Genomic DNA, 56,302 nt, shown 5'->3' on the forward strand with positions numbered 1-56,302 from the left:
ATCGCTGCCGTCAACGTCGTCTTGCCGTGGTCAACGTGACCAATCGTGCCGATGTTGCAGTGCGGCTTCGTCCGTTCGAACTTTTCCTTGGCCATTTTCTAGCTCCTAAGGTCCCCGAACCGGGGTTCCTGCAGTTTGGGGGTTAAGGACGCCCGGTCCTTACGGTCCGGGCGCATATAGGCGGGCTTTCCGAAAAGGGAAAGCTTAGGCGTACTTCTTGATCACTTCGTCGGCGACGTGTTGCGGCACCGGCTCGTAGTGGTCGTATTGCATGGTGAACTGGGCGCGGCCCTGCGACATGCCGCGCAGCGTGTTCACGTAGCCGAACATGTTGGCCAGCGGCACGAAGGCGTTCACGACGGTGGCGTTGCCGCGCATGTCCTGACCCTGGATCATGCCGCGACGGCCGTTCAGGTCGCCGATGACCGAGCCGAGATATTCCTCGGGGGTCACGACTTCCACCGCCATGATCGGCTCGAGCAGCTTGGGCGAACCCTTCTCCTTCAGTTCGCGGAAGGCGGCGCGGGCCGCGATTTCGAACGCCAGCACGCTGGAGTCGACGTCGTGGAACTTGCCGTCCGTCAGAGTCGCCTTGAAGTCGATCAGCGGGAAGCCGGCCAGCAGGCCGTTGTCCTTGGCCGAGTTCAGGCCCTTTTCGACGCCGGGGATGTATTCCTTCGGCACGGCGCCGCCGACGATCGAGTTCTCGAACACGAAGCCCGAGCCCGGCTCGCCGGGTTCGAAGGTGATCATGACGCGGGCGAACTGGCCCGTACCGCCGGTCTGCTTCTTGTGCGTGTAGTCGATGTCGACCTTGCGGCCCAGCGATTCACGATAGGCGACCTGCGGCGCGCCGATGTTGGCCTCGACCTTGTAGGTGCGCTTCAGGATGTCGATCTTGATGTCCAGGTGCAGTTCGCCCATGCCCTTCAGAATCGTCTGGCCCGACTCGTGGTCGGTCGAGACGGTGAAGGAGGGATCTTCCGAGGCCAGCTTGGCCAGGGCGACGCCCAGCTTCTCCTGGTCGCCCTTGGTCTTGGGCTCGACCGAGATCTCGATGACCGGCGCCGGGAACTCCATCTTCTCCAGGATGACGGGCGACTTGATCGGGTCGCACAGGGTGTCGCCCGTGCGGGTTTCCTTCAGGCCGGCCAGGGCGACGATGTCGCCGGCGTAGGCTTCCTTGACGTCTTCACGGTTGTTGGAGTGCATCTGCAGCATCCGGCCGACGCGCTCTTTCTTGTCGCGGCTGGAGTTCAGCAGGCTCATGCCCGTTTCCATCTTGCCCGAATACAGGCGGCAGAAGGTCAGCGAGCCGACGAAGGGGTCGTCCATGATCTTGAAGGCCAGAACCGACAGGGGCTCTTCGTCCGAAGCCTTACGCACGACCGGCTCTTCGGTCTTGAAGTCGATGCCCGGGGTCGGCGGGATGTCCAGCGGCGACGGCAGATAGTCGACGACGGCGTCCAGCAGCGTCTGCACGCCCTTGTTCTTGAAGGCCGAGCCGCACAGGATCGGATAGAAGGCGCCGGTCAGAACGGCCTTACGGATGCACTTCTTGATGGTGGCTTCGTCGGGCTCGTTGCCTTCGAGGTAGGCTTCCATCGCCTCGTCGTCCAGCTCGACGGCGTTGTCGATCAGGTACTGACGCGCAGCGATCGCCTTGTCCATCAGGTCGTCGGGGATCGGCACGTCCTTGTAGGAGGCGCCCAGGCCGTCGTTGTCCCAGACCACGCCGGTCATGCGGACCAGATCGACCAGACCCGACAGCGAGGATTCAGCGCCGATCGGGAACTGGATCGGCACGGCCTTGGCGCCCAGACGGTCGCGGATTGACTCGACCGAGGCGTCGAAGTCGGCGCCGATCTTGTCCATCTTGTTGACGAAGACGATGCGCGGAACCTTGTACTTGTCGGCCTGGCGCCAGACGGTTTCGGTCTGCGGCTCGACGCCGGCGTTGCCGTCCAGCACCGTCACGGCGCCGTCGAGGACGCGCAAGGAACGCTCGACTTCAATGGTGAAGTCCACGTGGCCTGGGGTGTCGATGATGTTCAGACGCTTGTTCTGCCAGAAGGCGGTCGTCGCGGCGGACGTGATGGTGATGCCGCGCTCCTGCTCCTGGTCCATCCAGTCCATGGTGGCGGCGCCGTCGTGGACTTCGCCGATCTTGTGGGATTTGCCGGTGTAATACAGGATCCGCTCGGTCGTCGTCGTCTTGCCCGCGTCGATGTGGGCCATGATGCCGAAGTTGCGGTAGTCCTGGAGCGCGTGCGTACGTGCCATGGAAACGTGCCTTGAAAGTTTTCAGGACGCTTAAGGGCGCCCACGGAAGGATGTCGGTGTTCGGATAAGCGAGTGCGGGCGATTTAGCTCAAACCGCCCGCACCGGAAACCCTTAGATAGTCAGCGCAGATGACGCTTTGAAGGCGTTACCAGCGATAGTGGCTGAAGGCGCGGTTGGCTTCGGCCATCTTGTGGGTGTCTTCGCGCTTCTTGACCGCGGTGCCGCGGTTGTTCGAAGCGTCCAGCAGTTCGGCGGCCAGCTTTTCGGTCATGGTGTTCTCGCCACGCTTGCGCGCAGCGTTCACCAGCCAGCGGATGGCCAGGGCGCGACGACGGTCCGGACGGACTTCGACGGGCACCTGATAGGTGGCGCCGCCGACGCGACGCGAGCGCACTTCGACCGACGGAGAGACGTTTTCCAAAGCGGCGTGGAAGGTCGCGACCGGCTCCTGGTCCTTCTTCTTCTCGGCCAGGATATCGAAGGCGCCGTACACGATGTTCTCGGCGACGGCCTTCTTACCTTCGTACATGACGTAGTTCATGAACTTGGTGACGACCAAGTCCCCGAACTTGGGATCCGGCAGAACTTCACGTTTCTGGGCGCGGTGACGACGCGACATGGGGTATTCCTTGCAGTGCCCGACCAGCGCCGGGATGATCTCGAAAAGGCCTCCGGGCGCGACGGCCCGGAGAAGAATGGCTTACTTCGGACGCTTGGCGCCGTAGTGCGAACGACGCTGCTTACGGTCCTTGACGCCTTGGGTATCCAGAACGCCGCGCAGGATGTGGTAGCGAACGCCGGGCAAGTCCTTCACGCGGCCGCCGCGGATCAGAACAACCGAGTGTTCTTGCAGGTTGTGGCCTTCGCCGGGGATGTAGCACACGGCTTCGTAGCCGTTCTTGGCCAGACGGACCTTGGCGACCTTACGCAGAGCCGAGTTCGGCTTCTTCGGGGTCGTGGTGTAAACGCGGGTGCAGACGCCGCGACGCTGGGGCGAACCCTCCAGAGCCGGCACCTTGTTGCGGGTGGGCTTGGGCTTGCGCGGCTTGCGGATCAGCTGGTTGATCGTAGGCATTCGAAACTCGTCTCGACTTCTGATGGAGGCGTGTGTCTTTCGACCGAAGCGCCTCTCGCCTTCTTGTGAACGGGGGACCATCCCCTCGCCCGGGTGTCATCGAGACTGATCGCGCGACCACCCAAACAGAAAAACCGGAACGCGCGCTTTGGGCGTTCCGGCGGGCACAGCCCGTCCGTTGGATTGTCACGATCTCAGAGACCGGCGAACCGGTCACGCCTCGAAAGTGGGCGGCTTCTACGCGCGATGGGCGCGAAGGTCAAGGCGACGCTCATCTTCAGAGCAGGAACCAGGCGTTGCTTCCCTTGTCGTCGTTTCGCCCTCCGCCCGAAAGCGGCCATGCTTCTAGCACAGCTTGCATTGGAGCAAGGGGGACGACGCATTGGCGTTTGCACAGGTGACGCGACCCGTCCAACGCCTCGACTGGCGAAAGGCGGGTTTGGCGACGGCGTCGGTGGCGATCAACACCGCGCTGATCGCCTTCCTGTCGTTCACGGCCCTAGGCATAGAGGGCGACCTCGTCGCCCCCGAACAGCCGCCCATCTACGTCGACATCACGCCCCGCCCCCTGCTGCCCGACGAGCGGCCTAGAACGCCGGTCCAGGCGCGCGCAATCAACGACGTGGCGGCCGCAGCGCGGAACGCGCGCCCGACGGTTCAAACGCCCCCCTCCCTTCAACAGACGCCGCAGGATGTCCGCCCGTCTCCGATCCGTCCGCGAATCGCCGCGCTCACGCCCCAAGGCGCGCCCGCCCCGCCGGACGCCTGGACGGTCAATCCGAACGATCGCGCCGGGGCCATGTCGCGCGTCCTGCGTCAGGGCCTGATCGGCTGCACCACGCCGCAACAGCTAAACGCCGCCGAGCGCGCCCATTGCCGCGAGGACGCCATGCGACGCGGCATGAACGCCGCTCCGATCACCGGCACGGGCAACCCCGAGCGTGACGCCGCCTTTGCGCGCGAGGGGGCGCGGCGTCTGGCCGAATGGGAGGCGCGGCGTCGTCCTCTGTCCGGCGGGGTCGGCGTGGTGGGCCCGGCGGACTGCGTCGGCTCGAACTTCGGCACAGGCTGCGCCGGCGCCCTGTTGCCCGACGTTCCCGGCGTTGACATGCGTCAAGGCGCAGAGACGACGATCAATCGGGGCGAACGCCGCCGACAAGGCTTTTCTGCGAGCGTCGGAGGACTACAAATCGGACGGAAGGAAGACTGACCCTTAGTGATCCTGGCAATAGGCGTCATGCATGGCCGCGCCGAGATTGAGCATCATCGTCTTGGCTTCAACGACGACGAAGAGCGACAAAATCACGGCCGTTAGGCCCCACAGCACCTTGTCAGCTTTCGTCATGGCGGCCCTCTACACAACCCTGGCTCAGTTCAACGCAATCCGAGCACGCGTCAAGGCATAGAAAAAGGGCGGCACCGTCGCCGGCGCCGCCCCCTTCATGTCTTCGCTTTTGAAACGAAAGATCAGCTCTCGCTGCTCTCCAGCTCCAGTTGCAGATCGGCCGGCAGCGGCTCGATCGCCTCTTCCAGAGCCGAGGTCAGTTCTGCATCCCGCTCGTTGGCGATCTTCTGCAGGCTGCGCAGGTAGGCGCCAGTGCCGGCCGGGATCAGGCGGCCGACGATGACGTTTTCCTTCAGGCCTTCCAGCATGTCCTTCTTGCCGTGGACCGAGGCGTCGGTGAGGACGCGAGTGGTCTCCTGGAAGGACGCCGCCGAGATGAAGCTGCGGGTTTGCAGCGACGCCTTGGTGATGCCCAGCAGGACGGGCTGGGTGGTGGCCAGACGGCCGCCACGCTTCTCGACCTTGGCGTTTTCCAGAACGGCTTCGGCGACTTCGACGGTGTCGCCGCGAATCAAGGTGGTTTCACCCGAATCCAGCACTTCCACCTTCTGCAGCATCTGACGCACGATGACTTCGATGTGCTTGTCGTTGATCGGCACGCCCTGCAGTCGATAGACCTCCTGCACTTCGTTCACCAGATACTCGGCCAGCGCTTCGACGCCCTGAATGCGCAGCAGATCGTGCGGATCCGGGTTGCCGTCGATGATGTAGTCGCCCTTCTGGATCAGATCGCCGTCGTGGACGGAGATGTGCTTGCCCTTCGGGATCAGGAACTCGACCGGTTCGCCCTGCACGCCGTCGGCGTTGGGCTCGGGCGTGATCTTGATGCGACGCTTGTTCTTGTAGTCGCGGCCGAATTCGACGCGACCATCCATCTCGGCGATGACCGCGCAGTCCTTCGGACGGCGAGCTTCGAACAGTTCGGCGACGCGCGGCAGACCGCCGGTGATGTCACGGGTCTTGGCGCCTTCGGTCGGAACGCGAGCGATGATCTCGCCCGGCTTGACCTCATCGCCGTTCGACACGGACAGAACCGCGCCCACCGGCAGCAGATAGCGGGCGTCCGAACCGGACGACAGCTTGGCGTAGGCGTCGCCCAGGGTGACGCCCATGGCCGGACGCAGGTCCGAGCCGCGCGGGCTGGCGCGCCAGTCGCTGACGACGCGCTGGGCGATGCCCGTCGCTTCGTCGGTTTCTTCCTTGACCGACAGGCCGTCGACCAGGTCTTCGAAGCGCACCACGCCGCCGACTTCCGTCAGGATCGGGGTGGTGTAGGGGTCCCACTCCGCCAGGCGTTGGTTCTTCTTGACCTCGTCGCCGTCCTTGACGCGGATGCGGGCGCCGTAAGGAGCCTTGTGCGTCTCACGGTCCTTGCCGTCCACGACCACGGTCACGATGACGTTGCGGCTCATGGCCACCAAGTCGCCGTGGGCCGCGACGACGGTCGGGCCGGTGACCTTGGCCGTACCGGCGTTGGTCGCCTCCATGAAGGAGGTTTCCGCCACCTGGGCCGTACCGCCGATGTGGAAGGTCCGCATCGTCAGCTGGGTGCCCGGCTCGCCGATCGACTGGGCGGCGATGACGCCGACCGCTTCGCCGATGTTGACGTTGGTGCCGCGCGCCAAGTCACGGCCGTAGCAGTGGGCGCAGATGCCGGCGTCCGCCTCGCAGGTCAGGGCCGAACGGACCTTGACCGACTGGACGCCCGCAGCCTCGACGGCCTCGGCGACTTCTTCCACCAGATAGGTGTCGGCGGGGAACAGGACGGTATCCGTGCCCGGCTCCTTGATGTCCTCGGCCGCATAGCGACCCAGGATGCGCTGACCCAGCGAGACCAGCACGTCGCCGCCTTCCATCACCGCACGCAGGGTGATGCCGCGCGTCGAGCCGCAATCCTGCTCGGTGACGATGGAGTCCTGCGCCACGTCCACCAGACGACGGGTCAGATAACCCGAGTTGGCGGTCTTCAGCGCGGTGTCGGCCAGACCCTTACGGGCGCCGTGGGTGGAGTTGAAGTATTCAAGGACGGTCAGGCCTTCCTTGAAGTTCGAGGTGATCGGCGTCTCGATGATCTCGCCCGACGGCTTGGCCATCAGGCCGCGCATGCCGCCCAGTTGCTTCATCTGGGCCTGCGAACCCCGGGCGCCGGAGTTGGCCATCATGAAGACCGAGTTGATGTCGGGGTTTTCACCCTCGATCAGCACGCGCGGTTGCGCGATCTCGCCCATCATGGCGTCGGCGATCCGGTCCGTGGCCTTGGACCAGGCGTCGACCACCTTGTTGTACTTCTCGCCGCGCGTGATCAGTCCGTCGGCGTACTGTTGCTCGTACTCCTCGACCTGGGTGCGGGTCTCGGCGACCAGCTCGACCTTCTTGGCCGGGATCACGATGTCGTCCTTGCCGAACGAAATGCCGGCCTTGGCGGCTTCGCGGAAGCCCAGGCCCATCATCTGATCGGCGAAGATGACCGTCGCTTTCTGACCGCAGTGGCGATAGACCACGTCGATCAGATTGCCGATTTCCTTCTTGGTCAGGTTCTTCTCAAGCAGGCGATAGCCGACGTTCGGGTTGCGCGGCAGCAGAGCCGCCAGCTTCATCCGGCCCGGCGTAGTGTCGATGACCTTGGTCACCTCCTTGCCTTCGGCGTCCTGTTCCGTCCAGCGCGCCTTAATGCGCGTGTGCAGGGTGACGACCTTGGCGTCCAGCGCCGCATCGATCTCGCCGATGTTGGCGAACAGCTTGCCTTCGCCCGGCTCGCCGTCCTTGACCAGCGACAGATAGTACAGGCCCAGGACGATGTCCTGCGACGGCACGATGATCGGCTTGCCATTGGCGGGCGACAGGATGTTGTTGGTTGACATCATCAGGACGCGCGCTTCCAGCTGGGCCTCGAGGCTCAGCGGGACGTGAACGGCCATCTGGTCGCCGTCGAAGTCGGCGTTGAAGGCGGTGCAGACCAGCGGGTGCAGGCGGATGGCCTTGCCCTCGATCAGCTTGGGCTCGAACGCCTGAATGCCCAGACGGTGAAGCGTCGGCGCGCGGTTCAGCAGAACCGGGTGCTCGCGGATGACCTCGTCCAGGATGTCCCAGACGGCGGGCTGCTCGCGCTCGACCATGCGCTTGGATTGCTTGACGGTGCCCGACAGGCCCTTGGCGTCCAGGCGCGCATAGATGAACGGCTTGAACAGCTCCAGCGCCATCTTCTTGGGCAGGCCGCACTCGTGCAGCTTCAGTTCCGGACCCACGGTGATGACCGAACGACCCGAATAGTCGACGCGCTTACCCAGCAGGTTCTGACGGAAGCGACCCTGCTTGCCCTTCAGCATGTCGGCCAGCGACTTCAGCGGACGCTTGTTGGCGCCGGTGATCACGCGACCGCGACGGCCGTTGTCGAACAGGGCGTCGACCGACTCCTGCAGCATCCGCTTTTCGTTACGGATGATGATGTCCGGCGCGCGCAGCTCCATCAGGCGCTTCAGGCGGTTGTTGCGGTTGATGACGCGGCGATACAGGTCGTTCAGGTCGGAGGTCGCGAAACGACCGCCGTCCAGCGGCACCAGCGGACGCAATTCCGGCGGGATGACCGGCACGATCGTCAGGATCATCCACTCGGGCTTGTTGCCCGATTCCAGGAAGGCCTCGATCAGCTTCAGGCGCTTGGACGCCTTCTTGGCCTTCATTTCCGAGGGATTGTCGGCCAGCTCTGCGCGGTGCTTTTCAGCTTCCGCGTTCAGGTCGATGCCCATCAGCAGGTTGCGGACGGCCTCGGCGCCGATCTCGGCGGTGAAGCCGTCATCGCCGAACTCTTCCTGGTAGCGATAGAACTCGTCTTCCGTCAGCAGTTGGTTCTGCTTCAGCGGGGTCAGGCCCGGCTCGGTGACGATGTAGTTCTCGAAGTACAGGACGCGCTCGACGTCCTTCAGCGCCATGTCCAGCATCAGCGAGATGCGGCTGGGCAGCGACTTCAGGAACCAGATGTGGGCGACCGGCGCAGCCAGGTCGATGTGACCCATGCGCTCGCGGCGAACGCGGGCCAGGGTGACTTCGACGCCGCACTTCTCGCAGATGATGCCCTTGTACTTCATGCGCTTGTACTTGCCGCACAGGCATTCGTAGTCCTTGGTCGGGCCAAAGATACGCGCGCAGAACAGGCCGTCACGCTCGGGCTTGAACGTGCGGTAGTTGATGGTTTCCGGCTTCTTGATCTCGCCGAACGACCACGAACGGATCTTCTCGGGCGAGGCCAGGGCGATCTTGATCTGGTCGAAGGTCGGGGTGACCGGGACCGGGTTGAAGATGTTCAGGACTTCCTGGTTCATCTTGATTCCTTCTGCGGGGCTGACCCGCGAAAATTATTCAGAACGGAGAAAAGCGGAGGGATCGCCCTCCCCCGCCGTGGCGAGAGAGGGCTCGTGATCCAGATCAGCTGTTCCCCAGCTCCACGTTCAGACCCAGCGAACGCATTTCCTTGATGAGCACGTTGAAGCTCTCGGGAATGCCGGCCTCGAAGCTGTCGTCGCCACGGACGATGGCCTCGTAGACCTTGGTCCGGCCGGCCACGTCGTCGGACTTCACCGTCAACATCTCCTGCAGGGTGTAGGCGGCGCCGTAAGCTTCCAGAGCCCAGACCTCCATTTCCCCGAAGCGCTGACCGCCGAACTGCGCCTTACCGCCCAGCGGCTGCTGGGTGACCAGCGAGTACGGGCCGATGGAGCGGGCGTGGATCTTGTCGTCGACCAGGTGGTGCAGCTTCAGCATGTAGATGTAGCCGACCGTGACCGGACGCTTGAACTGCTCGCCGGTCTGGCCGTCGTACAGGATCGACTGCGCCGACTTGTTCAGCCCCGCCTCTTCCAGCAGACGCTCGATGTCGCTGATGTGGGCGCCGTCGAAGACCGGGGTCGCGAAGGGCACGCCCTTGGACAGGTTCTTCGCCAGTTCGACCAGTTCTTCCTCATCTTCCGGCAGCGGGGTTTCCGGGCCGTAGATTTCGGTCAAACGCTCGACCAGAGCCTGCTTCTGACCACCCCCTTGCCAGGCTTCCAGCAGACCGGAGATCTGCTTGCCCAGACCGGCGGCGGCCCAACCCAGGTGGGTCTCGAAGATCTGGCCGATGTTCATGCGCGACGGCACGCCCAGCGGGTTCAGAACGACGTCGACGTGCGTGCCGTCTTCCAGGTGCGGCATGTCCTCGATCGGCAGGATCTTGGAGATGACGCCCTTGTTGCCGTGACGGCCGGCCATCTTGTCGCCGGGCTGAAGCTTGCGCTTCACGGCCACGAAGACCTTGACCATCTTCATCACGCCGGGGGGCAGTTCGTCGCCGCGTTGCAGCTTCTCGACCTTGTCTTCGAAACGACGGTCCAGTTGTTTGCGAGCGTCCTCGAACTGGCGCTTCATCGCTTCCAGCTCGCCCATGGCCTTTTCGTCGTCCAAGGCGATCTGCCACCACAGACCACGGCTGACCTCGGCCAGCTTCTCTTCGGTCAGTTCGCCGCGGCCGATGCCCTTGGGCCCCGACACGGCGTTCTTGCCGACGATCAGCGGCTTCAGACGGCCATAGACGTTGCGCTCCAGGATCTTGAGCTCGTCGTCGCGGTCCTTGCCCAGACGTTCGATCTCGGCGCGTTCGATCGCCATGGCGCGCTCGTCCTTGTCGACGCCGTGACGGTTGAAGACGCGAACGTCGACGATCGTGCCGGCGACGCCGGGCGGCAGGCGCAGGGAGGTGTCGCGCACGTCCGAAGCCTTCTCGCCGAAGATGGCGCGCAGCAGCTTCTCTTCCGGCGTCATCGGGCTTTCACCCTTCGGCGTGACCTTGCCGACCAGGATGTCGCCCGGCTGGACCTCGGCGCCGATGGCCACGATGCCCGCTTCGTCGAGGTTGCGCAGGGCCTCCTCGCCGACGTTGGGGATGTCGCGCGTGATTTCCTCAGGGCCAAGCTTCGTATCGCGGGCGGCGACTTCGAACTCTTCCAGGTGGATCGAGGTGAAGACGTCGTCGCGCACGATGCGCTCGGAGATCAGGATGGAGTCTTCGAAGTTGTAGCCGTTCCAGGGCATGAAGGCGACCAGGGCGTTGCGGCCCAGAGCCAGTTCGCCCAGGTCCGTCGACGGGCCGTCGGCGATGACGTCGCCGCCCTTCACCTGATCGCCCACGCGCACGATCGGGCGCTGGTTGATGCAGGTCGATTGGTTCGAACGCTGGAACTTCGACAGGCGGTAGATGTCGACGCCCGAGCGGGCGGCGTCCACGTCGCCGGTGGCGCGCACAACGATCCGGGTGCCGTCGATCTGTTCGACGACGCCGTCACGACGGGCGACCACGACGGCGCCGGAGTCCACGGCCACGACCGCTTCCATGCCGGTGCCGACCAGCGGCGCGTCCGACTGCACCAGAGGCACGGCCTGACGTTGCATGTTGGCGCCCATCAGCGCGCGGTTGGCGTCGTCGTTTTCCAGGAACGGGATCAGGGCGGCGGCGACCGAAACGACCTGTTTCGGCGACACGTCCATCATGTCCACGGCATCCTTGTTCAGGAGCTGGGATTCACCGTTGATCCGGCCGGGGACCAGGTCCTCGACGATCTGGCCGTTCTTCAGTTCGATGTTGGCCTGGGCGATCGTGTACTTCGACTCTTCCATGGCCGAGATGTAGACCACCTCGCCCTGGGCCTGGCCGTCCTTCACGCGACGGTACGGGCTCTCGATGAAGCCGTACTTGTTGACGCGCGCGTGGGTGGCCAGCGAGTTGATCAGGCCGATGTTCGGGCCTTCCGGCGTTTCAATCGGGCAGATGCGGCCGTAGTGGGTCGGGTGCACGTCGCGGACTTCGAAGCCCGCGCGCTCACGCGTCAGACCGCCCGGGCCAAGCGCCGACAGACGACGCTTGTGGGTGATTTCCGACAGCGGGTTCGTCTGGTCCATGAACTGCGACAGCTGCGACGAACCGAAGAACTCGCGAACCGCGGCGGCGGCCGGCTTGGCGTTGATCAGGTCGTGCGGCATGACCGTGTCGATATCGACCGAGGACATGCGCTCCTTGATGGCGCGCTCCATGCGCAGCAGACCGACGCGGTACTGGTTTTCCAGCAGCTCGCCGACCGAACGGACCCGGCGGTTGCCCAGGTTGTCGATGTCGTCGATCTCGCCGCGGCCGTCCTTCAGGCCGACCAAGATCTGCAGCACCTTCAGCACGTCTTCCTTGCGCAGGACGCGGATCTCGTCGGAGACCTCGGGGCTTTCCAGACGCATGTTCATCTTGACCCGGCCGACGGCCGACAGGTCGTAGCGTTCGCTGTCGAAGAACAGCGAGTTGAACATGGCCTCGGCGGCTTCCGGGGTGGGCGGCTCGCCCGGACGCATCACGCGATAGACGTCGAACAGGGCGTCCTCGCGGTTGTCGTTCTTATCCACGCGCAGGGTGTTGCGCATGTAGGCGCCGACCGTGACGTGGTCGATGTCCAAGACTTCAATGGTGGTGAAGCCGTTTTGCTCCAGCACTTCGATGGTCGGGGCGTCCAGTTCGTCGCCGGCCTCGGCGAAGATTTCGCCGGTCTCGAAGTTGACGGCGTCATTGGCCAGATACTTGGTGACCAGGGCGTCGGCGGCCAGCGACAGCGAGGTCGTCGTCTCGCCCAGCTTCTTGGCGGCGCGGGCGCTGATCTTCTGACCGGCCTGGGCGACCACTTCGCCGGTGTCGGCGTCGATCAGGTCGAACTCCGGCTTAACCCCGCGCCAGCGCTCGGCCTTGTAAGGCGTGACCCAGCCTTCGCCGCGCTTCTCGTAAGGCACGGTCTCGTAGAAGGTCTTCAGGATTTCTTCGCCGTCCATGCCCAGACCCATCAGGAAGGTCGTGGCGGGCAGCTTGCGGCGGCGGTCGATGCGGACATAGACCACGTCCTTGGCGTCGAACTCGAAGTCGAGCCACGAGCCGCGGTACGGGATCACGCGGGCGGCGAACAGCAGCTTGCCCGAGGAGTGCGTCTTGCCCTTGTCGTGATCGAAGAAGACGCCCGGCGAACGGTGCATCTGCGAGACGATCACGCGCTCGGTGCCGTTGACGATGAAGGTGCCCTTGTCCGTCATGAGCGGGATGTCGCCCATGTAGACGTCCTGCTCCTTGATGTCCTTGACCGAACGGGCTCCCGTTTCCTCGTCGGTTTCGAACACGATCAGGCGCAGTTTGACCTTCAGCGGCGCCGCATAGGTCATGTCGCGCTGAATGCATTCCTCGACGTCGTACTTCGGCTCTTCGAACTCGTACGAGACGTATTCCAGGATGGCGCGCTCGTTGAAGTCCTTGATCGGGAACACCGACTTGAAGACCGCCTCGATGCCCTGCTCCTTGCGGACGCCCGGACGGACCTCGCGCTGCAGGAACTGTTCGTAGGAAGCGCGCTGAACCTCGATTAGGTTCGGCATCGCGATCGCTTCGGGGATACGCCCGAAGGATTTGCGGATACGCTTCTTGCCGGTGAACGAGGTGGCGGAAGCGATCTGACCGTTGATGGCGAGATCGTGGGCGACGTCAGTCATTCAGTGTTTCCCATGGCGCACGCCCCGGGGAAGGCGTGCGTGAAATGCAGCAGCCACGGCGCGCGTTTCCGCGTCCGCAGCCAAGGTTTCGGCATCCACCCTCGGCCCGCTGCCGGGCCAGGACGCCTGAAATGTACCGGCTCCCTGGGAAGGAGCCGCGCCTTCGCTCGGTCGGAGGGCGACGGACCGGGCCTCGGCGCTTGCGCGCAGACTCATATGGAGTGTTGCGGAGCGCGCACATATACGCGCATTCGCGACGAAATAAAGGCCCCAGGGAACCTTTTCGACAGAGCCGACCAATCTCGTTGCGAGCGACGACGGCCTGATCTAGCGTCGCCTTATGACACGGATCGCCCTGCCTCTGCTCGCCGCTCTCGCCCTCTCCGCCTGCGCCACCCATCGCGCGCCGGTGACCTATGCCGAGACGGCTTCGGCCGCCGCGCGCGCCGCCGATCAGGTCAATGGCCAGGGGGCCCTGACGCCGCAGCAGGCCTGGGACGCCGGCAATACCGCCTACCTCGCCTGGAACGGCGCCCGGCGCGGCTGGACCACCACCGAAAGCGGTCTGCAATATCGCCGCGTCGGCAAGGCCCACCCCGAGGGCGTCCAGCCTTCCGGGTCCGACACGGTCAAGGTCCACTATCGCGGCACCTTCATCGACGGGCGCGAGTTCGACAGTTCCTACGCCCGCAACGAGCCGGCCGAGTTTCCGCTGAACCGCGTCATCAAGGGCTGGACCGAGGGCGTGGCCCTGATGCGCGTCGGGGAAATCTATGAGTTCGTCATCCCCGCCTCGCTGGGCTACGGCTCGCGCTGGGTCGGCGGCGACGAACTGCCTCCCAACTCCACCCTGCGCTTCTCGGTCGAACTGCTTGACGTCAAGCCGGGTTGAAGACTGAAACAGGATGGCTGGCGACCGCGCTCCATCCTATTTCGACACCCTGACCGCAGCCTATTGAACCACTTAGGCGCTCGAAGCGTCATTGTTCCGGCCATAGCCGACGCCGCCCGCATTATGGGCGGCATGGCCGATGACATCTCCGATCCCAATCCGAATTCGCCCGACTGGACCCGACGGTCCGCCGCAACCTGGGCCGCCGCCTGCAAAGACTATCTCGCCGGGGGGTTCGCCCAGGAGGTCTGCGCGCGCCACGGTCTCAGCCTGTCAACCTTCCGTTGGCGCGCCCGCACGGAGGGCTGGCGCCGTTCGGACCAGCCGCACGGCGGGGTCTTCGAACCGCTCGACGCCTATGAGTTGGACGCCATCGACCAGCGCCTGCCCTGCAACGCCGCCGACATGGCGCGTCTGGCCTGGGCCAATGCTTCACGGGCGATGATCGACGGCAAGCTGATCGAGGCGCGGGGCTGGTCTCGGCTGCACAAGGATCTGGAGGCCATCGCCAAGATCGATGACCATGCTGTGCGCTACTACCGGGGTATGGCCAAGGACCCGAAACGACAGCACAACCTGCCCACCACGCCGCCCCTGCGTCCGATGGAGGAGGACTGATCCGAATTGCACGCCCTTGCATTTTGCACGCGTTTTCGGGGGTGCAGTGCAATTTCGGATCAGCGCTGACGCTTGACGCCCCGCCCCCTGCGTCGGACTGTCGCGGCTCCCCAGTCGCCTGAAGAGTCCTCGATGATCCGTTCTTGCCTGCACGCCGCCCCTCTCGGCCTCGCCCTCCTATTGGCCTCGACCGCCCCGGCCGCCCTGGCGCAGCAGGCCTCGACCACGCCGCCCGCCCTGCCCGCGCCCCTGCCCGCCATTCCTGAAGCGCGGGACGTCGCCTATCCAGGCGTCATCACCCTGGACGTCGACGCCACCAACCTGGCCCAACACATCTTTGCGGTGAAGGAAACGATCCCGGTCACCCAGGCGGGACCGATGACCCTGTTCTTCCCCGAGTGGCTGCCGGGCAACCACGGCCCTGTCGGCCCCATCGCGCAGCTGGCCGGCATCGAGATCACCGCGAACGGCCAGCGCGTGCAGTGGGTTCGCGACACCCTGCATCCCTTCGCCTACCACGTGGTCGTCCCGGCCGGTGCGACGGCGCTCGACATCACCCTGCAGCACCTGTCGCCGACGACCGGCAATCAGGGCCGCATCACGATGACGCCCGAGATGCTGAACATCCAGTGGGAGAAGATGCTGCTTTATCCCGCCGGCCACTGGTCGCGGAACATCACGGTCCAGCCCACGGTCAAATTCCCCGCCGGCTGGCAGTTCGGCACGGCGCTGGAGCCCGAAACCAAGGCTGGCGACGTCCAGACGTTCAAGCCCGTCAATCTGGAGGTGCTGATCGACAGCCCGGTCTTCGCCGGCGTCCACTATCGCCAGATCGACCTCGATCCCGGCGGCCGCTCGCCCGTTCGCGCCAACATCGTCGCGGACAAGGCCGACAGCCTGAATGCCACCGACGAGCAAATCCAGATCCTGCGCAATCTGGTCGCCCAGATGGACCGCCTGTATGGCGCGCGCCATTTCGACCACTACGACTTCCTGATCGCCATGACGGACAAGCTGGGCGGCATCGGGCTGGAGCATCACCGCAGTTCGGAAAACTCGGTCGATCCCGCCTTCTTCACCGGCTGGGACACCCACCTGTCCGACCGCGACCTGCTCAGCCACGAGATGAACCACTCCTGGGACGGCAAATGGCGTCGGCCCGCCGACCAGTATGTGCCCAACTTCAACTCGCCCCTGCAGAACAGCCTGCTGTGGGTCTACGAGGGCCAGACCCAGTACTATGGTCAGGTCATCGCCGCCCGCTCGGGCCTGCTCAGCAAGCAACAGGCGATGGACGCCCTGGCCATGACCGCCGCGACCTTCGACACGCGCGTCGGCCGCGAATGGCGCGCGATGCAGGACACCACCAACGACCCCATCATCAGCCAGCGCCAGCCCAAGGGCTGGCTGTCATGGCAGCGCGACGAGGACTACTATTCGGAGGGCCAGCTGATCTGGCTCGACGTCGACACGACGATCCGCGAAAAGACCGGCGGCCGGCAGTCGCTCGACGACTTCGCCCGCGCCTTCTACGGCGTCCAGGACGGCAGCTATACGCCGGCCCCCTATACGTTCGAGGATGTGGTCGCGGCCCTGAACGGCGTCGTCGCCAATGACTGGGCGACCTTCCTGCGCACCCGCCTGGACGCCGACGGCCCTGAGGCCCGCGCCCCGCTGGACGGTCTGGCGCGCGGCGGCTGGCGCCTGGCCTTCACGGACAAGCCCACCGACTACATGAAGACCCTGTACGCCGAGCTGAAACGCAACGACTTCACCTATTCGCTGGGCTTCCAGACCGGCGAGGGCAACAGGATTCGCAGCGTCCAGTGGAACGGCCTGGCCTTCAAGTCGGGCCTGGCCGCCGGGATGGAGATCGTCGCCGTCAACGGGCAGGCCGCCAGCGCCGAACGCCTGACCGAGGCCGTCACCGCGGCCAAGGATCCGTCGACGCCCGTCACCTTGATCGTCAAGGACGACGAGCAATACCGCACCGTCGTCTTCGACTACCACGACGGCCTGCGCTATCCCCGCCTGGAACGCATCCCCGGCACGCCCGACCGCCTGGGCGACATCCTGACGCCGCGTCGGCGCTAAAGGCGACCCGTCTCCTCCCCACTTGGTGGGGAGGTGGCGCGGCGCTTCTTCAGCGCCGTGACGGAGGGGCTCTTCACCGCCTCACAGGCGCCTGCGGGACTTCAAGAGCCCCTCCACCGCTTCGCGGTCCCCCTCCCCGCAAAACGGGCAGGAGACCTGTAAACCCTACTCGATCTCGACGACTTCCACCCGCGCGCCGTTCAGCACCAGGGCGATCTCGCCGCGCTTCAGCTTCAGCGCATCCTCGCCGAAGATCTGGCGGCGCCAGCCCTTCATGGCGTCGATGTCGGCGTCGTCGCTGATGGCGATCTTTTCAAGGTCCGACACGGTGGCGATCAGCTTGGAGGCCACGCCGGCGTTGTCGCTCTTGGCCTTCAGCAGCACCTTCAACAGCTCGACCACCGACGGCGGCGCCGGCTGGCGGTGGGCGGGGCGCTCCATCTCGGGCGCAAAGGCTTCAGGATCGGCCAGAACCCGTTTCAGCTCCTCGGCCAGTTCCAGACCCAGCCGTGAACCGCCGAAACCCTTGGGCACCGAGCGCAGGCGATTGAAGGCCTCGACATCCGTCGGGGTCTGTTGAGCGATCTCGTCGATGCCCTCATCCTTCAGGATGCGGCCCCGCGGTTGGTCGCGCTCCTGCGCCGCCCGCTCGCGCCAGACGGCGACGGCCTTAAACGCCGCCAGATATTTGGCCGAGAACTTCTTGGGCTTCAGCCGCTTCCAGGCGTTTTCGGGATTGGTGTCGTAGAGGGCCGGATCAGTCAGGCTCTCCATCTCCGACATGACCCACTCGAGCCGGCCTTCCTTCTGCAGCCGGTCGCGCAGCTTGGGATAAAGCGCCGCAAGGTGCGTCACGTCGCCCAGCGCGTAGACCAGTTGGTTGTCCGACAACGGCCGGCGCGCCCAGTCGGTAAAGCGGCTGCCCTTGTCCACCTCGATCCGCAGTATCTGCCGAACCAGCGAATCATAAGCGACCTGTTCGCCGAACCCGGCGGCCATGGCGGCGACCTGGGTGTCGAACATCGGGTTGGGCATGGCCCCCAGGCGCACGAAGATTTCCACGTCCTGGCGACAGGCGTGGAAGACCTTCACGATCTTCTCGTCGCGCAACAGCGCCAGGAACGGCTCAAGATCCAGCCCCTCGGCCATCGGGTCGATGATGGCGGCGTGATCGGCCGAGGCCGCCTGGATCAGGCACAGCCTGGGCCAATAGGTCGTTTCCCGCATGAACTCGGTGTCGACCGTGATGAAGGGAGCTGTGGCTACGCGGGCGCAGAAATCGGCCAGCGCCTCGGTGGTGGTGATCGGCGTCATTCCGATGCTATAGCCCCGCGCATCCTACCTGTGGCAAGAGCCGCGCTGCATTTCCGCCCCGATTCAGGCCCGAGATCCCATGAGCGACACCCAAAAGCCTCTCGAAAACGGTCTGACCTACGCCGATGCGGGCGTGGACATCGACGCGGGCGAAATGCTGGTGGAACATATCAAGCCGCTGGCCAAGTCGACGGCGCGCCCCGGATCGGAGCCCTCGCTGGGCGGATTCGGCGCCCTGTTCGACCTCAAGGCCGCCGGCTTCCAGGACCCGCTGATCGTTACCACGACCGACGGCGTCGGCACCAAGCTGAAGATCGCGATCGAGACCGGCCGTCACGACGGCGTCGGCGTCGACCTGGTCGCCATGTGCGTCAACGACCTGTTGGCCCAGGGCGCCGAACCCCTGCTGTTCCTCGACTATTACGCCACCGGCCGGCTTGAGATCGACGCCGCCCGCCGCGTCGTCGCCGGCATCGCCGAGGGTTGTCGCCAGGCCGGCTGCGCCCTGGTCGGGGGCGAGACGGCCGAAATGCCGGGCATGTACACCGAGGGCGACTACGATCTGGCCGGGTTCAGTCTCGGCGCCGTCGAACGCGGCCACGCCCTGCCCTATCTGGATCGCCAGGCGGCCGGCGACGTCATCATCGGCCTGGCTTCCACCGGCCCCCACTCCAACGGCTATTCGCTGGTCCGCAAGGTGGTCGAGAAGTCCGGCCTGGCCTGGGGCGACGACGCCCCCTTCGCCAAGGACCGCTCGCTGGCCCAGGCCCTGATGGAGCCGACCCGCATCTATGTGAAGCCGGTGCTGCCGATCATGAAGGCGGGCCTGGTCAAGGGCGCGGCCCACATCACCGGCGGCGGCCTGATCGAAAACCCGCCCCGCTGCATCGCCGAGGGTCTGCAGGCCCGCTTCGACTGGAACGCCTGGCCCATGCCCGCCGTCTTCCAGTGGCTGGCCGAAACCGGCGGCATCAGCGACCACGAAATGCGCCGCACCTTCAACTGCGGCGTCGGCTTCATCCTGATCGTCTCGCCCGAGAACGCCGAGCCCGTGCTGGCGGCCCTCCTAAACGCCGGCGAAGTCGCCTTCGTCTGCGGACAACTGGAAGCGGCCTAAGCCGCTCCCAGGTCCCGCAGGGCTTACCGGACCCCGCCGTTCGCCGTCTCGGCGTAGAAGCGCGACAGGTCGGCGTGCAGCTTCACCAGAGCGTCGTGGCTAAGGTACATCATGTGCCCGCCCTCATAGTAGGTGAACTCCAGGTTCGGCCGCAGGCTGGGCTCCAGCATCATCTGGGCCAGGTCGAACTCGGTCGAGAAGAAGGGCGTGGCGGCGTCGTAATAGCCGTTCAGCGACATCACCTTCAGATACGGATTGCGCCGCATCGCCGTGGCCAGATCGATGGCCGTATTCGGCGTGGTCTGCGGCCCTCCAACCGGCGGACGGTGGCTCCAGTTCCAGTTGAAGCCGGGCAGACCGCGCGCCGACATCCGGTATTCGACGTCGGTCTTGTAGTTCAGTTCGTTTGCCACATAGTCGCGGAAGATGCCGAAATAGGCCCCCGTCACTGCCGAGCTGGACGGATCATCCTCCGGCTCGCCGCCCGCCGCATCCTCATCCAGACCCATGTAGCGGGTGTCCAGCCGCCCGATCGTCTGGCGCCGGTCGCGCAGCAGTTCCTTGCGGAATGCCCCGAGGTCCACTCGCATATTCGCGTTGTCGATGAAGGTGGTCGACAGGCCGGTCAGGTCGCTCATCTGACGCACGATGTCCGCGCGCTCGGCGTCAGAGATCATATGCCCCTTGGCCAGGGCGGAGGCATACGGCCCCAATGCGAAGTCGCGTGCCCGCTGGACCTGTTCCTCGACCGTCGCGGCCGGGTTCGCCAGCTTGCGATGATACCAAGCCGTCGCCGCATAGGTCGGCAACAGGGTGACGAAGTTCTGCGGATAGCCGGGCTGACGCACGCCATAGTTCATGATCGACGACAGCAGCACCACGCCGTTCAGCGACATCCCGCGATCCTCAAGCTGGAACGCCACCGCACCGGTGCGCAGCGTGCCATAGGATTCGCCGATAATGTATTTCGGGCTGGACCAACGGCTGAACTTGGTTGTGTAGCGCATGATGGCGCGAGCGAAGGCGTCGGCGTCTCCGTCCACGCCCCAGAAGGTCGAACCCGGCGTCTCGCCCAACGGACGCGAGAAGCCCGCGCCTACCATGTCGATGAAGACCAGGTCCGTCTGATCCAGCAGGGTCTGGTCGTTCGGGCCGAAGGCGAAGGGCGCCGGCCTCACCACGGTCGGCTCATCGGTCTGGACCCGCATCGGCCCAAACGAGCCCATATGCAGCCACACGGTCGGCGAGCCTGGTCCGCCGTTGTAGAGATAGGTCACCGGCCGCGTCCCGACCGGCTGACCGTCCAGCGTATAGGCGGTGTAGAACAGGCTGGCGGTCGGCATCCCCGCATCGTCGCGGATCGTCAGGGTGCCCGCCGTCGCCTTGTAGCGCAGAGTCTTGCCGTGGGCGTTGACCGAATGGGCCGTCGTGACTTCGGTCTCCTCGACCGGTGCGCGCGCCCAGTCCTTTTCGATCGCCTCGGCGTTGGCGTTGCGGAACCGGTCGGTTGCGGATCGCATCGCTGCGCCCCCGCCATTGTTGCTGCTGCTGTTGGTCCCGCTTTCCTGGGCCAGCGCCGCCACGGGCGCGCCCAGCATCGCGGCGGTGGCCGCGAGGCAGATCAGTCTCTTCATGCGATAGTCCCCTGTACGCGCCGACCCACGACCCCTCGCCATGCGGTCGGCGTTACACGCTAACGCCCGAACCCAGCCGACAACAAGGGTGGATCGCGTTTGAAACTTGCCAAGCGTCGCCCGCGCCGTCATGCGAGGCGCCATGTCGCCCCAAGCCGCCCCCCCCGTCCGCGTCGCCGTCCTGATCTCTGGGGCGGGCTCCAACATGGCGGCTCTGATCGACGCCGGTCAGGCGCCGGACAGCGGCTATGAGGTCGTGCTGGTGCTGTCGAACATCGAGGGCGCGGGCGGTCTGGCGATTGCGGCCGCCAAGGGCGTGGCGACGGCGACCGTGACGCACAAACCGTTCGGGAAGGATCGCGAGGCGCATGAGCGGGCGGTGGACGCGGTCCTGCGCGACGTCGGTGTCGAGGTCGTAGCGCTGGCCGGCTATATGCGTGTTCTGACGCCCTGGCTGGTCGGCGGCTGGCGCGAGCGGATGCTGAACATTCACCCCAGCCTGCTGCCCCTGTATCCCGGCTTGGACACCCACGCCCGTGCGATCGCCGCCGGCGACGCCGAGGCCGGCTGCACGGTCCATCTGGTGACCGAGGGCGTGGACGAGGGACCGATCCTTGGCCAAGCGCGCGTGCCGATCGTCGAGGGCGACACGGCCGGGGCCCTGGCCGAACGGGTCAAGACTGCGGAGCATCAGCTTTACCCGCAGGTGCTGACCGACTTCTGCCGAGACCTGCCCCGCCGTTAGCGGCGCGAAGATTACAAAAACGTCATGCGACAGACCGCCGCACCGGCGCAATGGTGCGCCCGACCTCAATCGGGACCCTCTCTATCCATGACTCGCATTCGTCTGATGGCCGCCTGCTCGGCCTGTATCGTCGTCGCTCTCACCGGCGGCGCGGCCTCGGCCCAGGACGCTTCGGCCCAGCATTCGCACGGCATGGCCGGTGCGGCCCACAGCCCCTTCGGCGCTTGGGGCTTCGATCTGGCCGGTCGCGACACCTCGGTGAAGCCCGGCGACGACTTCAACGAATATGCCAACGGAACCTATCTGCGCACGACCGAGATTCCGGCCGACAAGTCGCGCTTCGGCCCGTTCGACGTCCTGTATGAGAACGCCCAGTCCCAGCTGAAGTCGATCATCGAGACCAGCGCCGCCAATCCCGCCAACGAAAACGCCCGCAAGGTCGGCGCCCTGTACGCCAGCTTCATGGACGAGGCGAAGATCGAGCAGCTGGGCGCAACGCCGCTGGCCGCCGACCTCGCCGCCGTCAATGCGGTCACCGACCACGCCGGCATGGCGCGCCTGATGGGCGAGAGCCATTCGGGCTTCGGCGGCTCCCTGTTCGGCATCGACGTGTTCGAGGATCTGAAGAACCCCAATCTGAACTCGGCCTATCTGGGTCAGGGGTCGCTGGGCCTGCCGGACCGCGACTACTATCTGAAGCCCGACTTCGCCGCCCAGCGCGAGGCCTATCTGGCCTATCTGACAACCACCCTGACCGCCATCGGCTGGGCCGATCCGGCCAAGACCGCCGCCGACATCCTCGCCTTCGAAACCAAGGTCGCCGACAAGCAGTGGACGACCGTCGAGCGTCGCCAGATCGACAAGCTGTACAACCCGGCCAAGGCCTCGGACCTGGCGACCCTAGCTCCCGGCTTCGACTGGGCCGGTTTCCTGGCGGGGGCCCAGGTGTCGGACGTCGACACCCTGGTGCTGATGGAAAACACCGCCATCCCCGCCATCGCCCAGGTGTTCGCCGACACCCCCATCGAGACGCTGAAGGCCTGGCAGGCGTTCAACGTCGTCGATCAGGCCAGCCCCTATCTGTCCAAGGCCTTCGTCGACGCCCGCTTCGACTTCCGCGGTAAGACCCTACGCGGTCAGCCCGAAAACCGTCCCCGCTGGAATCGGGGCGTGGCCCTGGTCGACGGCCAGCTGGGCGAGGTCCTGGCCCAGGAATACGTCCGCCTGCACTTCCCCGCCTCGTCCAAGGCCCAGATGGAAGCCCTGGTCGGCAACATCCGCGACGCCATGACGGAGCGGCTGAAGACCCTGGACTGGATGAGCGAGCCCACGCGCGAGCAGGCCCTGTACAAGATGTCCAAGTTCGGGGTGAAGATCGGCTATCCCGACAAGTGGCGCTCGTATGACGGCCTGGAGCTGAAGGCCGACGACCTGTACGGCAACGTCGAACGCTCATCGGCCTTCGAATGGGCGTACAAGCGCGGCAAGATCGGAAAGCCGGTCGATCCGCTGGAATGGGGCATGACGCCCCAGACGGTGAACGCCTACTACAACCCGCCGCGCAACGAGATCGTCTTCCCGGCCGCCATCCTGCAGGCGCCCTTCTTCGATCCGAACGCGGATCCGGCCGTCAACTACGGCGGCATCGGCGCGGTCATCGGCCACGAAATCACCCACGGCTTCGACGATCAGGGCCGCAAGTCGGACGGCGACGGCGTGCTGCGCGACTGGTGGACGCCAGAAGACGCCGCCCGCTTCGAGGCGCGCGCCAAGGTGCTGGGCGACATCTATGACAAGCTGGAGCCGATCCCCGGCGTGCACGTCAACGGCGACCTGACGATGGGCGAGAACATCGCCGACCTGGGCGGCCTGCTGCTGGCCCTGGACGCCTATCACAAGTCTCTGAACGGCCAGCCTGCGCCGGTCATCGACGGGCTGACGGGCGATCAGCGCGTCTTCCTGGGCTGGGCGCAGGTCTGGCGCGAGAAGTCGCGCGAGGCGGCGCTGAAGGAGCAGTTGACCACCGATCCGCACTCGCCCGGCCCGGTGCGCGCTGCGACCTCGCCGCGCAATATCGACGCCTGGTATGCGGCCTTCGGCGTCTCGCCGGACCAGAAGGAATATATTGCGCCCGAGGCCCGCGCCCGCATCTGGTAAGGGCGCCGGACGTCGAACGTAGAAAAGGCCCGGAGCGAACGCTCCGGGCCTTTTTGTCATCCGGGCTTTCGCCCCAGGCTGCGCCTGATTTAGCGGGGCTTGGTCGCCGCGCCGGCGACGGCGCCGATGGCGGCGCCGGCCACGGTCGAACCCGTGTTGCCGCCGATGACCTGACCGGCGACGGCGCCGCCCAGGGCGCCGGTGGCGGCGCGTTGTTCCATTGTCTGGCCGCAGGCGGCCAGCAGGGCCACGACGCCGATGACGGGGGCCAGTTTGATCATGGTCTTCATGGGTCTTCTCCGGGAGACGAACGAGATAATGACCAACAAACGACAAGGCCCGCGTCCGGTTCCGGGCGCGGGCCTATATAGTCACGCTATGCGAAAGAGTTCGCTCTCGCATCGCTTTGTTTCGGCGCTACGCTCGGGACGCGGTCCCTCGCGACTTGAGCGCCTTGTTCTCGCGCACGCTCGGGACGCGGTCCCTCGCGACTTGAGCGCTTAGCCGACGATCTGGTCGTCGGTGAAGAACTGCGCGATCTCGATCTTGGCGTTGTCCTGGCTGTCCGAACCGTGGACCGAGTTTTCACCGATCGACAGGGCGAACTGCTTGCGGATGGTGCCTTCGGCGGCCTGTTCCGGGTTGGTGGCGCCCATGACTTCGCGATAGGCGGCGACGGCGTTGTCGCCTTCCAACACCTGAACGACGACCGGCTCGGCCGTCATCTGCTCGACCAGCTCGCCGTAGAACGGGCGCTCGGCGTGCACTTCGTAAAATTTCTTGGCTTGCTCGGTCGTCAGCTTGACGCGGCGCTGGGCCACGATGCGCAGGCCGGCGCCTTCGATCACGGCGTTGATCGCGCCGGTCAGGTTGCGGCGCGTGGCGTCGGGCTTGATAATCGAGAAGGTACGTTCGGTCATGGGAATTGACTTCTTGTTGGGAGATTGAGTGTCGCGGGCTTATAGCGACCACCTCCCGCGTTTCCAACCGTCCCTTTTTGCATCCCTGACGCACGCCGCATGGCGACCTGCCGATTGAGGGACGCCGACCAATCGAAGAACCTTCGCCGCAATGCTCCAGATCACCGACCTGACCTTCAACGCCTGGGGCCGCAAGTTTCTCGTGGACGCCTCCGTCAGCCTGCCGCCCGGCTCCAAGGTCGGTCTGGTCGGCCGCAACGGCATCGGCAAATCGACCCTGTTCAAGCTGATCCTGGGCGAGCTTCACGCCGCCGGCGACGAGATCAGCCTGCCCAAGACCGCCCGTATTGGCTCGGTCGATCAGGAGCATCCGGCGACCCCCGTCAGCGTCATCGACACCATCCTTGAGGCCGACGTCGAACGCCACACCCTGCTGGGCCGACTCGAGACCGCAGAACCGGAAGAGATGGGCGAGATCTGGTCGCGCCTGATTGAGATCGACGCCGACGCCGCGCCCGCGCGCGCCGCCGAAATCCTGGTCGGTCTGGGCTTCGACCAGGAAAACCAGGCCCGACCGATGTCCGAGTTCTCGGGCGGTTGGCGGATGCGCGTCGCCCTGGCCGCCGCCCTGTTCGCCGAGCCGGACATGCTGCTGCTGGACGAACCGACCAACTACCTCGACCTGGAAGGCGCCTTGTGGCTGGAGGCGCGGCTGAAGAAATACCCGCACACCGCCCTGATCATTTCCCACGACCGCGAGATGTTGAACGAGGTCTGCACCCATATCCTGCACCTCGCGAACCACACCCTGACGCTCTACACCGGCAACTACGACGCCTTCGAAAAGGCTCGCGCGGAGAAGGCGCGCCTCCAGCTGTCTGCCAAGGCCAAGCAGGACGCCGAACGCGCCCACCTTCAGGCCTTCGTCGATCGGTTCAAGGCCAAGGCCTCCAAGGCCGCCCAGGCCCAGTCGCGCATGAAGCGGCTGGAGAAGATGCAGCCCGTCGCCACCACGATCGAGGAGCGGGTCGCCCCCTTCACCCTGCCCTCGCCGCCGCGTCCGCTGGCGCCGCCGTTGATCCGGCTGGAGCGGGCCAATGTCGGCTATGAGCCGGGCAAGCCGATCCTGCGCAATCTGAACCTGCGCATGGACCTGGACGACCGCATTGGCCTGCTGGGCGTCAACGGCGCGGGCAAGTCGACCTTCGCCAAGATGATCGCCGGCGCTCTGGACGTGTCCGAGGGCGAGCTTCACCGCGACAGGAAGATGCGCGTCGGCTGGTTCCACCAGCATCAGATCGAGGCGATGGACCCGACGGACACGCCGCTGGAGATCATCCGCCGCGCCATGCCCGACGCGCCCGAAAGCGCCCGCCGCTCCAAACTGGCCCAGTTCGGCCTGGGTTATGAGAAGCAGGAAACCACGGTCGATAGCCTGTCGGGCGGCGAGCGCGCGCGGCTGCTGCTGAACATGGTGGCGATGGACGCGCCCCACGTTCTGATCCTCGACGAACCGACCAACCACCTGGACATCGACAGCCGTCGCGCCCTGCTGGATGCGCTGAACGACTACAACGGCGCCGTCATCCTGATCACCCACGACCGCTCGCTGATGGAAATGGTGGCGGATCGCCTGTGGCTGGCCGCCGACGGCACGGTGAAACCCTTTGACGGCGACATGGACGACTACGCCAAGTTCGTCCTCGACCGCGCCAAACAGGCCATCGCCAAGCCCAGCCAGATCAAGAAGGAAGAGGCCAAGGCGAACTCAGGCGCCCCTCAAGCAGAGAGCGCCCGCGGCGCGAACGATAGGGGCAACAAGAAGCGATCCGGCCCCTCGCCCTCGACCCTGCGCCATGCGGTCAAGAAGGCGGAGGAGACGATGACCCGCCTGACGGCCGAGATCGCCCGTATCGACGACGACATGGCCACCGCCTCGGTCAGCAATCCCAAGGCCCTCGAAGGCCTGACCCGCGCCCGCGCCAAGACCGAGGCCGATCTCGCCGCCGCCGAAGCCGCCTGGGTGGCCGCCGAAGAGGCTCTCGCCGAGGTCGCATGAAACCGATCGAATTCTCCAAGGAAGACCGCGCGGCGATCACCGCCAAACTGCGCGACTACTTCGCCCGAGAACTGGACCAGGAATTGGGCCAGCTTCCGGCCGAGATGCTGCTGGACTTCATCGGGAAGGAGATCGGCGGCGCCTTCTACAATCGCGGCGTCCACGACGCCCAGCAACTAGTCCAGCAGAAGGCCGAGGACATCGTCGAGGCGCTGTACGGCCTCGAACGCGCCGCCCCCACGCGCTGACCGACCCGTATCGCTGAACGGGTCGGCCCAAACGAAAACCGCCCGGCGCATTCACGCCGGGCGGTTGGATCGGTCGGCGTTTTAGGCCGGAAGGTCTTCGGCCAGGATCGCCATTTCGAACATGAACGAGCCTTCCTCGTCCTCATCCTCGAAAACGATGCCGATGAACTCGTCGCCGACATAGACCTCGGCCGAGTCATTCTGCTTGGGGCGGGCCTTCACGATGATGCCGCCGGTGTTGAAGGTGCGCTTGAGGTGGGCCTCGATGCGCTTCAGGTCGGTGTCTTTCACGGGGGGCCTCATGGTCTGGACGTTGGCGGCGGACCCTAGAGACATCGGCGGTTCAGGGAAACCGGCGCCGCGCATTTTCCCGCTTCAGAGATACTTCATCCACCATTGCGAACTGCGCCGCTTGACCCCGCCAAACCATCGGCAGGCGAACCAGCAAGGCACGGCGACCAGGCCCGCCAGCAACCACACCCAGCCGACGCCGGGCACGCCGAAGCCCTCGCCCTGATTGGCGCCGAACAGCATCAGCGCCGCCAGGTTCAGCAGGTGAAGCCCGTAGAGGTGGATGAGATAGAAAAACAGCGGCGCTCCGCCGAAGACCGCCAGCACGCCGACCAACCGATCCGGCGCCTTTTCCAGCCCCGCCAGGATCAGCGCGCCTATCCCCAGCGTCAGCAGCAGAAAGTCGGCCGACGGCGGATATTTGGTCAGGTTGAGCACGCTCATCACCGTCTGGATCGGCGTCGCCTGCACGGCCCACGGCGCATCGCCATAGACATTGATCGCCCGCAGCACCACGAACAGAACCAGCGCGGCCACTCCCGTCACCACCAACCGTCTCAGCCGCGCCCGCTGCTCGCCCACGAACCACGGCCCTATGGCATAGCCCAGCGCCGCCACGCCGATCCACGGCAGCAGCGGATAGGAGGTCCTCGCCTGACCGCTCCAAGGCAAATCGATGAAACCGCGATCATGCAGCGCAGCCCAGATCGCATGGCCTGGCTGCCCTGCCGCGACGCTGATCGGGTCCAGCAGATTGTGGCCCAGCACGATGACCAACCCCACGCCGATCAGCACCGCGCGCGGCAGATGCACCAGGGCCGCCAGCGCGATCATCGACAGGCCGATGGCCCAGATCACCTGCAGATAGATCAACTCGGGCGTGATCGCGAAGGTCCAGGCGAAGTTGACCACCGTCAGCTCCAGCACGACCAGAAACAGACCGCGTTTCAGCAGGAAGGCCGATGCCGCGCCGGCCCCGTTCGCCCCGCCCGCCTGCTTGATCCCGTACAGCCACGCCCCCAGCCCCGTCAGGGCCACGAACACCGGCGCGCACAGATGAGCCGACAGCCGGGTGAAGAACAACGCCGGCGAGGTCGTCTCCACATTCATCGGGTCCGAGACCTGGGCGTGGATGAAGAAGAACTCCCGCGCGTGATCGACCAGCATCAGCAGGATGACCAGCCCGCGCAGGGCGTCGATGGATCGGATCCGACCGACCGCACGGCTTGGCGCGGCAGTCGAAGAAGCGGAAGCGGGAACAAGCGTTGCAGCGGTTGACATCATCAGGCGGAAGCGGATAGCCGATACAGTATAACATTTCAAACGGAGCCTGCCTTGTCCCTCCTTCTGAGCTGCGCCAGCGCGTGCCTGCTGGTCGCAGCCAACGCCCCCGCCCCCGTCGCTATCGAGGCGGTCGAGCCTGAAACGGTGGGGGAGATCGTCGTTCTGGGCCGCCGGTCGGCGCCGCGTGATCTGACCCTGGGCGCAGGATCGATCACCGAGGCCATGTCGCCGTCCAGCCGCGCCATCGAAAACGATCTGATCAAGGCCGTGGGCGCGACGCGCCTTGCCGATGCGCTGGAACTGGTCAGCGGCGTCAGCCAGCAGAACAATCGCGGCGGCGTCATGGACAACTTCGCCATCCGCGGCTTCCTGGGCACGCCCGACGGCGGCGCGGAATATTATGTCGACGGCTTCCTGGCCAATCGCGGCATGGCCCCGCCCCGCGATCCGGCGACGTCCGAGCGGATCGAGGTGCTGAAGGGGCCGTCCGGCGCGCTGTTCGGCGACATCGACCCGGCCGGACGCATCAATATCGTCTCCAAGACCCCGCGCTTTGCGCCCGCCGCCGCCTTTACCGCCACGGTGGGATCGTTTGGTCTGCGTCGCGGCGAACTGGACCTGACCGGCCCGATCAACAACACCCTGGCCGGACGGCTTGTGGTGGCGGGCGAGACCTCGAACGGTTGGCGCGACTATGTCGGCCTGGACCGCACCGTGGTGGCGCCGTCCCTGACCTGGCGTCCCACCGACGATCTGCGCCTGACCTATGTGGGCGAGTTCACCACCTTCACGACCCTGTTCGACCGGGGAATGCCGGCGATCAACGGCGACGCCCTGTTCCTGCCACCCTCGAACTACTACGGTGAGCCCGGCGACGGCGTGACCCGCTTCCGCAACGAACGGCATCAGATCACCGGCGAATACCGGATCAATGACGACTGGAGCCTGAACGGCGGCGTCGCCTGGCGCGGCGGCTCGCTGAAGGGCCTGTCCAGCGATCAGTCGCGCCTGGTCGGCGACCAGCTGTGGCGTCAGCGTCGCGGACGCGACTTCTCGGTCGAGGACCTGTCGGCCCGGCTCGAGCTGAACGGCGTGGTCGAGACGGGGCTGGGCGTTCACAACCTCGGTTTCGGGGTGAAGGCCTATCAGCTGACCTATGGCGAGAAGTGGCTGCGCATCAATCCGACTGCGGCCAATCCCTATCCGATCAATGTCCTCAATCCCGTCTATGGCGCGGTCACGCCGCCGACGCCCCTGCCCTTCACCGACAATCTGGAAACGCGCGACGTCGTCACCTTATACGCCCAGGATTTGTGGGAGGTGAACGACCGCCTCAGCCTGCTGGCCGGGCTGCGGTTCGACGACTACGATCAGACCATCCGAAACAACCGCACCGGCGCCGTCGGCGAGGCCCGCGATACGCCCCTGAAATACCGCTTCGCCGCACGCTATCGCCTGACCGACAAACTGACCGCCCACGCCAGCTATGGTCAGTCGTTCGTGCTGAACTCGGGCACGGGCCGCGACGGCTCCGGCTTCGCGCCCGAGGATGGCAAGGGCTATGAGATCGGCCTGGCCGGCGCCTGGGACGGACTGGACCTCGCCGCCACCGTCTTCGACATCGAGAAGTCGAACATTCTGACGACCGATCCCGTCGATCCCAACTTCCTGGCTCCGGTGGGCAAGCTGACGACGCGCGGGATCGAGCTCGACGGTGCCTTGAAGATCGACGAAGTCTGGCAGGTGGTCGCCAACTACGGCTGGACCGACGCCCAGGCCGACGACAGCGCCTTCGCCACCGACGCCGTGCTGAACGTGCCCGAACATTCCGGCTCACTGTTCGTGATCGGTCGCTTCCCCACCATCCACGGCACGACCTGGTCATTCATGACCGGCGCGGCCTACGTCGGCGACCGGGCCGGCGGCCTGGCGCTCGGCGCGCCCGAACTGCCCGCCTATTGGAAGGCCAAGGCGGCGCTGGACTACGGACTGACGCCCCAGATCACCGCTCGCGTCGAGATCGATAATCTGTTTGACGAGCGTTACGCCGCCAGCTCCTACAGCGCCTTGTGGATCTATCCCGGCGCCCCGCGCAGCGTCCGCGGCTCGCTCAGGATCGCGTTGTGAGGCATCGGCTCAGATGACGAAGTCGTACACCACATCGGCCAGGGTGTGATCCATGGTGCGGGCCGGTTCGGCGTTGGTCGGGCAGTTGACCAGCCGGGCCGGCACCCCCGCCACGGTGCAGCCGGACGGCACGGCCTTCAGCACCACCGAGCCAGACGCCACCTTGGCGTAGTCGCCGACGTGGATATTGCCCAGCACCTTTGCCCCGGCGCCCAACAGGACGCCCTTGCCGATCTTGGGGTGGCGGTCGCCGCGTTCGGCGCCCGTCCCACCCAGGGTCACGCCGTGCAGCATCGACACGTCGTCGCCGACCACCGCCGTCTCGCCGATCACGATGCCCGTGCCGTGATCCAGAAACAGCCCCTTGCCCATCTGCGCGGCCGGATGGATGTCCAGCTGGAACAGTTCTGAGATCCGGCTCTGGAAGTGGAAGGCTAGCGTCTCGCGCCCCTGTCCCCACAGCCAGTGCGCCACGCGCCAGCCCTGTAGGGCCTGGAAGCCTTTGAAATACAGGAAGGGCTGCAACAGGTTGCGGATCGCCGGGTCGCGTTCGGCCACAGCCTGCAGATCCGCCTCCGCCGCCTCGACCATCGACGGATCGGCCTTGAACGCCGACAGACACACCTCGCGCACCGACATGGCGCTCATCTCGCCGTCCGCCAGCTTGCGCGCGATCTGGAAGCTCAGCGCGCCCGCCAGGTCGTCGTGCGACAGGATCACCGCATTCATCTGCGAGCCCAGTTGCGGCTCCTCGCGCGACGCCGCCTCGGCCGAGGCGCGCAGCTGACGCCACACGCTGTCGACTTCGGTTTCCGCGACGACTTCCAGCTTGGCCATGACCGGCTCCTTCGGCGACATCATACGCGCCCCAGCAAGGCGCGCGCCAGCGCCTCGGGCAGTTCGCCGTTCATCGCCATATGATAGGCTTTATAGGCCGTCGCCACCGTCAGGCTGTCGCGCACCGTCCCGCGCCCGATTTCTTCCAGCAAATCCAGGAACGGCACGCGCACCACGGCGATGATCTCGGTGGGATCGGGATCGATCGGCGCGGGCGACAGGCCCCAGGCGATCCAGGTCATGCCGATCTCGTCGGTGATGGAGTTCGACATCTCGACCTTCAGCGCCGGCAGCCAGTGTTCGGCCTGCAATCCCGCCTCTTCGGCCAGTTCGCGCCGGATGCCGTCGAAGGGATCCTCGTCCAGCGGCGCACCGCCTTCGGGCATTTCCCAGCTGTAGTTGGCGTGGGCGAACCGCTGCTGTCCCACCAGGGTCACCGTCCCATCGTCGTGGACGGGCAGGACGCCGGTCCCGACGTTCTTGAACCGCACGACGGCATAGTCGGCCTTCATCCCGGTCGGCGCCGTCGCCGGGTGCCGGGTCAGGGCCATCCAAGGGCTGTCGAACACCGTCTCGGTTCTGTCGCTGCGCCAGGCCGGCGGCTTCGACAGCCCTTCGGCCCATTTCGGTTCGTCGGATTTGCGCATGGGCCACCTATGGCGAAGACGCGGATGAAAGCCTAGCTAGACGGCATGGTCGCGCTCAACGAACCCCTGCCCCCGCCCGTTCCGTCGAAAGATTTCCGGGACCGCCTGGCCCAGCGGCGCTCCGCCCCTGCCCAGGCCCTGGTCGCGCCCGGCCCGTCCGAGGCCGAACTGGACGAGATCCTGACGCTGGGCGCCCGCACGCCCGACCACGGCAAGCTGTTCCCTTGGCGGTTCGTGGTCCTGGGCCCCCAATCGCGCGCCGACATCGCCGCCCGCCTCGCCGTGCTGGTCGAACTCAGGAACGGCCCAGCCAAGGATCAGGCGGTTCTGGCCAAACTGACCGCCGCGCCCGTCACCATCCTGGTCGTCTCGACGCCGGTCGAAGGGTCCAAGCCGATCTGGGAGCAACAGCTATCGGCCGGCGCCGTCTGCATGAACCTGGAACACGCCGCCTCCGGCTTCGGCTATTCGTCGAGTTGGATCACCGACTGGTATAGCTATGACCCGCAGGCCACGGCCCTGTTCGGCCTGACCGAGGGCGAGAGCGTCGCCGGCTTCATCCACATCGGCACGCTGAACGAACCCGCGCTGGAACGCCCGCGTCCCGATATGGCCGCCAAGGTCACACGCCTGCCGTAAGCGGGTGACATAAGGTCGCCCTACGTCGGTTTGACCTCGACCGACCCCGCCTTCCTCCCCCAAGGCCTTCGTATGGATTCCCTGTTGCAAGCCGTGGGCGATTTTATCGCCCGCAACCATATGTGGGCCGGCGTCATGTTGGGCCTGGTCGTGTTCGTCGAGTCGCTGGCCGTCGTCGGCGCCTTCGTGCCCGCCACCGGCCTGTTGGTCGCGGCGGGCGGTTTGATTGCGGCCGGCGTGCTGGACCCCGTCAATGTCATCGTCGGTTGCGTCATCGGCGCGGTGATCGGCGACGCCATCTCCTATTGGGCCGGACGTCGGCTGGGCGTGCGCTTCCTCCAGCGCCCGATGTTCAAGGCGCACCGCCGCCGCATCGCCTGGACGCGCCTGTACTGCCGTCGCTACGGCGTCATGTCGATCTTCGTGGGCCGCTTCTTCGGGCCCTTGCGCGCCTTCGTGCCGCTGACCCTGGGCATGCTCAGGATGCGTCAGCGCGCCTTCCAGTTCGGCAATGTCACATCCGGCATCGTCTGGGTGCTGGCCATGCTGGCGCCGGGCTATCTCGCCGCTCAAGGTCTGGCGAAGATGGAAGTCCTCAGCGAGGCCCACGGCCCCACCCTGCTGATCGGCGGCCTCGCCGTCACCATCCTGGTCGTCGGCGTCGTCTATCGACTGGTGAAGGCCCGCATGAGCCGCAAGTCCGCCGTCATGCGCGGGGCGTTACAGGGGCGCTGAGTTCTTCTTCCGGTCGGTGCACCAACGAGACCAGCACCACCGAGATGATCATCAGCAGGAACCAGCTGCCCAGCTTGGCCAGGGACACCATTTCCCACCCGTCGGCCTGCCCCGGATAGACCCAGGCCCGCCCCAGCGTGCCCAGGTTCTCGGCGAACCAGATGAACAGCGCCACCAGGAAATACCCCAGCAGCAGCGGCATCTTCAATCGCATCCGATCGGCGGTGAAGAAGAACCAACCTCGGCAGAACAAAAGGATCGTCGCCACAAATAGGACTTTTCGAAAATCCGGAAGCCAGTGATGAGCGAAGAAGTTGACGTAGATCGCCGCCGCCAGCACCCAGGCCGTCCACAGCGGCGGATACGTCCGCACCCGGATATGAAAGATGCGCTGCACCCGCGCGATGTAGCTGCCGACCGCCGCATACATGAAGCCCGAGAACAGCGGCACCGCCCCGATCCGCAGCAGACTATCCTCGGGATAAACCCACGACCCGTGCGCGGTCTTGAACAGCTCCATGATCGTCCCCGCCACATGGAACAGGAAGATCACCCGCGCCTCTTCCCAGCTCTCCAGCCGGAAGATCAGCATCGCCGCCTGGATCACCACCGCCCCGACCGCCAGGAAATCGTAACGCGACACCGGCGCCCCCTCCGGCCAAAGCAGAAACGTCCCCAGGATCAGGGCCAGCATCAGCCCCCCGAACAGACACGCCCACCCCTGCTTCAGCCCGAACCACAAGAACTCATAGCCGTATCGACGCGGTCGGGACCCATCCGCCCACGCCTCCGCCCGCGTCATCAGACGGCGCCCCCAGGCTTCGAGCGGAAGTGCGTGGTTCATCGCACCACCCGTGACGGAGCAGCGAAAAACTTCAAGAGCGGACCGTTCCCGCGCTGCGGAGTTTCAACCGCACTAAAGGAACCCGAGAGCGAATTTCCTGTTCGACATCAGTCTTTAACGCCTGCCGCCTTAGACTTGCCGGCCAGTAGGAGAAGCTTATGTCTTGCGCAGGCTGTAAGGATGGGGCGGGTTTCGATCTGCCAATCACCATGGCGTTCCAGCCGATCGTCGATGTGACGACCCAGACGGTCTTCGCCTACGAGGCCCTGGTGCGGGGCAAGGACGGCCGGGGCGCGGGTCAGGTTCTGTCGCATATCTCCCACGACAACCGCTACGCCTTCGATCAGCTGTGCCGCACGACCGCCATCGATCTCGCCGCCGGTCTGGATATGACGGCGGGCGGCGCCAGCCTGTCGATCAACTTCCTGCCCAACGCCGTCTATGAGCCGCGCGCCTGCATCCGCGCCACCCTGGCGGCGGCGATGCGCACCAACTTCCCGGTGGATCGGATCATCTTCGAATTCACCGAGAGCGAGGTGATGGACACCGACCACATCCTGAATATCCTGCGATCCTATCGCGCCATGGGCTTCAAGACCGCCATCGACGACTTCGGCGCCGGCTATGCGGGGTTGGGCTTGCTCAGCCTGTTCCAGCCCGACATCGTCAAACTGGACATGGCCCTGGTTCGAGACATCGACACCAACACGGTCAAGCGCACCATCGTGCGCAACACGTTGAACATGCTTCGGGACCTGGGCATCCAGCCGGTCTGCGAGGGTATCGAAACCCTGGCCGAACACGATGTCCTGCGCGATCTCGGCGTCGATCTGATGCAGGGCTATCTGCTGGCGAAGCCGGCCCTGGAAGCCCTCTCGCCTGTCGCCTGGCCTGACCAGGCCGCGCCTGCCGCCCTAAGCGCCTGATCGCGACACGCCCGCCGCTGGACGGTGGACGCGCGACCTCTGACTATCCCCGCCCGCGATAGGTCGGCACGCCCTGGTCCGGCAGCCACAGCCCCTCGGGCGGCGCGCCGGTCTGCCAGAAGACGTCGATCGGGATGCCGCCGCGCGGATACCAGTACCCGCCGATCCTCAACCATTTGGGCTCAAGCAGGTCAGCCAGCTTGCGGCCTATCGCGACGGTGCAGTCCTCGTGGAAGGCGCCGTGGTTGCGGAAACTGGTCAGATACAGCTTCAGGCTCTTGGACTCGACCAGCCAATCGCCCGGCGCATAGTCGATGACGATGTGGGCGAAATCCGGCTGGCCCGTCACCGGGCACAGGCTGGTGAACTCCGGCGCCGTGAACCGGGCCAGATACAGCGTGTCCACATGCGGATTCGGCACCCGCTCCAGCACCGCCGTCTCGGGACTGGTCGGAGCGGCGGTCTGGGCGCCGAGCTGGCTGAGGTTGTCGGTATAGTGGGTCATGCCGGGCATTTAGGCGCTTGCCGCTCAGATGAAAATCCTCCCTCGCCGGGGCGGCATTGAAATGCACCTGCCATCCTGATCCCGGACGACTTCCCCCACCCATTCAACGCCTTCGCGGCGAGCAGCGTCAATCGACCGACCCTACGTCCGAACCGTCGTATGATGGCCGGTTTTCACCCGCCGTCGCCGCCTTCCCGCTTTTACCCCTCCTCCGACCCGAGATTAGACGAATTAGACTCATTTTTCCGCGCCACCGTCTGAAATCCCCGCGATTGCCTTCCCCGGCGACAGCCCGCTAAGCGTAGCGAAAGAAAACCAAAGGAGACGCCCGTGGCCATTCCCGCTTCGCTGCAAAAAGGCCTGATCCTGCCGATCATTTCGGCGCCGATGTTCCTGGTGTCCGGACCGGATCTGGTGGTCGAGGCCTGCAATGCGGGCGTGATCGGCACCTTCCCGTCGCTGAACCAGCGTACGACCGAGGGCTATCGCGACTGGATTCATGAGATCAAGGGCCGGCTGAAGCCCGAGGCCGCGGCCTTCGGCGTCAACCACATCGTCCACCCGACCAACCCCCGGCTGATGGCTGATATGATGGTGTCGGTCGAGGAGAAGGTGCCGCTGATCATCACCTCCCTGGGCGCCGTGCGCGATGTGGTCGACGCGGTCCACGGCTACGGCGGTCAGGTCTTCCACGACATCGCCAACATTCGTCATGCGCGAAAGGCGGCCGAGGCGGGCGTCGATGGTCTGATCCTGGTCGCCAACGGCGCGGGCGGCCATGCGGGCATCATCAACCCCTTCGCCCTGGTCAATGAGGTTCGCAGCTTCTTCAAGGGGACCATCATCCTGTCGGGCGCGCTTTCGACGGGTCAGGACGTGGCGGCCGCCCTGATGCTGGGCGCGGACTTCGCCTATATGGGCACGCGCTTCATCAACACGACCGAGGCCATGGCCGCCGACGCCTACAAGCAGATGGTCATCGACAGCGGCGCGACCGACATCGTCCACACGCCCGCCGTGTCCGGCATCCCCGCCAACTTCATGAGCAAGTCGCTGATCGAGAACGGCATCGATCCGAAGACCCTGCCCGAGCACAAGCTGGACATGGGCGACGAGGCCAAGGCCTGGAAGACCGTCTGGTCCGCCGGCCAGGGCGCGGGCGCCATCCACGACGTCCTGCCGACCGCCGAACTGGTCGCGCGCCTGCGACAAGAGTTCGCTCAGGCCACGGAGGAATTCGCCATCAAGGCCGGAGCACGCTAAAGGCGGCGCAAATCCGCTTCTCTCGCGCTGGAGCCCCCATGATCCGCACGACCGTCCTCGCCGCCCTCTCCGTGTCCGCGCTCGCCGTCGCTCTGCCGGCCGCCGCCCAGTCGGCGCCTGCCGCGCGCGACGCCTGGTCCTTCGAACTGGGCGCGGGCACGGACAACCGCTCCAAGGACGCTTCCAAGTCCGGCAACGACGGCTACGCCTTCGGCTCGGCGACCTGGGAAAGCGCGGACGGCCTGTTCTACGTCGGCCCCGGCTTCCAGACGATCCAGGCCGGCGCCTCCAACATCGAGGCCGAGTTCGTGGTCGGCTATCAGCCTGAAGCCTTCGGCTACCGGTTCGACTTCAACGTCGCCTACAAGAACCGCCTCGACGCCGAAGCCGGCTATGATCAGGACGCCTGGGAGATCACCGGCAACGCCAGCCGCTCGATCGGCCCGGCCAGCGCGCGACTGCAGGTCCAGTATTCGCCCGACGCCGCCGGCTCGACCGACAGCTTCACCTGGGTCGAGGGCCGCCTGGGCTGGGACTTCACGCCCCAGCTGAACGGCACGGTCGCCGTCGGTCGTCGCGAACAGAACGGCGCGCCCGACTACACCGGCTGGAACGCCGGCGTGACCTACGCCCTCACCGACGCCCTGGAACTGGACCTGCGCTACTACGACACCGACGCCCACACCTTCGGCGAACAGTATGAGGACGCCCTGGTCGCCAAGGTCGCCTACGCCTTCTGATCGCCAGCCCCTTGCGTAACGGTTGTCGGGCGCCCATCTAGGTCTGGTCGATCTCTCTGCGTAACGCCGCTGCTCCCTTTGCATCACGCACCGAGGTCCAAAAGCCGATCCCATTCAGACCCGACAGGCCGACCAGGGATCCCTCCCTGCGGTCAACGCCAGACGGAGGTCTCCAAATGGCTACCGGCACTGTAAAATGGTACAACCCCACCAAAGGTTACGGCTTCATCGCGCCCGATGATGGCGGCAAGGACGTCTTCGTCCACGCCTCGGCCGTCGAAACGTCGAGCGTCGGTTCCCTGAACGAAGGCCAGAAGATTTCTTACGAAATCGAGCGCGATTCGCGCTCCGGCAAAGAGTCCGCCGGTCGCCTTACGGCGGCGGAGTAGGACACGCTCCACGCGTCCAACACGAACGAGCCGGCCCCAACCAGGGCCGGCGTGATCGCCTTCGACGGCGAGGTCATCAAACTGATGCCGCTCGGCGGCCGTCGCGTTCGCCAGGACAACGGCCACCTGATCACGGTCCTGCCCTCGCTGGGCGCCCAGACGGGCGTCTCGCTGCTGGGCGACCGCGTGACGGTGGAAATCGCCTTCAATCAGCTGAAGGGCTGGCGCCTGTCGCGCCAGCCCTGAGGCTTCTGCATACGGATGCCGACATGACCCCGCTCGCCGACATGATCCCCGCGATGACCGACGCCGACCTGACGACGCTGCGCGCCAACGCCGCCCGCCTGGTCGAACACGGCGCCTCGACCCAGGTCATGGCCGCCAGCGACATCATCCCGGTCATCGACACCGAAATGGCCCGCCGCGCGGCCCTGCCCAAGCCCACAAAGGCCCCGGTCAAGCGCGCCGCCCCCAAGAAGAAGCTGCCGCCGGTCACCGGCCACCAGACAGCCCTTCCCTCCAGCTGAGATCAGCCCAGGGCCTGATCCAGATCTGCGATTAGGTCATCGACGTTCTCGACCCCGACCGACAGCCGGATCAGGTTGTCGGTCACGCCGCCCGCCTCGCGAACCTCTTTGGGCACGCTGGCGTGGGTCATGATGGCCGGGTGGTTCACCAGGCTTTCAACCCCGCCTAACGATTCCGCCAGGGTGAAGACCTGAACCCGTTCCAGCACCCGCTTGGTGCGCTCCAGATCGCCCTCCAGGATCACCGTCACCATCCCCCCAAAGCCGCCGTGCATCTGGCGCGCGGCCAATTCATGCTGCGGGTGGGCGATCAGGCCGGGGTAGATCACCTTGGCGATCCCCGCGCGCGTCTCCAGCCAGCGTGCGATGGTCAGCGCGTTCTCGCAGTGCGCCTTCATCCGCAGCGCCAGGGTCTTCAAGCCCCGGTTGGCCAGGAAGGCGTCGAACGGCCCCATGATCCCGCCGACCGAGTTCTGCAGGAACTTGATCCGCGTCGCCAACTCGGCGTCGGCCGTCACCAGCACCCCGCCGATAATGTCCGAATGGCCGTTCAGGTATTTGGTCGCCGAGTGCATAACCACGTCCGCCCCCAGGCTCAGCGGCTGCTGGCAGAACGGGGTGGCGAAGGTGTTGTCCACGACCAGCAGCAGACCATGCGCCTTGGCCACCTTCGACAGGGCGGCGATGTCGGCCAGCTTCATCAGGGGATTGGTGGGCGTCTCGACCCACAGCATCTTGGTCTTAGGCGTGATCGCCGCCTCGACCGCCGCGAGGTCGCTCAGGTCCACATAGGCGAAGTCCAGCCCCATGGTTCGCCGACGCACCCGCTCGAACAGTCGCCACGAGCCGCCGTACAGGTCGTCGCCCGTGACGATGTGATCGCCCGCATCCAGCAACTCCAGCGCCGTCGAGGTCGCCGCCATGCCCGAGCCGAAGCCGAACCCGTGCGTGCCGCCCTCCAGGTCCGCGATACAGGCCTCGAACGCCTCGCGCGTCGGGTTCTTGCCCCGCGCATACTCATAACCCTTGTTCACGCCCGGGCTTTCCTGGGCGTAGGTCGAGGTCGCGTAGATCGGGGTCATCACCGCGCCCGTGGTCGGGTCAGGATGTTGGCCCGCATGGATGGCGCGGGTCGAAAAGCCCTGGCTGTTCTTCTTGTCGCTCATGGACTTACCGGTTCAAGCTGAGGTGGTTGATCAGGTCGGTGCGGGTGATCAGGCCGACGAACCGCTCGCCGTCCAGCACGATGGCCACGCGGTCGCGGTCGAAGACAGGGATCAGAGCGTCCAGAGGCTCATTAACCTGAAGCGTGTCCAGATCGCGGGTCATGGCCGAAGCCACCGGCTTGGCGAACCGCTCCTTTCGCGTGATCTCGTCGGTGTTCATGATGCGGATCAGGTCGCTTTCGTCCAGGATCCCGACCAGCCGGCCGTCTTCGATGATCGGCAGTTGCGATACGTCGGCGCCCTTCATGCGCTTGAAGGCAGTGTCAAGGGTGTCGCCCGGCCCGGCGACGACGACATCGCCCTTCTCGTATTTGCGGTTTATCAGGTCCGACAGGTCGCCATGCAGCTCGCGCTCGCCCAGGCCCTGATCCGCCAGCCAGGCGTCGTTGTAGACCTTGGACAGGTACTTGGCCCCGGTGTCGCAGACGAAGGTGACGCAGGTCTTCGGCTCGGTCTGCTCGCGGCACCAGCGCAGGGCTGAGGCGATCAGGGTGCCGGACGACGAGCCGGCCAAGATGCCTTCCTTCAAAAGCAGCTCGCGCGCGGTGGCGATCGCCTCGGCGTCGGGGATCGAATAGGCCTTGTCGATCAGACTCATGTCCGCCGTGTCGGGCACGAAGTTCTGACCGATTCCCTCAACAGTGTAGCTGCCTTCCGGCCCCGGCACGCCGTCGTTGACGATGCCGGCCAGGGTCGAGCCGACGGGATCCGCCAGGATGATCTGGGCCTTCGAGCCAACGCTCTTCAGAAACTGCGCCGTGCCGGTGATCGTGCCGCCCGAGCCGATGCCGGCGACGAAGGCGTCGATGTCGCCCCCCGTCTGCTCCCAGATTTCCGGGCCCGTTGTCTTCACATGGGCCTCGGCGTTGGCGGCGTTGGCGAACTGATTGACGTAGAAGCCGCCGGGAATGCCCTGGGCCAGACGCTCGGCCATGTCGGTGTAATATTCCGGGTGACCATGCGGCACGTCCGAACGCGTCAGACGAACATCGGCGCCCATCGCCCTGAGATGCTGGATCTTTTCCTTGGACATCTTGTCCGGAATGACCAGAAGCACCTTATATCCCCTGGCCCGACCGACCAGCGTCAGCGCCAGGCCGGTGTTGCCCGCCGTCGCCTCCACAATGGTGCCGCCTTCCTTCAGGAAGCCTTCGCGCTCGGCGGCGTCCAGCATGGAGATGGCGATCCGGTCCTTGATCGAACCGCCGGGGTTCTGGGACTCCAGCTTCAGCAGCAGGCGGCACGGGCCGGTGTCGATCTTCGTCACCTCCACCATCGGCGTCTTGCCGATCAAATCCAGCGGCGACGAGACGGTCGCGCTCAGGGCGGGGGCGGTCAGGGACATCGAAAACTCCATTCGGGGCGGGCGGAAGCTGAAGCCCCGCCTTCACGCGGTCAACTCACGCAAGATTTGACCCCTCAAGATTTACTCAAGGGCGCGGTTCCGCGCTACGAAAGACATAATGACCAAATCATCCAAGAGGCCGTCCGCCGGTCTCCCCGACAAAGATACTCTCGTCGCCTTCCTGCGCGAGGCCGGATCGGCCGAGAAGACCGACATCGCGCGCCATTTCGGGCTGAAAGGCGGTGACCGCCGGGCTTTGCGCGAAATGATCCGCGAACTGGAAGCCGAAGGGCGGCTGGGCAAACGCGGGCGCAAGGGCTTTTCCGAAGCCGGCGCCCTGCCCCCTGTCGGCGTCGCCGATGTGATCGAACGCGACGGGGATGGCGAACTGTATGTGCGCCTGGTCGAGGCCAGTCCCGACGCCCCGCGCGCCATTCTGATGCCCGACAAGTCCAAGGCCGCCCCTGGCCTGGGCGACCGCGTGCTGGTGAAGTTCCAGCGCGGCGCGGAGGGTTGGGAAGCCCGGCTGATCAAGAAGCTGGACGTGGGGACCAATCGCGTCCTGGGCGTGATCCGCAAGTCAGCGCGCGAAACCCGTGTCGAGCCGGTCGATCGCCGCTCCAAGGACGTGCTGGTGGTGCCCCAGGCCCAGTCCGGCGACCTGCGTGACGGCGACCTGGTTCTGGCCGCGATTGAGAAAGGCGACCAGCGCTATGGTCCCAAGCGCGGCAAGATCCTCGAGCACATCGGCAAGGAGGACGATCCCCGCGCCGCCTCCCTGATCGCTATCCATGCCCACGGCGTCCCGACCGGCTTCTCCGAAGCGGTCGAACGCGAGGCCGAGGATCAGGCCCTGCCGACTCTGAAGGGGCGCGAGGACCTGCGCGAGGTCCCCTTCATCACCATCGACCCCGCCGATGCGCGTGACCACGACGACGCCGTCTATGCGGCGCGCGACGAGGATCCGAAGAATGAGAGCGGCTGGATCGTCTGGGTCGCCATCGCCGACGTCGCCGCCTACGTCCGTCCCGGCAGCCAGCTGGACCGCGAGGCGCGCGACAAGGGCAACTCGACCTATTTTCCCGATCGCGTCGAGCCGATGCTGCCGGAAGTGCTGTCGAACGGTCTGTGCAGCCTGAAGGAGGGCGAGAACCGCGCCTGTCTCGCCGTGCGGATGGTCTTCGACAAGGACGGACGAAAGACCGGCCACCGGTTCGTGCGCGGCCTGATGCGTTCGCACGCCAAGCTCAGCTACGAGCAGGCGCAGGCCGCCATTGATGGGCAAACTGACGACACGACCGGCCCGATCATGGAGGCGATCCTCTATCCGCTGTGGAACGCCTATCACGCCATGCTGAAGGGCCGGCTGAAGCGCAGCCCGCTGCAGATCGAATCGGCTGAACGCCGCATCCGCATGGCGCCCGATGGCGGCATCGCCTCCATCGAAAAGCGCGCTTCGCTGGAGGCGCACCGGCTGATCGAAGAGATGATGATCCAGGCCAACGTCTGCGCCGCCGAAACGCTGGAGCAGAAGAAGACGCCGCTGATCTACCGCGTCCACGATACGCCCAGCCAGGAGAAGATCTTCAACCTGGCTGACTTCCTGTCGACCATCGGCAAGCCCTGGAACAAGGGCGAGCCCGGCACGACCAAGCGGTTCAACAAGCTGCTGGACGAAACGCGCGACACCGAACACGCCGATGTCGTCAACGAGGTGGTCCTGCGCAGCCAGATGCAGGCGATCTACTCTCCTGAGAACATCGGCCACTTCGGCCTGAACCTGGATCGCTACGCCCACTTCACCTCGCCGATCCGGCGTTATTCCGACCTGATCGTCCACCGCGGCCTGATCCGGGCGCTGGGCTTGGGTAAGGACGGACTGACCGACCGCGAGATCGCCGAACTGCCGGCCATCGCCGAGGGCGTGACCATGACCGAGCGCCGGTCGATGGCCGCCGAGCGCGACGCCATGGATCGCTACATCGCCGCCTATCTGGAAGAGCACGTCGGCGCGACCTTCGCCGGGCGGATCACCGGCGTGACGCGGTTCGGCCTGTTCATTCGTCTGGAGGACACGGGCGCGGAAGGCCTGGTGCCCGTCTCCACGCTCGGCAGCGAATACTTCACCCACGACGACCGCGCCCACGCCCTTGTCGGCGAACGCACGGGTAAACGCTTCACCCTGGGCCGCATGGTGGAGGTCAAGCTGCGCGAGGCGACCCCCATCACGGGTGGCTTGGTGTTCGAAATGCTCAGCGAGCCCGAACCCCGCGATCCCAACGCCCCGGCTCCACGCTACGGCATGCGCGGAAGAGGCGGCGACGGCCCGCCCATGCGTGGCAAGAACCGCCCTGGCGGCCCCAAGCCTCGCAACGGCTCCAAACCCTCCGGCGGCCTGAAGGGTGTCAGGAAGGGCAAGCGGAAGTGACCCCTTTCGACGCCGCTCAGGATCTGGCCGACGCCCCGCGTGTCAGCGGGGCTCAGCGGCCGAAGGATGCGTCGACGCTAATCCTGACGCGCGGCGGCGATCGGCCCGAGGTGCTGATGGGGCGTCGCGCGCCGGGCCATGTCTTCATGGCGTCGAAATGGGTGTTTCCGGGCGGGCGGATCGACCGCAGCGACTTCACCGCCGCCGCGACGGGTGAGTTGTCGGGCGAGGTTGCGCGGCGATTGGAAGGCGAACTGCCCGCTCGCCGTGCGCGGGCCCTGGCCCTGACGGCAGTGCGCGAGACGTTCGAGGAGACAGGGCTGATTCTGGGGCGGCCGGCGCCCCGCACCTCCGTCGCCGGCCCGTGGCGTGAGTATCGCCAAGCGGGTGCCCTGCCCGATCTGTCGGTTCTGTCCTATGTGGCGCGCGCCATTACGCCGCCGGGCCGGACCCGCCGGTTCGACGCCCGCTTCTTCATGGCACCGGCCGATGCCCTGCTGAGCCCGGAGCCGACCGCGGGGTCGGGCGAACTGGACGAGATCGCCTGGCTGCCGTTGGACGAGGCGCGCGCCCTGGACCTGCCGGCCATCACACGTTTCGTGCTGGGGGAGCTGGCCGAACGGCTGGAGCACCCGAACCGCCCCCTGCCCTTCGTGCGGATGGTGCGGGGTCGGCATACGGTCGAGCACAGGGACTGACATGGCCGGAACGACAATCACCCTGCGCCTGACGATCGCCGATCCAGTCGCGGGCGTCGCCTACAGCCTGCAGGACAAGGCGAACATGCCGGTCGAGCCGCGCATCGCCGCCGACGGTCCGATCAGCTTCGACGCGCCCGTCACCCTGTCCGAGGATGGCCGCCTGACCGGCCCCTTCGTGCGGCGCGAGGGCGCAACGCGGCGGTTCGTCTATATCGCGATCGGGACGTCGGCAGGCCAGCACGCCAGCGAATGGAGCCGACGCGCCAAGATCGACGTCCACGACATTCCGCCCGATCTGCTGGCCCAGGCGCGCCAAGGCGAGGTGCTGGAAGTCGTCCTGCCCGGCCGCGCCAAGGACGGCGGTCCCGCCTGCGCCACCGTGCGACCGATCCAGGCCTGGCGCGTCGTTTGATCCTTAGTCGGCGATCGGCTTGGTCAGGTCGAACTCGACGCGGAAATGCCGGTTTTTACGACGCAGCTCGTAGGCGAACACTCGGTCGGGATAAACCTCCATCGCCCAGATATTGGTGGTCGAGACCGCCGCGTCGTTTTCGTTGAACAGGGCGATCGATTCGGCGTCGACCGGGAACTCCTGACGCTCGGCCGTGCCGGCGTTGACCGTATCGCCGCCATACCAATGCAGCACGTCGGTCGTGCCGTCCGCGTGTCGGTGATCGTGCTTCAGCCGAAGGCCCGTGTCGGTCTTGGTCACGACCCAGGTGCGCGAACGATCCGACCCTACGGCGAAGGGAATACGCACCTCGTCCGGCGAACAGTCGCGGACCTGCATGACCAGCCGCTCGCTGGCGAACTTGGCGTCGGCGGCGGCGGTGGTGACGACCCGTCCTTCGAATCGTTGGCCGCAAAGGGCGTTCAAGCGCGCCAGGAAATCGTCCTGGGACTGAGCCGGATCGGCCGTTGCGACGCCGACGCATGACAAGGACATCAGGGCCGCAGCGGCCAGCAGGGATGCGATTTTCATGCGGTCAGACTATATGTGCGTTCCGCCTCATCAACGTGGCATCGCGCCCGTTGACTTTGGGGCGATCCTGAGTATGTTCCGCGCCTCTTATTTTAAGCGGCTTTCGCCGTCGCAGAGGTAATTCCGATGGCCAAACCGGCTTCCATCAAGATCCGCCTGAACTCCACCGCCGACACCGGCTTCTTCTATGTCACCAAGAAGAACGCCCGCACCATGACCGAGAAAATGGTCGTCAAGAAGTACGACCCCGTCGTGCGCAAGCACGTCGAGTTCAAGGAAGGCAAGATCAAGTAAGTCCTTGATCCGCTGAGAATTGAAAACGCCCGGCTGGTCTCCAGCCGGGCGTTTTTCGTTGTCTGGACGCCCTCGTTACGCCGCCTTGGCGATGACCCGGTTGCGGCCAGCGGCCTTGGCCTCATAGACCCCTTCGTCGGCGCGCTTCAGCAGGCCTTCGGGCGTATCGCCGTCGCCGGTCGTGGCGGCCACGCCGATCGAGATGGTGATGGTGATCTGCTCCTTGCCGCCCATGACGCGGAACGGCGCGGAGGCGACGTCGCGGCGAATCCGTTCGGCGACACGACCGGCGTCTTCCAGACTGGCGCCCGGCATGACCACCACGAACTCCTCCCCGCCCATGCGGCATGGCAGGTCCACGGCCCGGACATTGGTGGCCAGGCGCACGGCGAACTCCACCAGCACCTCATCGCCAGCGTCATGGCCGAAGCTGTCGTTGACCGACTTGAAGTGGTCGATGTCCAGAACCAGCACGGCCACCTGGGCCCCGCCCTGGGCCGCGCGACCCACGAGCGCCTGTAGCTGGCCAGTCATGTAGCGCCGGTTATGCAGGCCGGTCAGGGCGTCGGTGACGGCCATCTCCATGCTGCTGTCCAGCTTCTGGCGCAGGAAATCGGTGTAGCGTTTGCGCCGGATCTGGGTGCGAACCCGCGCCGACAGTTCTTCGGTATCGACGGGGCGCGGCAGGATGTCGGCGGCGCCCAGTTCCAGCGCCTTGATCATGCGTGGCCGTTCGGTCGGCTCCACGATCGCCAGGATCGGCGCGCGGCGGGCATCGCCCGACTTGGCCTGAGCGACGATCCGAAGCCCGTCGAAGCTCGCGGCGGCGACGTTGACGATGATCAGGTCCAGCGCCCCCTTGGCCGCGACCAGCGCGGCCTCGGGATCGGTTTCGATGGCGACGCGATGTTCGCCGCCCAGTTCTTGGGCGATCTTCTCGGCCTGACGCTGGTCGTCGTCGACGATCAGAACCCGCCCACCCTCGCTGCGCAGCCGCGCGGCATTGTCCGAATCGACGCCCAGGCGACGGCCGCTTTCCTCGCGCTCGCGCAGCTCGTCCATGACGTGCTTCAGCCGCGTCAGCGACTTGACCCGCGCGAACAGGATGACGTCGTCGATAGGCTTGGTCAGGAAGTCGTCGGCGCCGGCCTCAAGCCCCTTAATCCGATCTTCGCGCCCGTCCAGCGCCGTGACCAGCACGACGGGGATATGGCGCGTCTCGGCCTGGGCCTTCAGCCGTCGGCACGTCTCGAACCCGTCCATGCCGGGCATCATGACGTCCAGCAGGATCAGGTCCGGCTGATGTTCGGCGGCGATGGCCAGGGCTGACAGGCCGTCGTTACAGGTCAGCACATCGTAATATTCGATCGTCAGCTTGGCTTCGAGCAGGCGGACGTTCACGTCCACATCGTCGACGACGAGGATACGGGCGCTCATCCGAGGTGCTGCCGGATGGTTTCAAGGAAATGCATGACCGAGATCGGCTTGGAGATATAGGCCTCGCAGCCGCCCTGACGGATCCGCTCCTCATCGCCTTTCATCGCGAAGGCGGTGACGGCGATGACGGGGATGTGGTTCAGCTCCTCGTCGTCCTTCAGCCATTTGGTGACCTCCAGGCCCGAGATTTCGGGCAACTGGATATCCATCAGGATCAGGTCGGGATGATGGGCGCGCGCCAGAGCGAGCGCCTGCAAGCCCTCGCGGGTCTGCAGGGTCTCATAGCCCTGGGAATCGAGCAGATCATGAAAAAGCTTCATGTTCAGCTCGTTATCCTCGACGATGAGGACTTTCTTGGACATCATCACCTGACCTGCGCGCCCTCGAACGCGGGACGCCTCGTTGGTCGCATTCGTAGGCGCCCAGTCTTAAGTTGGGGTGAAGCCAACCTTACGGAGACCTTAAGCGTGGCCATCAAGGCCATCTGTCGCGACTGCCTGTGGACCGGCGAAGATCCCGCCGGACCGCGCGAGAACCGCTGTCCGGCGTGCGGATCGCGACGCGTGGTCGCAGACGCCGAACTGGACCAATTGTCGATCGCGCACATGGACTGCGACGCCTTCTATGCTTCGGTGGAGAAGCGCGACCGGCCAGAGTTGCGTGACAAGCCGGTGATCGTCGGCGGCGGAAAGCGCGGCGTGGTCTCCACCGCCTGCTATGTCGCACGCCAGTACGGCGTCGGCTCCGCCATGCCCATGTTCAAGGCGCTGAAGGCCTGTCCCGAGGCCGTTGTGATCAGGCCGGACTTCACCAAATACGTCTTCGAATCGCAGCGCATTCTGGGGGCGTTGGGACAGCTGACGCCCTTGATCCAGCCGTTGTCGCTGGATGAGGCCTGGGTTGATCTGTCGGGCACGGAGCGGCTGAACGGCGGCCCGCCGGCGCTGCAGCTGATCCGGTTCCAAAAGCAGATCGAGGAGGAAACCGGCCTGACCGTCTCCATCGGCCTGGCCCCCAACCGCTTCCTGGCCAAGATGGCGTCGGAGATGGACAAGCCGCGCGGCTTCTCCATCGTCGGCGCCGCCAACGCCCAGGCCCTGTTGGCGCCGCGCCCCGTCACCGCCCTACCCGGCGTCGGGCCGGTGTTTGGCAAGGCGTTGCGCAGCGACGGCTATTCGACCATCGGCGATCTGGCGCTGGCCGACGTACGCGACCTGGTCAAACGTTACGGCGAATCCGGTCTGCGCCTGCACGATCTGGCCCACGCCCGCGACGCTCGGGCCGTGAACCCCGAGCGCGATCGCAAAGGAATGAGCGCCGAAACCACCTTCAACGAAGATCTGACGTCGGCCGAGGCGCTGGAGGCCGAGCTGTGGCCCCTGTGCGAAAAGCTGGCGTCCAAGGCCCGGCGCGACGGCGTCGCCAGCCGGGTGCTGGTGCTGAAGCTGCGGCGCACCGACTTCAAGATCGTGACCCGACGCGTCACCTTGCCCGACCCGGTGCAGACCGCCCGCGCCCTGTTCGCCGCGGGGCGCGATCTGCTGAAGCCCGAGCTGGGCCGCCCCTATCGCCTGATCGGCATCGGCATGGCGGACGTGCAGGACGCGGAGGACGCGCCCGCCGGCCTGTTCCAGACCAGTGAGACGCGCGCCTTGAAGACAGAGCGCGCCATCGATGTGCTGCGCGAAAAGTTCGGCAAGGATGCGGTGGTGGCGGGCCGTGCGCTGAAGCCGTAGGACAGGGCATGGATCTCGCCAAACGCGCTTATGACCATGGCTTTCGCCTGGACCCGATCGTCCGCAGCCTGCTGGACACGGACTTCTACAAACTGCTGATGCTGCAGATGATCTGGCGCGAGCATCGCGACGTTCCGGTCGTCTTCCAGGTCATCAACCGCACCAAGACCGTGCGTCTGGCCGACGAGATCGATATCGACGCCCTGCGCGAGCAACTGGATCACGCCCGCACCTTGCGCTTCACCAACAAGGAATTGGTCTGGCTGGCGGGCAACAGCTTTTATGGCGTGAAGCAGATTTTCTCGCCCGATTTCATCGCCTGGCTGACCGATTATCGTCTGCCCGACTACGACCTGTCGGTTCAAAACGGGCAGTATGTCCTGACCTTCTCGGGCGCCTGGGCCGAGGTGACGCTGTGGGAAATCCCGGCGCTGGCGATCCTGAACGAGCTGCGCTGCCGGGTCGGGATGCGGCGGCTGGGCCGGTTCGAGCTGGACATCCTGTATTCGCGCGCCAAGACGCGGCTGTGGTCCAAGGTCGAGCGGCTGCGGCTCTTGCCCGACCTCGCCCTGTCGGATTTCGGCACGCGGCGGCGGCACGGCTTCCTGTGGCAACGCTGGTGCATTCAGGCGCTTAAGGAGGGGCTGGGCAAATCCTTCATCGGCACGTCCAACGTCCTGCACGCCATGGAGAACGATCTGGAAGCCATCGGCACCAACGGCCACGAACTGCCGATGGTGATGGCGGCCTTGGCGCCTGACGACGCGGCGTTGGCCCAGGTGCCGTATGCGGTGCTGGACGAATGGCGCAGGCACTATGCGGGCAATCTGCTGATCGTCCTGCCCGACGCTTTCGGCACCGAGGCGTTTCTGGAGCAGGCGCCCGATTGGGTGGCGGACTGGACCGGGTTCCGTCCCGACTCGGCCCCACCGATCCCGGCCGGCGACCGCCTGATCGACTGGTGGCGCGCGCATGGGCGCGACCCGAAAGAGAAGCTGCTGATCTTTTCCGACGGCATGGACATCGACGGCATCGAGGCCACCCACGCCCATTTCCACGGTCGCGCGCGTCTCAGCTTCGGCTGGGGCACCAACCTGACCAACGACTTCCGCGACTGTTCGCCCGCGTTTGCGCCCGAACTGGAGCCGATCTCCCTTGTCTGCAAGGTGGTCGAGGCCGGCGGTCGCCCCGCCGTCAAACTGTCGGACAATCCGGCGAAAGCGGTCGGCGATCCCGGCGAGATCGAACGCTATCGCCGTGTCTTCGGCGTGCGCGGTCTGACCACCCAACCCGTCATGGTCTGAAACCCGGCCTTAAGCCCGTCGTGCGACAAGGCACGCATGAGCGCCTTTTTCGACAAGATGCGTCGCCGCGCCGGCCGCTATCTCGATGTCCGTCCTGCCGACGTGCGACCTGCGCGGGGCGTCCTCAGCCTGTCGTTCGACGACATCCCGGCATCGGCTTGGACCGAGGCCGGACCGATCCTGGCTCAGCACGGGGTCAAGGCGACCTACTATGTCTGCGGCGGCCTGTCGGGCGGTCGCAATCTGGACCTGCCCCAGTTTGAGGTGGAGCACCTTCAAGCCCTCCATGAGGCCGGGCACGAAGTCGGATGCCACACCTATGAGCATGTCTCGACCCTGAACCTGTCGCCGGCCGAACTGGACGCCAGCCTTGCTCGCAACGCCGCCTGGGTGGCCGAACGGCTGGACGGGTACGAAATGCAGACCTTCGCCTATCCCTTCGGCGATTGCGCCTTGGGATCGAAAGCCGTGATCGACAGACGCTTCCTGTGCGGGCGCGGCGTCCGCGACGGGATCAACGCCGGACGTTCGGATCGCAACCTGCTGCAGGCCATCGGCCTGGAGAGCCGTCGCCTGCCCGGCTACGACCTGGAGGCGCTGGTTTCGGAGACGGCTTCGTCCAAAGGCTGGCTGATCGGCTACGGCCACGACGTCAGCGACGCGCCGACGCCGTATGGTTGCCGCCCGGAGGACATCGATCGGTTGATCAGACTGGCCAGGGCGGCCGACCTGGACATTCAGCCGGTCGCGGCGGCGTGGCGGATGGCGACAGCCTGAGGGATCAGGCGGCCTTGCGCCGGTCCGCCCAGGCGATCAGCTCCTTGCGGGGCCAGATCATCAGCCATGATCGGGCGGTGTATTCGCCGCTGTCGATCAGCGCCTTCCTCGACGCCGAGGCCGTCCCGGCCCGCTCGGTGTGGATCTCGCCCGGCCCTTGATGGACCATGAAGGCGCCACCCTTCAGCGGGTTGAGCCGCAGGTGCGCAAGTCGCGGGCTGATCTCGGTCAGGGGCGGGTCGTAGAACCAGCTGGAGCCGATCATGCCGGCCAGTCCCGGCCGTGCGCGGCACAGCTCCGCCGCCGTCGCCCAGGCCTCGTTCCAGCCGTCCTCGTTGAAGCCGCGCAACCAGCGGCTCTCTGTGTGAACCTCCAGCCAAGGCTCGCGCTTGGCGCCCGCCGCCAGATAGCGGAACAACGGTTTGACGCCCCAGCCGTCGCGGACGTGTTTGACGATCTGGCCCGGCCCGACCGGCGACGACAGGTCGATCACCTGACTTTTCGCGCCCGGCACGCTGAGCGCCAGGGTGAAACGCACGTCCTTGGACCAGTGGTCGAAAACATAGTCGCCCTCGGCCTTGTCCAGAAACCCCGCCAACTGTTCGATCCAGTAGGGATAGAGGGCCATGACCTCGGCCGGCAGATTCATCGCCGCTGCTCGGTCGGGCAGTTGCAGCGCCCAGGCGGCGACCAGGCCGCGACGCACATCGTCGGAGGCATCAGAGCCCAACAGCGCATCCACCGCCTTGGCCGGCATTTCGAAGTCCCAATGCGGCGCCGCCTCGGCGGCCTTTTGCGCGGCCGGGATCACGGCGGCGTCCACACGCGAGCGGTTTTCAGGAGACAACCGGGCCAGCACGGCATGGAAGGCGGCGACGTCGGGGGTCAGGTGCATATCCATGACCGCACTATGACACGGCGCGGTTGGCGAACCTTTAAAGCGCGCCGAACGGGTGACGCCGCCCTTGCCCCGCGCTAAACCGCGCCCAGATAAACAGGAGCCCCCATGAGCATCGAAGCCCGCATCGCCGAACTCGGCCTCACCCTGCCGGAACCCGCCAAGCCGGTGGCCAGCTATGTCTCCTATGTCCGCTCGGGCAATCAGGTCACCATCTCGGGCCAGCTGTCGAACGACGCAAACGGCGGGATCAAGGGCACGGTCGGCGTGGACGTGACGCCGGAGCAGGCGCTAGAAGCCGCTCGTCTGTGTGGTCTGAACCTGATCGCCCAGATCAAGGCAGCCTGCGATGGCGATCTGGACCGGGTGGTCCGCATCGTGAAACTGGGCGGCTTCGTTCAGGCCGGCCCCGACTTCACCGCCATTCCCGCCGTCATCAACGGCTGCTCGGACATGATGGTCGAGGTCTTCGGCGATGCAGGCAAGCACGCCCGCTCGGCCGTCGGCGTGTACAAACTGCCGCTCGGCTTCGCCGTCGAGATCGATGCGATCGTGGAGATCCGCTGATCTTTCAGATCTCGGTTCACGAAGGGATCGCCGACATCGGCCGAGAGGCCTGGGACGCGTGCGCGCTGCCCACCGGCGAACCCTTTGTCTCCTATGATTTCCTGCACGCGTGCGAGGCCTCGGGCAGCGCCGCGCCGCGCCAGGGCTGGGCCCCACGCCACCTGGCCCTGAGGGGTGAAGACAACGCGGTATTGGGCGTCATGCCCCTCTATCTGAAGGGCAACAGCCAAGGCGAATATGTCTTCGACCACAGCTGGGCCGACGCTTACGAACGGGCCGGCGGCCGGTATTATCCCAAGCTGCTGGGCGCCGTGCCCTTTACGCCCGCGACCGGCCCGCGCTTCCTGAACCATCCCGAGACCGACGCCGCGACGGTGCGTCAGGCCCTGATCCAGGGGGCGGTGACCTTGGTCGAACGGCTGGGCGTCTCCTCTCTGCACGTCAACTTCCCGACCGAGCCGGAATGGTCGGCCATGATCGAGGCGGACCTGCTGCCGCGCCAGGACATCCAGTTCATCTGGCGCAATAACGGCTACCGGACCTTCGACGATTTCCTGGCCGCCCTGTCGGCCAACCGCCGCAAGACCATCAAGCGCGAGCGCCGCGACGCTCAGGCCGATCTGGATATCCGCGTCCTAACCGGCGCCGACATCACCGAGGACCACTGGGACGCCTTCTTCGCCTTCTACATGGACACAGGCTCGCGCAAGTGGGGTCGGCCCTATCTGACGCGCGACTTCTTCAGCCGCGTCGGGGCCACCTTGGCCGACCGGATCGCCCTGGTCATGGCGTTTCGGGATGAGACGCCCATCGCCGGCGCCCTGAACTTCATCGGCCGCGACGCCCTTTACGGTCGTCAGTGGGGCACGCTGGAAGACGTGCCGTTCCTGCATTTCGAGCTTTGCTATTATCAGGCCATCGAGTTCGCCATTTCGCGTGGCCTGTCCCGCGTCGAAGCCGGGGCCCAAGGCGACCATAAGATCGCGCGCGGCTACCTGCCCTCCCCCGTCTATTCCGCCCATTTCATCGCCGACCCCGCCCTGCGCGATCCCGTCGCCCGCTATCTGGACGGCGAACGCCCGGCTGTCGCAGCGCAGATGCGGGCGATGACCGAAGAACTGTCGCCCTACAAGCAGGCATAGAAAAAGGCCCGGCTGCTGCCAGCCGGGCCTTTCGCCATCACCATTTTAAGGATCAGGCCGTCTCTTCTTCCTCGGCCTTCGCGGGCGCGCTGGCGCTCGTGATGTCGAAGTCGATCTTGCCGTCCTTCAGCTGGACCCTGACGTGTCCACCGCGCGTCAGGCGTCCGAACAGGATGTCGTCGGCCAGCGGCTTCTTGATCGAGTCCTGGATGACCCGCGCCAGCGGACGCGCGCCATACAGTTCGTCGAAGCCGTTCTTGGCCAGCCAGTCGGCGGCTTCGTCGGTCAGTTCGATGGTGATGTTGCGGTCCGCCAGCTGGGCTTCCAGCTGAAGGACGAACTTGGTCACCACCGAGCGGATCGTGTCGGCCTGCAACGGTTTGAAGGCCACGATGGCGTCCAGGCGATTGCGGAACTCCGGCGCGAACAGGCGCTGGATGGCCTTGTCATCCTCGCCCTCGACCTTGCCCCGGCCGAATCCGATGGAGGCGCGGGCGTTGTCGGCGGCCCCGGCGTTGGTCGTCATGATCAGGATGACGTTCCTGAAATCGACCTTCTTGCCGACCGCATCGGTCAGCATGCCGTTGTCCATCACCTGAAGCAGGATGTTGTAGACATCCGGGTGCGCCTTCTCGATCTCGTCCAGCAGCACGACAGCGTGCGGATGCTGATCGACGGCGTCGGTCAGAAGCCCGCCCTGGTCATGGCCGACATAGCCGGGAGGCGCGCCGATCAGACGGCTGACCGTATGGCGCTCCATATATTCCGACATGTCGAAGCGTTGCATCTCGATGCCCAGGGTCGCGGCGAGTTGCTTGGCGACCTCGGTCTTGCCGACGCCGGTCGGGCCGCTGAACAGGAAGCTGCCGATCGGCTTGTTCGGATCACGAAGACCCGCCCGCGCCAACTTCATGGCCGCCGACACCTGTTCGATGGCCTGTTCCTGGCCGAAGACGGCGCGCTTCAGGTCGGTTTCCAGTTCGCGCAGGCTTTCGGTGTCGGACTTGGACACCGACTTGGCCGGGATGCGGGCCATCTTGGCGATGACGGCCTCGACCTCCTTCTGGCCGATGACCTTCTTCCTCTTGGATTCGGTTAGCAGCATCTGCGACGCCCCGGCCTCGTCGATCACGTCGATCGCCTTGTCCGGCAGTTTGCGGTCGGTCATGTAGCGCGCTGACAGCTCCACCGCCGTGCGTACGGCGCTGTCGGTGTAGCGGACCTTGTGGTGCTGCTCGTAGTAGGTCTTCAGACCCTTCAGGATTTTCACCGTATCCTCGACCGTCGGCTCGTTGACGTCGATCTTCTGGAAGCGACGCACCAGGGCGCGGTCCTTCTCGAAGTGCTGGCGATATTCCTTGTAGGTCGTCGATCCCATGCAGCGCAGGGTGCCGGACGCCAGGGCCGGTTTCAGCAGGTTCGACGCATCCATCGCCCCGCCCGAGGTGGCGCCCGCGCCGATCACCGTGTGGATCTCGTCGATGAAGAGCACGGCGTTGTCGTGGTTCTCCAGTTCCTTGACCACCTGTTTCAGGCGTTCCTCGAAGTCGCCGCGATAGCGGGTGCCGGCCAGCAACGCGCCCATATCGAGCGAATAGATGGTAGCGTCCTTCAGGACGTCGGGCACTTCGCCGTTGACGATCTTGCGGGCCAGACCTTCGGCGATGGCGGTCTTGCCGACGCCGGGGTCGCCCACCAGAAGCGGGTTGTTCTTGGTCCGACGGCACAGGATCTGGATCGAGCGATCCACCTCGGCCTGACGACCGATCAGGGGATCGACCTTGCCCTGGCGCGACTTCTCGTTGAGGTCGACGCAATAGGCTTCCAGCGCCTCGCCGCCCTGTTTGACGGCGGAAGCATCCTCGGCCTCTTCGGGCGAAGCGCCCTTGGCCGGACGCGCCTCGTTGGCGCCCGCCTTCTTGGCGATGCCGTGAGCGATAAAGTTGACCGCGTCATAGCGCGTCATGTCCTGCTCTTGCAGGAAGTAGGCGGCGTGGCTCTCGCGCTCGGAGAAGATGGCGACCAGCACGTTGGCGCCGGACACTTCCTCGCGGCCGGACGACTGGACGTGGATCACCGCGCGCTGGATCACGCGCTGGAAGCCGGCGGTCGGCTTGGCGTCCTCGCCGTCGCTGGTGGCCAGGGCGGCCAAGTCGTTGTCGACATAGAGGGTCAGCGCCGCTTTCAACGCCGACAGATCGACGTTGCAGGCCTGCATGACGCCGGTCGCATCGGGATCGTCGATCAGCGCGAGCAGCAGGTGCTCGAGCGTCGCATACTCGTGCCTGCGCGCATTGGCGTATCCCACCGCGCGGTGCAGGGTTTCTTCGAGAGGACGGGAAAATGAAGGCATAGGGAGGCTCCTCTCAGTCCTTTTCCATCGTGCATTGCAAAGGGTGCTGGTGGCGGCGCGCCGTCTCGATGACCTGCGCGACCTTGGTCTCGGCGACTTCGTAGGTGAAGACGCCGCAGACGCCGACGCCATGCTGATGCACATGCAGCATGATGCGGGTGGCCTCTTCCCGGCTCTTCTGGAAGAACCGCTCCAGCACATAGACGACGAATTCCATCGGCGAATAATCGTCGTTCAGAATCAGCACTCGATAGAGCGAGGGCTTTTGCAGCTTCGGCTTTGTTTCGGTGACGACAGCGGTTCCTTGACCGCCGCCGG

The 56,302-nt window shown here is 65.7% G+C and carries 52 protein-coding genes (1 of these 52 cut by a window edge); 27 read left to right on the top strand and 25 right to left on the bottom strand.

The features are described from left to right. The 4 genes from ABIC32_RS00005 to rpsL form a co-directional block, all read right to left on the bottom strand. A partial coding sequence (locus ABIC32_RS00005; protein WP_132095103.1) for a GTP-binding protein occupies positions 1 to 95 on the bottom strand: 95 nt, incomplete at its 3' end. A 109-nt stretch (positions 96 to 204) separates the two neighbouring features. Then, positions 205 to 2,283 carry an elongation factor G gene (gene fusA, locus ABIC32_RS00010; protein WP_017506743.1) on the bottom strand — a complete coding sequence of 693 codons (2,079 nt, stop codon included), beginning with the start codon at positions 2,281 to 2,283 and terminating at the stop codon, positions 205 to 207. Between the two features lie 146 nt (positions 2,284 to 2,429). Continuing rightward, the gene (gene rpsG, locus ABIC32_RS00015; RefSeq protein WP_017506744.1) at positions 2,430 to 2,903 is read right to left on the bottom strand and encodes a 30S ribosomal protein S7; all 474 of its coding nucleotides are present in this window, start codon (positions 2,901 to 2,903) and stop codon (positions 2,430 to 2,432) included. A gap of 81 nt (positions 2,904 to 2,984) precedes the next feature. Continuing rightward, on the bottom strand, positions 2,985 to 3,359 hold the full coding sequence (gene rpsL / locus ABIC32_RS00020; protein WP_008260482.1) for a 30S ribosomal protein S12: 375 nt from the start codon (positions 3,357 to 3,359) through the stop codon (positions 2,985 to 2,987). Between the two features lie 397 nt (positions 3,360 to 3,756). Between rpsL and ABIC32_RS00025 the strand changes: the two genes are divergently transcribed. Continuing rightward, the gene (locus tag ABIC32_RS00025; protein WP_354071476.1) at positions 3,757 to 4,569 is read left to right on the top strand and encodes a hypothetical protein; all 813 of its coding nucleotides are present in this window, start codon (positions 3,757 to 3,759) and stop codon (positions 4,567 to 4,569) included. A 3-nt stretch (positions 4,570 to 4,572) separates the two neighbouring features. Here the strand turns inward: ABIC32_RS00025 and ABIC32_RS00030 are convergent, their stop codons facing one another. The 3 genes from ABIC32_RS00030 to rpoB form a co-directional block, all read right to left on the bottom strand. Continuing rightward, on the bottom strand, positions 4,573 to 4,704 hold the full coding sequence (locus ABIC32_RS00030; protein ID WP_255353850.1) for a hypothetical protein: 132 nt from the start codon (positions 4,702 to 4,704) through the stop codon (positions 4,573 to 4,575). A 122-nt stretch (positions 4,705 to 4,826) separates the two neighbouring features. Next, on the bottom strand, positions 4,827 to 9,023 hold the full coding sequence (gene rpoC / locus ABIC32_RS00035) for a DNA-directed RNA polymerase subunit beta' (RefSeq protein WP_354071479.1): 4,197 nt from the start codon (positions 9,021 to 9,023) through the stop codon (positions 4,827 to 4,829). 103 nt (positions 9,024 to 9,126) lie between these two features. Next, positions 9,127 to 13,242: a DNA-directed RNA polymerase subunit beta gene (gene rpoB / locus ABIC32_RS00040; RefSeq protein ID WP_199060940.1), complete on the bottom strand. Its 4,116-nt coding sequence runs from the start codon at positions 13,240 to 13,242 to the stop codon at positions 9,127 to 9,129. A 340-nt stretch (positions 13,243 to 13,582) separates the two neighbouring features. Between rpoB and ABIC32_RS00045 the strand changes: the two genes are divergently transcribed. The 3 genes from ABIC32_RS00045 to ABIC32_RS00055 all read left to right on the top strand — a co-directional run bounded on the left by ABIC32_RS00045 (position 13,583) and on the right by ABIC32_RS00055 (position 16,846). After that, a complete protein-coding gene (locus ABIC32_RS00045; RefSeq protein ID WP_354071482.1) occupies positions 13,583 to 14,134 on the top strand; it encodes an FKBP-type peptidyl-prolyl cis-trans isomerase in 552 nt (183 codons plus the stop codon). Between the two features lie 132 nt (positions 14,135 to 14,266). Further along, positions 14,267 to 14,752 (top strand): hypothetical protein, encoded by a 486-nt coding sequence (locus tag ABIC32_RS00050; RefSeq protein WP_354071484.1) that lies wholly within the window; start codon positions 14,267 to 14,269, stop codon positions 14,750 to 14,752. Between the two features lie 132 nt (positions 14,753 to 14,884). Next, positions 14,885 to 16,846 (top strand): M61 family metallopeptidase, encoded by a 1,962-nt coding sequence (locus ABIC32_RS00055; protein WP_354071486.1) that lies wholly within the window; start codon positions 14,885 to 14,887, stop codon positions 16,844 to 16,846. A 165-nt stretch (positions 16,847 to 17,011) separates the two neighbouring features. On the opposite strand, the gene rnd is transcribed toward ABIC32_RS00055, so the two are convergent. After that, positions 17,012 to 18,160 carry a ribonuclease D gene (gene rnd / locus ABIC32_RS00060; RefSeq protein WP_354071488.1) on the bottom strand — a complete coding sequence of 383 codons (1,149 nt, stop codon included), beginning with the start codon at positions 18,158 to 18,160 and terminating at the stop codon, positions 17,012 to 17,014. Between the two features lie 79 nt (positions 18,161 to 18,239). Between rnd and purM the strand changes: the two genes are divergently transcribed. Next, positions 18,240 to 19,277: a phosphoribosylformylglycinamidine cyclo-ligase gene (purM, locus tag ABIC32_RS00065; protein WP_153923648.1), complete on the top strand. Its 1,038-nt coding sequence runs from the start codon at positions 18,240 to 18,242 to the stop codon at positions 19,275 to 19,277. Positions 19,278 to 19,300: 23 nt separating this feature from the next. On the opposite strand, the gene ABIC32_RS00070 is transcribed toward purM, so the two are convergent. Then, positions 19,301 to 20,911, bottom strand: a complete 1,611-nt coding sequence (locus tag ABIC32_RS00070; protein WP_354071491.1) for a S10 family peptidase — start codon at positions 20,909 to 20,911, stop codon at positions 19,301 to 19,303. A 142-nt stretch (positions 20,912 to 21,053) separates the two neighbouring features. Here ABIC32_RS00070 and purN point away from each other — a divergent pair, with 142 nt between their 5' ends. After that, a complete protein-coding gene (purN, locus tag ABIC32_RS00075; RefSeq protein WP_233156639.1) occupies positions 21,054 to 21,656 on the top strand; it encodes a phosphoribosylglycinamide formyltransferase in 603 nt (200 codons plus the stop codon). 87 nt (positions 21,657 to 21,743) lie between these two features. Next, positions 21,744 to 23,813: a M13 family metallopeptidase gene (locus tag ABIC32_RS00080; protein ID WP_199060895.1), complete on the top strand. Its 2,070-nt coding sequence runs from the start codon at positions 21,744 to 21,746 to the stop codon at positions 23,811 to 23,813. 89 nt (positions 23,814 to 23,902) lie between these two features. Here the strand turns inward: ABIC32_RS00080 and ABIC32_RS00085 are convergent, their stop codons facing one another. Together ABIC32_RS00085 and ndk are read right to left on the bottom strand one after the other, a co-directional pair. Then, positions 23,903 to 24,103 (bottom strand): YMGG-like glycine zipper-containing protein, encoded by a 201-nt coding sequence (locus ABIC32_RS00085; RefSeq protein WP_017504673.1) that lies wholly within the window; start codon positions 24,101 to 24,103, stop codon positions 23,903 to 23,905. A gap of 210 nt (positions 24,104 to 24,313) precedes the next feature. Further along, a complete protein-coding gene (gene ndk / locus ABIC32_RS00090) occupies positions 24,314 to 24,733 on the bottom strand; it encodes a nucleoside-diphosphate kinase (protein WP_017504672.1) in 420 nt (139 codons plus the stop codon). Between the two features lie 151 nt (positions 24,734 to 24,884). On the opposite strand from ndk, the gene ABIC32_RS00095 reads away from it, so the two are divergent. Then, entirely contained in the window at positions 24,885 to 26,792 is a 1,908-nt protein-coding gene (locus ABIC32_RS00095; RefSeq protein WP_055754807.1) for an ABC-F family ATP-binding cassette domain-containing protein, read from the top strand. Beyond that, positions 26,789 to 27,040, top strand: a complete 252-nt coding sequence (locus tag ABIC32_RS00100) for a DUF2164 domain-containing protein (protein WP_307511762.1) — start codon at positions 26,789 to 26,791, stop codon at positions 27,038 to 27,040. Before ABIC32_RS00095 ends, ABIC32_RS00100 begins: the two co-directional genes overlap by 4 nt. Positions 27,041 to 27,121: 81 nt before the next feature. On the opposite strand, the gene ABIC32_RS00105 is transcribed toward ABIC32_RS00100, so the two are convergent. Further along, positions 27,122 to 27,331 (bottom strand): DUF3126 family protein, encoded by a 210-nt coding sequence (locus ABIC32_RS00105; RefSeq protein WP_017504669.1) that lies wholly within the window; start codon positions 27,329 to 27,331, stop codon positions 27,122 to 27,124. Positions 27,332 to 27,415: 84 nt separating this feature from the next. After that, positions 27,416 to 28,615 (bottom strand): acetyltransferase domain-containing protein, encoded by a 1,200-nt coding sequence (locus ABIC32_RS00110; protein ID WP_354071495.1) that lies wholly within the window; start codon positions 28,613 to 28,615, stop codon positions 27,416 to 27,418. Between the two features lie 51 nt (positions 28,616 to 28,666). Here ABIC32_RS00110 and ABIC32_RS00115 point away from each other — a divergent pair, with 51 nt between their 5' ends. Continuing rightward, positions 28,667 to 30,742, top strand: a complete 2,076-nt coding sequence (locus tag ABIC32_RS00115; RefSeq protein ID WP_354071497.1) for a TonB-dependent siderophore receptor — start codon at positions 28,667 to 28,669, stop codon at positions 30,740 to 30,742. A 9-nt stretch (positions 30,743 to 30,751) separates the two neighbouring features. Here the strand turns inward: ABIC32_RS00115 and cysE are convergent, their stop codons facing one another. Further along, complete coding sequence (gene cysE / locus ABIC32_RS00120; RefSeq protein ID WP_354071499.1) at positions 30,752 to 31,579, bottom strand: serine O-acetyltransferase; 828 nt, start codon at positions 31,577 to 31,579, stop codon at positions 30,752 to 30,754. 20 nt (positions 31,580 to 31,599) lie between these two features. Continuing rightward, complete coding sequence (locus ABIC32_RS00125; protein WP_354071501.1) at positions 31,600 to 32,226, bottom strand: NUDIX domain-containing protein; 627 nt, start codon at positions 32,224 to 32,226, stop codon at positions 31,600 to 31,602. 45 nt (positions 32,227 to 32,271) lie between these two features. Between ABIC32_RS00125 and ABIC32_RS00130 the strand changes: the two genes are divergently transcribed. After that, a complete protein-coding gene (locus ABIC32_RS00130; protein WP_354071503.1) occupies positions 32,272 to 32,865 on the top strand; it encodes a nitroreductase family protein in 594 nt (197 codons plus the stop codon). 72 nt (positions 32,866 to 32,937) lie between these two features. After that, the gene (locus tag ABIC32_RS00135) at positions 32,938 to 33,600 is read left to right on the top strand and encodes a DedA family protein (protein ID WP_354071505.1); all 663 of its coding nucleotides are present in this window, start codon (positions 32,938 to 32,940) and stop codon (positions 33,598 to 33,600) included. Here the strand turns inward: ABIC32_RS00135 and ABIC32_RS00140 are convergent. Beyond that, on the bottom strand, positions 33,572 to 34,444 hold the full coding sequence (locus tag ABIC32_RS00140) for a DUF817 domain-containing protein (RefSeq protein WP_502909298.1): 873 nt from the start codon (positions 34,442 to 34,444) through the stop codon (positions 33,572 to 33,574). The two genes, ABIC32_RS00135 and ABIC32_RS00140, sit on opposite strands and share 29 nt — an antisense overlap. Before the next feature lie 158 nt (positions 34,445 to 34,602). Here ABIC32_RS00140 and ABIC32_RS00145 point away from each other — a divergent pair, with 158 nt between their 5' ends. Then, positions 34,603 to 35,370 carry an EAL domain-containing protein gene (locus ABIC32_RS00145; RefSeq protein ID WP_295197549.1) on the top strand — a complete coding sequence of 256 codons (768 nt, stop codon included), beginning with the start codon at positions 34,603 to 34,605 and terminating at the stop codon, positions 35,368 to 35,370. A 43-nt stretch (positions 35,371 to 35,413) separates the two neighbouring features. Here the strand turns inward: ABIC32_RS00145 and queF are convergent, their stop codons facing one another. Beyond that, a complete protein-coding gene (gene queF, locus ABIC32_RS00150; RefSeq protein ID WP_306003966.1) occupies positions 35,414 to 35,875 on the bottom strand; it encodes a preQ(1) synthase in 462 nt (153 codons plus the stop codon). A gap of 330 nt (positions 35,876 to 36,205) precedes the next feature. Between queF and ABIC32_RS00155 the strand changes: the two genes are divergently transcribed. The 5 genes from ABIC32_RS00155 to ABIC32_RS00175 all read left to right on the top strand — a co-directional run bounded on the left by ABIC32_RS00155 (position 36,206) and on the right by ABIC32_RS00175 (position 38,794). Continuing rightward, positions 36,206 to 37,138, top strand: a complete 933-nt coding sequence (locus tag ABIC32_RS00155) for an NAD(P)H-dependent flavin oxidoreductase (protein WP_112861696.1) — start codon at positions 36,206 to 36,208, stop codon at positions 37,136 to 37,138. 38 nt (positions 37,139 to 37,176) lie between these two features. After that, the gene (locus tag ABIC32_RS00160; RefSeq protein ID WP_354071509.1) at positions 37,177 to 37,878 is read left to right on the top strand and encodes a TorF family putative porin; all 702 of its coding nucleotides are present in this window, start codon (positions 37,177 to 37,179) and stop codon (positions 37,876 to 37,878) included. 176 nt (positions 37,879 to 38,054) lie between these two features. Beyond that, complete coding sequence (locus ABIC32_RS00165) at positions 38,055 to 38,267, top strand: cold-shock protein (protein ID WP_008260450.1); 213 nt, start codon at positions 38,055 to 38,057, stop codon at positions 38,265 to 38,267. Positions 38,268 to 38,318: 51 nt separating this feature from the next. After that, positions 38,319 to 38,513, top strand: a complete 195-nt coding sequence (locus ABIC32_RS00170; protein ID WP_354071512.1) for a hypothetical protein — start codon at positions 38,319 to 38,321, stop codon at positions 38,511 to 38,513. 23 nt (positions 38,514 to 38,536) lie between these two features. Further along, a complete protein-coding gene (locus ABIC32_RS00175; RefSeq protein ID WP_354071514.1) occupies positions 38,537 to 38,794 on the top strand; it encodes a hypothetical protein in 258 nt (85 codons plus the stop codon). A gap of 2 nt (positions 38,795 to 38,796) precedes the next feature. Here the strand turns inward: ABIC32_RS00175 and ABIC32_RS00180 are convergent, their stop codons facing one another. Beyond that, positions 38,797 to 39,960 carry a cystathionine gamma-synthase gene (locus ABIC32_RS00180; RefSeq protein WP_354071517.1) on the bottom strand — a complete coding sequence of 388 codons (1,164 nt, stop codon included), beginning with the start codon at positions 39,958 to 39,960 and terminating at the stop codon, positions 38,797 to 38,799. A 4-nt stretch (positions 39,961 to 39,964) separates the two neighbouring features. Continuing rightward, the gene (locus ABIC32_RS00185) at positions 39,965 to 41,365 is read right to left on the bottom strand and encodes a pyridoxal-phosphate dependent enzyme (RefSeq protein ID WP_205681290.1); all 1,401 of its coding nucleotides are present in this window, start codon (positions 41,363 to 41,365) and stop codon (positions 39,965 to 39,967) included. 118 nt (positions 41,366 to 41,483) lie between these two features. On the opposite strand from ABIC32_RS00185, the gene rnr reads away from it, so the two are divergent. Genes rnr through ABIC32_RS00200 form a run of 3 tightly spaced genes read left to right on the top strand, consistent with a single transcriptional unit; the run spans position 41,484 to position 44,906 of the window. Beyond that, entirely contained in the window at positions 41,484 to 43,793 is a 2,310-nt protein-coding gene (gene rnr, locus ABIC32_RS00190; protein ID WP_354071520.1) for a ribonuclease R, read from the top strand. Continuing rightward, positions 43,790 to 44,491 carry an NUDIX hydrolase gene (locus ABIC32_RS00195; protein ID WP_354071522.1) on the top strand — a complete coding sequence of 234 codons (702 nt, stop codon included), beginning with the start codon at positions 43,790 to 43,792 and terminating at the stop codon, positions 44,489 to 44,491. Before rnr ends, ABIC32_RS00195 begins: the two co-directional genes overlap by 4 nt. Position 44,492: 1 nt before the next feature. After that, positions 44,493 to 44,906, top strand: coding sequence for a DUF5990 family protein (locus ABIC32_RS00200; protein ID WP_354071524.1), 414 nt, complete (start codon positions 44,493 to 44,495; stop codon positions 44,904 to 44,906). A gap of 3 nt (positions 44,907 to 44,909) precedes the next feature. On the opposite strand, the gene ABIC32_RS00205 is transcribed toward ABIC32_RS00200, so the two are convergent. Continuing rightward, complete coding sequence (locus ABIC32_RS00205) at positions 44,910 to 45,476, bottom strand: hypothetical protein (RefSeq protein ID WP_354071526.1); 567 nt, start codon at positions 45,474 to 45,476, stop codon at positions 44,910 to 44,912. 126 nt (positions 45,477 to 45,602) lie between these two features. On the opposite strand from ABIC32_RS00205, the gene rpmG reads away from it, so the two are divergent. Further along, complete coding sequence (gene rpmG / locus ABIC32_RS00210; protein WP_003164451.1) at positions 45,603 to 45,770, top strand: 50S ribosomal protein L33; 168 nt, start codon at positions 45,603 to 45,605, stop codon at positions 45,768 to 45,770. A gap of 75 nt (positions 45,771 to 45,845) precedes the next feature. On the opposite strand, the gene ABIC32_RS00215 is transcribed toward rpmG, so the two are convergent. Together ABIC32_RS00215 and ABIC32_RS00220 are read right to left on the bottom strand one after the other, a co-directional pair. After that, on the bottom strand, positions 45,846 to 47,207 hold the full coding sequence (locus ABIC32_RS00215) for a PleD family two-component system response regulator (protein ID WP_199059781.1): 1,362 nt from the start codon (positions 47,205 to 47,207) through the stop codon (positions 45,846 to 45,848). After that, positions 47,204 to 47,569: a response regulator gene (locus ABIC32_RS00220; protein ID WP_164952723.1), complete on the bottom strand. Its 366-nt coding sequence runs from the start codon at positions 47,567 to 47,569 to the stop codon at positions 47,204 to 47,206. Before ABIC32_RS00220 ends, ABIC32_RS00215 begins: the two co-directional genes overlap by 4 nt. A gap of 105 nt (positions 47,570 to 47,674) precedes the next feature. Here ABIC32_RS00220 and ABIC32_RS00225 point away from each other — a divergent pair, with 105 nt between their 5' ends. From ABIC32_RS00225 to ABIC32_RS00235, 3 genes are read left to right on the top strand one after another with little or no spacing between them, the layout of a single operon-like run. Continuing rightward, positions 47,675 to 48,943, top strand: coding sequence for a DNA polymerase IV (locus ABIC32_RS00225; protein ID WP_354071528.1), 1,269 nt, complete (start codon positions 47,675 to 47,677; stop codon positions 48,941 to 48,943). A gap of 8 nt (positions 48,944 to 48,951) precedes the next feature. Beyond that, on the top strand, positions 48,952 to 50,247 hold the full coding sequence (gene pncB / locus ABIC32_RS00230; protein WP_354071530.1) for a nicotinate phosphoribosyltransferase: 1,296 nt from the start codon (positions 48,952 to 48,954) through the stop codon (positions 50,245 to 50,247). Between the two features lie 36 nt (positions 50,248 to 50,283). Continuing rightward, positions 50,284 to 51,024, top strand: a complete 741-nt coding sequence (locus ABIC32_RS00235; RefSeq protein ID WP_295234642.1) for a polysaccharide deacetylase family protein — start codon at positions 50,284 to 50,286, stop codon at positions 51,022 to 51,024. Positions 51,025 to 51,028: 4 nt separating this feature from the next. Here ABIC32_RS00235 and ABIC32_RS00240 read toward each other — a convergent pair whose 3' ends face one another. Further along, positions 51,029 to 51,925, bottom strand: a complete 897-nt coding sequence (locus tag ABIC32_RS00240) for a hypothetical protein (RefSeq protein ID WP_354071532.1) — start codon at positions 51,923 to 51,925, stop codon at positions 51,029 to 51,031. A gap of 105 nt (positions 51,926 to 52,030) precedes the next feature. Between ABIC32_RS00240 and ABIC32_RS00245 the strand changes: the two genes are divergently transcribed. Together ABIC32_RS00245 and ABIC32_RS00250 are read left to right on the top strand one after the other, a co-directional pair. Continuing rightward, entirely contained in the window at positions 52,031 to 52,489 is a 459-nt protein-coding gene (locus tag ABIC32_RS00245) for a RidA family protein (RefSeq protein WP_017504644.1), read from the top strand. Continuing rightward, positions 52,486 to 53,631 (top strand): GNAT family N-acetyltransferase, encoded by a 1,146-nt coding sequence (locus ABIC32_RS00250; RefSeq protein WP_354072911.1) that lies wholly within the window; start codon positions 52,486 to 52,488, stop codon positions 53,629 to 53,631. The genes ABIC32_RS00245 and ABIC32_RS00250 overlap by 4 nt, the downstream gene beginning before the upstream one ends. 52 nt (positions 53,632 to 53,683) lie before the next feature. Here ABIC32_RS00250 and clpA read toward each other — a convergent pair whose 3' ends face one another. Both clpA and clpS read right to left on the bottom strand, forming a co-directional pair. Then, a complete protein-coding gene (gene clpA / locus ABIC32_RS00255) occupies positions 53,684 to 55,984 on the bottom strand; it encodes an ATP-dependent Clp protease ATP-binding subunit ClpA (RefSeq protein WP_066623019.1) in 2,301 nt (766 codons plus the stop codon). 13 nt (positions 55,985 to 55,997) lie between these two features. Then, positions 55,998 to 56,302, bottom strand: the 3' portion of a protein-coding gene (gene clpS, locus ABIC32_RS00260) for an ATP-dependent Clp protease adapter ClpS (protein WP_017504641.1). The gene runs 25 nt beyond the window's last position; the window shows 305 of its 330 coding nt (coding positions 26–330); its start codon lies beyond the right edge, outside the window; the stop codon is at positions 55,998 to 56,000.

Source organism: Brevundimonas sp. 1080 (genome assembly GCF_040545985.1).
Taxonomy (GTDB): domain Bacteria; phylum Pseudomonadota; class Alphaproteobacteria; order Caulobacterales; family Caulobacteraceae; genus Brevundimonas.

Coding starts and splice junctions, on each gene's coding strand:
- ABIC32_RS00175 (WP_354071514.1), top strand. CDS start 38,537: ATGACCCCGCTCGCCGACATGATCCCCGCGATGACCGACGCCGACCTG.
- ABIC32_RS00165 (WP_008260450.1), top strand. CDS start 38,055: ATGGCTACCGGCACTGTAAAATGGTACAACCCCACCAAAGGTTACGGC.
- ABIC32_RS00205 (WP_354071526.1), bottom strand. CDS start 45,476: ATGAAAATCGCATCCCTGCTGGCCGCTGCGGCCCTGATGTCCTTGTCA.
- ABIC32_RS00245 (WP_017504644.1), top strand. CDS start 52,031: ATGAGCATCGAAGCCCGCATCGCCGAACTCGGCCTCACCCTGCCGGAA.
- ndk (WP_017504672.1), bottom strand. CDS start 24,733: ATGACCGAACGTACCTTCTCGATTATCAAGCCCGACGCCACGCGCCGC.
- purN (WP_233156639.1), top strand. CDS start 21,054: ATGTCGCCCCAAGCCGCCCCCCCCGTCCGCGTCGCCGTCCTGATCTCT.
- ABIC32_RS00235 (WP_295234642.1), top strand. CDS start 50,284: ATGAGCGCCTTTTTCGACAAGATGCGTCGCCGCGCCGGCCGCTATCTC.
- ABIC32_RS00140 (WP_502909298.1), bottom strand. CDS start 34,444: ATGAACCACGCACTTCCGCTCGAAGCCTGGGGGCGCCGTCTGATGACG.
- clpA (WP_066623019.1), bottom strand. CDS start 55,984: ATGCCTTCATTTTCCCGTCCTCTCGAAGAAACCCTGCACCGCGCGGTG.
- ABIC32_RS00070 (WP_354071491.1), bottom strand. CDS start 20,911: ATGAAGAGACTGATCTGCCTCGCGGCCACCGCCGCGATGCTGGGCGCG.
- ABIC32_RS00110 (WP_354071495.1), bottom strand. CDS start 28,615: ATGATGTCAACCGCTGCAACGCTTGTTCCCGCTTCCGCTTCTTCGACT.
- purM (WP_153923648.1), top strand. CDS start 18,240: ATGAGCGACACCCAAAAGCCTCTCGAAAACGGTCTGACCTACGCCGAT.
- ABIC32_RS00160 (WP_354071509.1), top strand. CDS start 37,177: ATGATCCGCACGACCGTCCTCGCCGCCCTCTCCGTGTCCGCGCTCGCC.
- ABIC32_RS00200 (WP_354071524.1), top strand. CDS start 44,493: ATGGCCGGAACGACAATCACCCTGCGCCTGACGATCGCCGATCCAGTC.
- ABIC32_RS00100 (WP_307511762.1), top strand. CDS start 26,789: ATGAAACCGATCGAATTCTCCAAGGAAGACCGCGCGGCGATCACCGCC.
- fusA (WP_017506743.1), bottom strand. CDS start 2,283: ATGGCACGTACGCACGCGCTCCAGGACTACCGCAACTTCGGCATCATG.
- rpoC (WP_354071479.1), bottom strand. CDS start 9,023: ATGAACCAGGAAGTCCTGAACATCTTCAACCCGGTCCCGGTCACCCCG.
- ABIC32_RS00220 (WP_164952723.1), bottom strand. CDS start 47,569: ATGTCCAAGAAAGTCCTCATCGTCGAGGATAACGAGCTGAACATGAAG.
- ABIC32_RS00145 (WP_295197549.1), top strand. CDS start 34,603: ATGTCTTGCGCAGGCTGTAAGGATGGGGCGGGTTTCGATCTGCCAATC.
- ABIC32_RS00130 (WP_354071503.1), top strand. CDS start 32,272: ATGGTCGCGCTCAACGAACCCCTGCCCCCGCCCGTTCCGTCGAAAGAT.
- queF (WP_306003966.1), bottom strand. CDS start 35,875: ATGACCCACTATACCGACAACCTCAGCCAGCTCGGCGCCCAGACCGCC.
- pncB (WP_354071530.1), top strand. CDS start 48,952: ATGGATCTCGCCAAACGCGCTTATGACCATGGCTTTCGCCTGGACCCG.
- rpoB (WP_199060940.1), bottom strand. CDS start 13,242: ATGACTGACGTCGCCCACGATCTCGCCATCAACGGTCAGATCGCTTCC.
- ABIC32_RS00125 (WP_354071501.1), bottom strand. CDS start 32,226: ATGCGCAAATCCGACGAACCGAAATGGGCCGAAGGGCTGTCGAAGCCG.
- rnd (WP_354071488.1), bottom strand. CDS start 18,160: ATGACGCCGATCACCACCACCGAGGCGCTGGCCGATTTCTGCGCCCGC.
- ABIC32_RS00215 (WP_199059781.1), bottom strand. CDS start 47,207: ATGAGCGCCCGTATCCTCGTCGTCGACGATGTGGACGTGAACGTCCGC.
- ABIC32_RS00055 (WP_354071486.1), top strand. CDS start 14,885: ATGATCCGTTCTTGCCTGCACGCCGCCCCTCTCGGCCTCGCCCTCCTA.
- rpmG (WP_003164451.1), top strand. CDS start 45,603: ATGGCCAAACCGGCTTCCATCAAGATCCGCCTGAACTCCACCGCCGAC.
- ABIC32_RS00240 (WP_354071532.1), bottom strand. CDS start 51,925: ATGGATATGCACCTGACCCCCGACGTCGCCGCCTTCCATGCCGTGCTG.
- ABIC32_RS00085 (WP_017504673.1), bottom strand. CDS start 24,103: ATGAAGACCATGATCAAACTGGCCCCCGTCATCGGCGTCGTGGCCCTG.
- ABIC32_RS00185 (WP_205681290.1), bottom strand. CDS start 41,365: ATGTCCCTGACCGCCCCCGCCCTGAGCGCGACCGTCTCGTCGCCGCTG.
- rnr (WP_354071520.1), top strand. CDS start 41,484: ATGACCAAATCATCCAAGAGGCCGTCCGCCGGTCTCCCCGACAAAGAT.
- ABIC32_RS00095 (WP_055754807.1), top strand. CDS start 24,885: ATGCTCCAGATCACCGACCTGACCTTCAACGCCTGGGGCCGCAAGTTT.
- ABIC32_RS00080 (WP_199060895.1), top strand. CDS start 21,744: ATGACTCGCATTCGTCTGATGGCCGCCTGCTCGGCCTGTATCGTCGTC.
- ABIC32_RS00050 (WP_354071484.1), top strand. CDS start 14,267: ATGGCCGATGACATCTCCGATCCCAATCCGAATTCGCCCGACTGGACC.
- rpsL (WP_008260482.1), bottom strand. CDS start 3,359: ATGCCTACGATCAACCAGCTGATCCGCAAGCCGCGCAAGCCCAAGCCC.
- ABIC32_RS00135 (WP_354071505.1), top strand. CDS start 32,938: ATGGATTCCCTGTTGCAAGCCGTGGGCGATTTTATCGCCCGCAACCAT.
- ABIC32_RS00045 (WP_354071482.1), top strand. CDS start 13,583: ATGACACGGATCGCCCTGCCTCTGCTCGCCGCTCTCGCCCTCTCCGCC.
- cysE (WP_354071499.1), bottom strand. CDS start 31,579: ATGGCCAAGCTGGAAGTCGTCGCGGAAACCGAAGTCGACAGCGTGTGG.
- rpsG (WP_017506744.1), bottom strand. CDS start 2,903: ATGTCGCGTCGTCACCGCGCCCAGAAACGTGAAGTTCTGCCGGATCCC.
- ABIC32_RS00180 (WP_354071517.1), bottom strand. CDS start 39,960: ATGAGCGACAAGAAGAACAGCCAGGGCTTTTCGACCCGCGCCATCCAT.
- ABIC32_RS00030 (WP_255353850.1), bottom strand. CDS start 4,704: ATGACGAAAGCTGACAAGGTGCTGTGGGGCCTAACGGCCGTGATTTTG.